General features: G+C 60.0%; 52 protein-coding genes and 4 tRNA genes (1 of these 56 only partly in view). 32 read left to right on the plus strand and 24 right to left on the minus strand.

Going from position 1 to position 56,211, the window contains the following annotated elements:
• Positions 1 to 279 precede the first annotated feature (279 nt).
• From rhtA to ACP7CZ_RS23295, 4 genes are all read left to right on the plus strand, one after another.
• Positions 280 to 1,167, plus strand: coding sequence for a threonine/homoserine exporter RhtA (gene rhtA, locus ACP7CZ_RS23280; protein ID WP_038449645.1), 888 nt, complete (start codon positions 280 to 282; stop codon positions 1,165 to 1,167).
• A gap of 163 nt (positions 1,168 to 1,330) precedes the next feature.
• Positions 1,331 to 1,612 (plus strand): hypothetical protein, encoded by a 282-nt coding sequence (locus ACP7CZ_RS23285; RefSeq protein WP_003190182.1) that lies wholly within the window; start codon positions 1,331 to 1,333, stop codon positions 1,610 to 1,612.
• A gap of 98 nt (positions 1,613 to 1,710) precedes the next feature.
• Entirely contained in the window at positions 1,711 to 2,442 is a 732-nt protein-coding gene (locus ACP7CZ_RS23290; protein WP_014717823.1) for an SDR family oxidoreductase, read from the plus strand.
• Between the two features lie 34 nt (positions 2,443 to 2,476).
• Positions 2,477 to 3,067, plus strand: coding sequence for a 2-hydroxychromene-2-carboxylate isomerase (locus ACP7CZ_RS23295; RefSeq protein WP_054897887.1), 591 nt, complete (start codon positions 2,477 to 2,479; stop codon positions 3,065 to 3,067).
• A 38-nt stretch (positions 3,068 to 3,105) separates the two neighbouring features.
• Here ACP7CZ_RS23295 and ACP7CZ_RS23300 read toward each other — a convergent pair whose 3' ends face one another.
• From ACP7CZ_RS23300 to ACP7CZ_RS23320, 5 genes are all read right to left on the minus strand, one after another.
• Positions 3,106 to 4,914: an aminopeptidase P family protein gene (locus ACP7CZ_RS23300; protein WP_294191518.1), complete on the minus strand. Its 1,809-nt coding sequence runs from the start codon at positions 4,912 to 4,914 to the stop codon at positions 3,106 to 3,108.
• 49 nt (positions 4,915 to 4,963) lie between these two features.
• Positions 4,964 to 6,124, minus strand: coding sequence for a cysteine desulfurase family protein (locus ACP7CZ_RS23305; protein ID WP_057978101.1), 1,161 nt, complete (start codon positions 6,122 to 6,124; stop codon positions 4,964 to 4,966).
• Positions 6,125 to 6,360: 236 nt separating this feature from the next.
• Entirely contained in the window at positions 6,361 to 7,731 is a 1,371-nt protein-coding gene (locus tag ACP7CZ_RS23310; protein ID WP_294191519.1) for a DUF1552 domain-containing protein, read from the minus strand.
• 2 nt (positions 7,732 to 7,733) lie between these two features.
• On the minus strand, positions 7,734 to 11,810 hold the full coding sequence (locus ACP7CZ_RS23315) for a DUF1592 domain-containing protein (RefSeq protein ID WP_294191521.1): 4,077 nt from the start codon (positions 11,808 to 11,810) through the stop codon (positions 7,734 to 7,736).
• Positions 11,811 to 12,195: 385 nt separating this feature from the next.
• Positions 12,196 to 12,465 (minus strand): hypothetical protein, encoded by a 270-nt coding sequence (locus ACP7CZ_RS23320; protein WP_054921668.1) that lies wholly within the window; start codon positions 12,463 to 12,465, stop codon positions 12,196 to 12,198.
• A gap of 263 nt (positions 12,466 to 12,728) precedes the next feature.
• On the opposite strand from ACP7CZ_RS23320, the gene ACP7CZ_RS23325 reads away from it, so the two are divergent.
• A complete protein-coding gene (locus ACP7CZ_RS23325) occupies positions 12,729 to 13,832 on the plus strand; it encodes a sigma-54 interaction domain-containing protein (protein WP_294191524.1) in 1,104 nt (367 codons plus the stop codon).
• On the opposite strand, the gene ACP7CZ_RS23330 is transcribed toward ACP7CZ_RS23325, so the two are convergent.
• Positions 13,821 to 14,186 (minus strand): antibiotic biosynthesis monooxygenase, encoded by a 366-nt coding sequence (locus ACP7CZ_RS23330; protein WP_034127271.1) that lies wholly within the window; start codon positions 14,184 to 14,186, stop codon positions 13,821 to 13,823. The two genes, ACP7CZ_RS23325 and ACP7CZ_RS23330, sit on opposite strands and share 12 nt — an antisense overlap.
• 100 nt (positions 14,187 to 14,286) lie before the next feature.
• Between ACP7CZ_RS23330 and soxR the strand changes: the two genes are divergently transcribed.
• The 10 genes from soxR (at position 14,287) to ACP7CZ_RS23380 (ending at position 21,708) form a co-directional block, all read left to right on the plus strand.
• Positions 14,287 to 14,736: a redox-sensitive transcriptional activator SoxR gene (gene soxR, locus ACP7CZ_RS23335; protein ID WP_294191528.1), complete on the plus strand. Its 450-nt coding sequence runs from the start codon at positions 14,287 to 14,289 to the stop codon at positions 14,734 to 14,736.
• 84 nt (positions 14,737 to 14,820) lie between these two features.
• Positions 14,821 to 15,279, plus strand: a complete 459-nt coding sequence (locus ACP7CZ_RS23340) for a VOC family protein (protein ID WP_054897881.1) — start codon at positions 14,821 to 14,823, stop codon at positions 15,277 to 15,279.
• Between the two features lie 284 nt (positions 15,280 to 15,563).
• Positions 15,564 to 16,766: a PepSY-associated TM helix domain-containing protein gene (locus ACP7CZ_RS23345; protein WP_294191532.1), complete on the plus strand. Its 1,203-nt coding sequence runs from the start codon at positions 15,564 to 15,566 to the stop codon at positions 16,764 to 16,766.
• Positions 16,763 to 17,299, plus strand: coding sequence for a thiamine pyrophosphate-binding protein (locus ACP7CZ_RS23350; RefSeq protein ID WP_186527853.1), 537 nt, complete (start codon positions 16,763 to 16,765; stop codon positions 17,297 to 17,299). The genes ACP7CZ_RS23345 and ACP7CZ_RS23350 overlap by 4 nt, the downstream gene beginning before the upstream one ends.
• Entirely contained in the window at positions 17,296 to 17,619 is a 324-nt protein-coding gene (locus ACP7CZ_RS23355; RefSeq protein ID WP_020301064.1) for a hypothetical protein, read from the plus strand. The genes ACP7CZ_RS23350 and ACP7CZ_RS23355 overlap by 4 nt, the downstream gene beginning before the upstream one ends.
• On the plus strand, positions 17,616 to 18,176 hold the full coding sequence (locus ACP7CZ_RS23360; protein ID WP_014717807.1) for a DUF6162 family protein: 561 nt from the start codon (positions 17,616 to 17,618) through the stop codon (positions 18,174 to 18,176). The genes ACP7CZ_RS23355 and ACP7CZ_RS23360 overlap by 4 nt, the downstream gene beginning before the upstream one ends.
• A 19-nt stretch (positions 18,177 to 18,195) precedes the next feature.
• Positions 18,196 to 19,116, plus strand: a complete 921-nt coding sequence (locus tag ACP7CZ_RS23365; protein WP_236282764.1) for a metal ABC transporter substrate-binding protein — start codon at positions 18,196 to 18,198, stop codon at positions 19,114 to 19,116.
• Positions 19,113 to 19,859 (plus strand): metal ABC transporter ATP-binding protein, encoded by a 747-nt coding sequence (locus ACP7CZ_RS23370; protein ID WP_186527851.1) that lies wholly within the window; start codon positions 19,113 to 19,115, stop codon positions 19,857 to 19,859. The genes ACP7CZ_RS23365 and ACP7CZ_RS23370 overlap by 4 nt, the downstream gene beginning before the upstream one ends.
• A complete protein-coding gene (locus ACP7CZ_RS23375) occupies positions 19,856 to 20,755 on the plus strand; it encodes a metal ABC transporter permease (RefSeq protein WP_003190154.1) in 900 nt (299 codons plus the stop codon). Before ACP7CZ_RS23370 ends, ACP7CZ_RS23375 begins: the two co-directional genes overlap by 4 nt.
• Positions 20,755 to 21,708: a metal ABC transporter substrate-binding protein gene (locus ACP7CZ_RS23380; RefSeq protein ID WP_294191538.1), complete on the plus strand. Its 954-nt coding sequence runs from the start codon at positions 20,755 to 20,757 to the stop codon at positions 21,706 to 21,708. Before ACP7CZ_RS23375 ends, ACP7CZ_RS23380 begins: the two co-directional genes overlap by 1 nt.
• A gap of 146 nt (positions 21,709 to 21,854) precedes the next feature.
• Here ACP7CZ_RS23380 and ACP7CZ_RS23385 read toward each other — a convergent pair whose 3' ends face one another.
• Positions 21,855 to 22,568 carry a UTRA domain-containing protein gene (locus tag ACP7CZ_RS23385; protein WP_054897875.1) on the minus strand — a complete coding sequence of 238 codons (714 nt, stop codon included), beginning with the start codon at positions 22,566 to 22,568 and terminating at the stop codon, positions 21,855 to 21,857.
• Between the two features lie 351 nt (positions 22,569 to 22,919).
• On the opposite strand from ACP7CZ_RS23385, the gene ACP7CZ_RS23390 reads away from it, so the two are divergent.
• The 8 genes from ACP7CZ_RS23390 (at position 22,920) to ACP7CZ_RS23425 (ending at position 32,651) form a co-directional block, all read left to right on the plus strand.
• Positions 22,920 to 23,996 (plus strand): ABC transporter substrate-binding protein, encoded by a 1,077-nt coding sequence (locus tag ACP7CZ_RS23390; RefSeq protein WP_003190150.1) that lies wholly within the window; start codon positions 22,920 to 22,922, stop codon positions 23,994 to 23,996.
• A 216-nt stretch (positions 23,997 to 24,212) separates the two neighbouring features.
• Entirely contained in the window at positions 24,213 to 25,019 is an 807-nt protein-coding gene (locus tag ACP7CZ_RS23395; RefSeq protein WP_252951117.1) for an alkaline phosphatase family protein, read from the plus strand.
• Positions 25,016 to 25,861, plus strand: coding sequence for an ABC transporter permease (locus tag ACP7CZ_RS23400; RefSeq protein ID WP_044267910.1), 846 nt, complete (start codon positions 25,016 to 25,018; stop codon positions 25,859 to 25,861). Before ACP7CZ_RS23395 ends, ACP7CZ_RS23400 begins: the two co-directional genes overlap by 4 nt.
• The gene (locus tag ACP7CZ_RS23405; RefSeq protein WP_054921680.1) at positions 25,848 to 26,648 is read left to right on the plus strand and encodes an ABC transporter permease; all 801 of its coding nucleotides are present in this window, start codon (positions 25,848 to 25,850) and stop codon (positions 26,646 to 26,648) included. Before ACP7CZ_RS23400 ends, ACP7CZ_RS23405 begins: the two co-directional genes overlap by 14 nt.
• Positions 26,645 to 27,634, plus strand: a complete 990-nt coding sequence (locus ACP7CZ_RS23410; RefSeq protein WP_034127242.1) for an ABC transporter ATP-binding protein — start codon at positions 26,645 to 26,647, stop codon at positions 27,632 to 27,634. The genes ACP7CZ_RS23405 and ACP7CZ_RS23410 overlap by 4 nt, the downstream gene beginning before the upstream one ends.
• A gap of 33 nt (positions 27,635 to 27,667) precedes the next feature.
• Positions 27,668 to 28,321 (plus strand): HAD family hydrolase, encoded by a 654-nt coding sequence (locus ACP7CZ_RS23415; protein WP_054897873.1) that lies wholly within the window; start codon positions 27,668 to 27,670, stop codon positions 28,319 to 28,321.
• Between the two features lie 361 nt (positions 28,322 to 28,682).
• A complete protein-coding gene (locus ACP7CZ_RS23420; protein WP_223816873.1) occupies positions 28,683 to 30,764 on the plus strand; it encodes a carboxy terminal-processing peptidase in 2,082 nt (693 codons plus the stop codon).
• 117 nt (positions 30,765 to 30,881) lie between these two features.
• Entirely contained in the window at positions 30,882 to 32,651 is a 1,770-nt protein-coding gene (locus ACP7CZ_RS23425) for a bifunctional diguanylate cyclase/phosphodiesterase (RefSeq protein WP_294191550.1), read from the plus strand.
• On the opposite strand, the gene ACP7CZ_RS23430 is transcribed toward ACP7CZ_RS23425, so the two are convergent.
• From ACP7CZ_RS23430 to ACP7CZ_RS23445, 4 genes are all read right to left on the minus strand, one after another.
• Complete coding sequence (locus ACP7CZ_RS23430) at positions 32,648 to 33,019, minus strand: hypothetical protein (protein WP_005786715.1); 372 nt, start codon at positions 33,017 to 33,019, stop codon at positions 32,648 to 32,650. The two genes, ACP7CZ_RS23425 and ACP7CZ_RS23430, sit on opposite strands and share 4 nt — an antisense overlap.
• Complete coding sequence (locus ACP7CZ_RS23435; protein WP_034127238.1) at positions 33,016 to 33,354, minus strand: helix-turn-helix domain-containing protein; 339 nt, start codon at positions 33,352 to 33,354, stop codon at positions 33,016 to 33,018. Before ACP7CZ_RS23435 ends, ACP7CZ_RS23430 begins: the two co-directional genes overlap by 4 nt.
• Before the next feature lie 96 nt (positions 33,355 to 33,450).
• Complete coding sequence (locus tag ACP7CZ_RS23440) at positions 33,451 to 33,906, minus strand: YkvA family protein (RefSeq protein ID WP_056788425.1); 456 nt, start codon at positions 33,904 to 33,906, stop codon at positions 33,451 to 33,453.
• A gap of 944 nt (positions 33,907 to 34,850) precedes the next feature.
• The gene (locus ACP7CZ_RS23445; protein ID WP_003190133.1) at positions 34,851 to 35,591 is read right to left on the minus strand and encodes an FKBP-type peptidyl-prolyl cis-trans isomerase; all 741 of its coding nucleotides are present in this window, start codon (positions 35,589 to 35,591) and stop codon (positions 34,851 to 34,853) included.
• A gap of 247 nt (positions 35,592 to 35,838) precedes the next feature.
• Between ACP7CZ_RS23445 and ACP7CZ_RS23450 the strand changes: the two genes are divergently transcribed.
• Together ACP7CZ_RS23450 and ACP7CZ_RS23455 are read left to right on the plus strand one after the other, a co-directional pair.
• On the plus strand, positions 35,839 to 37,647 hold the full coding sequence (locus ACP7CZ_RS23450; protein ID WP_294191595.1) for a di-heme-cytochrome C peroxidase: 1,809 nt from the start codon (positions 35,839 to 35,841) through the stop codon (positions 37,645 to 37,647).
• 29 nt (positions 37,648 to 37,676) lie between these two features.
• Entirely contained in the window at positions 37,677 to 38,810 is a 1,134-nt protein-coding gene (locus tag ACP7CZ_RS23455) for a catalase family protein (RefSeq protein WP_054897889.1), read from the plus strand.
• An 89-nt stretch (positions 38,811 to 38,899) separates the two neighbouring features.
• On the opposite strand, the gene ACP7CZ_RS23460 is transcribed toward ACP7CZ_RS23455, so the two are convergent.
• From ACP7CZ_RS23460 to ACP7CZ_RS23475, 4 genes are all read right to left on the minus strand, one after another.
• Positions 38,900 to 38,976, minus strand: a tRNA-Asp gene (locus ACP7CZ_RS23460).
• A 19-nt stretch (positions 38,977 to 38,995) separates the two neighbouring features.
• Positions 38,996 to 39,071 (minus strand) — tRNA-Val (locus ACP7CZ_RS23465).
• A 177-nt stretch (positions 39,072 to 39,248) separates the two neighbouring features.
• Positions 39,249 to 39,325: transfer RNA gene (locus ACP7CZ_RS23470), tRNA-Asp, on the minus strand.
• 19 nt (positions 39,326 to 39,344) lie between these two features.
• A tRNA-Val gene (locus ACP7CZ_RS23475) sits at positions 39,345 to 39,420 on the minus strand.
• 159 nt (positions 39,421 to 39,579) lie between these two features.
• Between ACP7CZ_RS23475 and rdgC the strand changes: the two genes are divergently transcribed.
• The 3 genes from rdgC (at position 39,580) to sugE (ending at position 42,053) form a co-directional block, all read left to right on the plus strand.
• Entirely contained in the window at positions 39,580 to 40,500 is a 921-nt protein-coding gene (gene rdgC, locus ACP7CZ_RS23480) for a recombination-associated protein RdgC (protein ID WP_005786703.1), read from the plus strand.
• 166 nt (positions 40,501 to 40,666) lie between these two features.
• Complete coding sequence (locus tag ACP7CZ_RS23485; protein WP_096142930.1) at positions 40,667 to 41,626, plus strand: bile acid:sodium symporter family protein; 960 nt, start codon at positions 40,667 to 40,669, stop codon at positions 41,624 to 41,626.
• A 112-nt stretch (positions 41,627 to 41,738) separates the two neighbouring features.
• A complete protein-coding gene (sugE, locus tag ACP7CZ_RS23490) occupies positions 41,739 to 42,053 on the plus strand; it encodes a quaternary ammonium compound efflux SMR transporter SugE (protein ID WP_054897869.1) in 315 nt (104 codons plus the stop codon).
• A gap of 108 nt (positions 42,054 to 42,161) precedes the next feature.
• On the opposite strand, the gene ACP7CZ_RS23495 is transcribed toward sugE, so the two are convergent.
• The 3 genes from ACP7CZ_RS23495 to ACP7CZ_RS23505 form a co-directional block, all read right to left on the minus strand.
• Positions 42,162 to 44,036 carry an MFS transporter gene (locus ACP7CZ_RS23495; protein ID WP_294191952.1) on the minus strand — a complete coding sequence of 625 codons (1,875 nt, stop codon included), beginning with the start codon at positions 44,034 to 44,036 and terminating at the stop codon, positions 42,162 to 42,164.
• Positions 44,037 to 44,095: 59 nt separating this feature from the next.
• Complete coding sequence (locus ACP7CZ_RS23500) at positions 44,096 to 45,244, minus strand: TDT family transporter (protein WP_294191955.1); 1,149 nt, start codon at positions 45,242 to 45,244, stop codon at positions 44,096 to 44,098.
• Between the two features lie 111 nt (positions 45,245 to 45,355).
• A complete protein-coding gene (locus ACP7CZ_RS23505; protein ID WP_294191957.1) occupies positions 45,356 to 46,543 on the minus strand; it encodes an MFS transporter in 1,188 nt (395 codons plus the stop codon).
• A 91-nt stretch (positions 46,544 to 46,634) separates the two neighbouring features.
• Between ACP7CZ_RS23505 and ACP7CZ_RS23510 the strand changes: the two genes are divergently transcribed.
• Complete coding sequence (locus ACP7CZ_RS23510) at positions 46,635 to 47,174, plus strand: TetR/AcrR family transcriptional regulator (RefSeq protein ID WP_054921690.1); 540 nt, start codon at positions 46,635 to 46,637, stop codon at positions 47,172 to 47,174.
• Positions 47,175 to 47,348: 174 nt separating this feature from the next.
• Here ACP7CZ_RS23510 and ACP7CZ_RS23515 read toward each other — a convergent pair whose 3' ends face one another.
• From ACP7CZ_RS23515 to ACP7CZ_RS23530, 4 genes are all read right to left on the minus strand, one after another.
• Positions 47,349 to 48,128, minus strand: coding sequence for an ABC transporter permease (locus ACP7CZ_RS23515; protein WP_017529785.1), 780 nt, complete (start codon positions 48,126 to 48,128; stop codon positions 47,349 to 47,351).
• Positions 48,125 to 49,057 (minus strand): ABC transporter ATP-binding protein, encoded by a 933-nt coding sequence (locus tag ACP7CZ_RS23520; RefSeq protein ID WP_057978126.1) that lies wholly within the window; start codon positions 49,055 to 49,057, stop codon positions 48,125 to 48,127. Before ACP7CZ_RS23520 ends, ACP7CZ_RS23515 begins: the two co-directional genes overlap by 4 nt.
• A gap of 135 nt (positions 49,058 to 49,192) precedes the next feature.
• Positions 49,193 to 49,810, minus strand: coding sequence for a glutathione S-transferase family protein (locus ACP7CZ_RS23525; protein WP_032892575.1), 618 nt, complete (start codon positions 49,808 to 49,810; stop codon positions 49,193 to 49,195).
• A 56-nt stretch (positions 49,811 to 49,866) separates the two neighbouring features.
• The gene (locus ACP7CZ_RS23530; protein ID WP_054897863.1) at positions 49,867 to 50,526 is read right to left on the minus strand and encodes a transglutaminase-like domain-containing protein; all 660 of its coding nucleotides are present in this window, start codon (positions 50,524 to 50,526) and stop codon (positions 49,867 to 49,869) included.
• Positions 50,527 to 50,716: 190 nt separating this feature from the next.
• Between ACP7CZ_RS23530 and ACP7CZ_RS23535 the strand changes: the two genes are divergently transcribed.
• Both ACP7CZ_RS23535 and ACP7CZ_RS23540 read left to right on the plus strand, forming a co-directional pair.
• Positions 50,717 to 53,164 (plus strand): acyl-CoA dehydrogenase, encoded by a 2,448-nt coding sequence (locus ACP7CZ_RS23535; RefSeq protein WP_057978128.1) that lies wholly within the window; start codon positions 50,717 to 50,719, stop codon positions 53,162 to 53,164.
• Between the two features lie 75 nt (positions 53,165 to 53,239).
• Positions 53,240 to 53,647: a PA2817 family protein gene (locus tag ACP7CZ_RS23540; RefSeq protein ID WP_003190109.1), complete on the plus strand. Its 408-nt coding sequence runs from the start codon at positions 53,240 to 53,242 to the stop codon at positions 53,645 to 53,647.
• A gap of 138 nt (positions 53,648 to 53,785) precedes the next feature.
• Here the strand turns inward: ACP7CZ_RS23540 and ACP7CZ_RS23545 are convergent, their stop codons facing one another.
• Positions 53,786 to 54,718, minus strand: coding sequence for a LysR family transcriptional regulator (locus tag ACP7CZ_RS23545; RefSeq protein WP_034127229.1), 933 nt, complete (start codon positions 54,716 to 54,718; stop codon positions 53,786 to 53,788).
• An 89-nt stretch (positions 54,719 to 54,807) separates the two neighbouring features.
• Here ACP7CZ_RS23545 and ACP7CZ_RS23550 point away from each other — a divergent pair, with 89 nt between their 5' ends.
• Positions 54,808 to 55,449, plus strand: coding sequence for an alanyl-tRNA editing protein (locus ACP7CZ_RS23550; protein WP_198790723.1), 642 nt, complete (start codon positions 54,808 to 54,810; stop codon positions 55,447 to 55,449).
• A gap of 89 nt (positions 55,450 to 55,538) precedes the next feature.
• Here the strand turns inward: ACP7CZ_RS23550 and ACP7CZ_RS23555 are convergent, their stop codons facing one another.
• Positions 55,539 to 56,211, minus strand: the 3' end of a protein-coding gene (locus ACP7CZ_RS23555; RefSeq protein ID WP_072448106.1) for an alkaline phosphatase D family protein. The gene runs 899 nt beyond the window's last position; only the last 673 of its 1,572 coding nucleotides appear in the window; its start codon lies beyond the right edge, outside the window; the stop codon is at positions 55,539 to 55,541.

Below are 56,211 nucleotides of genomic sequence, written 5' to 3' on the forward strand. Positions count from 1 at the left end.
CGATGAACTGAAGCAACTTGCTGCCGAAAACTGCATAACTCATTGTTTACCAAGGAGTTTTCCGTTTCGACTGCGCCGGAAGTGGGGCGAATTATAGGCTTCCAGAATCTGCCGTCAACACAATTATTCGGTTTTTCTATCAAATACCTCAAAAACCCGATGCTCCCACTATATAGATAGCTACAAGGCAGCATTTGAGCAATATATTGCTCATTCGTCGACAGTTAAGCATCATAGCGCCTCGTATTTATCGATCATGACTTCGGAAGAACTACCGCAATGACCACCCCACCTCGCAGCCTGGCATCCGCATTGTTTCCGATCGGCCTGCTATTGATCGCCATGGCGTCCATCCAATCCGGTGCGTCATTGGCCAAAAGCATGTTTCCTATTGTTGGCGCACAAGGCACCACTGCTCTGCGTTTGATTTTCGCCAGTGTGATCATGCTGGTGCTATTACGCCCATGGCGCGCCACGCTGACGGCCAAGTCCTTGCGCACGGTGATCATTTACGGGATGGCGCTGGGCGGCATGAACTTCCTCTTCTATATGTCCCTTCGTACCGTACCGCTGGGGATTGCCGTAGCACTCGAATTCACAGGCCCGCTTGCCGTCGCTATCTATGCCTCGCGCAGAGCTGTCGACTTCCTGTGGATTGCCCTGGCGATCATCGGCCTGCTGCTGTTGATTCCGATGGGCGAGGCCAGTAGCGGTATCGACTGGGTCGGCGCGGCTTACGCACTGGGCGCAGGCGGATGCTGGGCCCTCTATATTTTATTCGGCCAAAAGGCTGGGAACGACAATGGTGTTCAGACCGCTGCACTCGGCGTGATGATTGCGGCCCTGTTCGTCGCACCGATCGGCATCGTGCATGCGGGCGCCGCGCTGCTGACGCCCGCCCTGATCCCTATCGCCATTGGCGTCGCAATTCTGTCCACCGCCTTGCCCTACACCTTGGAGATGGTCGCACTGACTCGCCTTCCCGCTCGCACATTCGGCACGTTGATGAGTATAGAACCGGCGTTCGGCGCCCTCTCCGGCCTGTTCTTTCTGCATGAGCATTTATCCCTGGCCCAATGGCTGGCCATCACCTGCATTATCCTGGCTAGCGTAGGCGCGACGTTGACGATGCGCAACGAATCCAAACCACTGGTGCCTGCCGACTGATCATCTTTAAAGCCAGCTCTGGTATTTGCCGCTCATTTAGGCCATGTTTAGGCCGTAACCGAATGTCATTCATGGAGAATTTCGACACGGACAGCATGAACGCTTCGCTCGAGAGCGAGTAAAGCGGCTCTGTTCTTTTGCAGGGCGGCTATTAAGGATGGGAATGAAACGAATTTTGATACTGTTGCTGGTTGTGGGCATCGCTGGCTGTGCTGCAACCACAAAAACAGAAGTGAAACGGGGTAAAAAAGGGCTGCATATCAACTGTTCAGGCCTGTCCTCCTCCTGGGACCAGTGCTACACCAGTGCAGCCAACTCATGCGGTGCCAAGGGCTACCGGGTGATAGCCAAATCCGGCGATAACTCCGAAGAGCCTGGGGACTATCCCTTCGGCCTCAACCCAGCCGGCTATACCAGCCGCAGTATGATCGTCATCTGCAAATAGCTGCCCGAGCAGTCTTTCCTGACTGCTCATCTTAAATTCAGGCCAGTTGCGGCACGAAGGCTAAACTCCTGCTCGACCATCGAACCAATGGAGTTCCCATGCCGCACAACAAGAAAATCGTATTAGTAGTGGGTGCCGGTGACGCGACCGGCGGCGCCATAGCCAAACGCTTTGCCCGCGAAGGCTACATCGCCTGCGTCACCCGTCGCAGCGCCGACAAACTGCAGCCCCTGGTAGACAGCATTCAGTTGGCGGGCGGTGAAGCCCATGGTTTTGCCTGTGATGCACGTAAAGAAGAGGACGTGATCGCTCTGGTCGAGCAAATCGAAACCGAGCTGGGACCTATTGAAGCGTTCGTCTTCAACATCGGCGCCAATGTGCCTTGCAGCATTCTGGAAGAAACCGCACGCAAGTACTTCAAGATCTGGGAGATGGCGTGCTTCTCCGGCTTCCTGAACGCACGGGAAGTCGCCAAACGCATGGTCACGCGTAACCGCGGCACTATCCTGTTCACCGGAGCCACCGCCGGCTTGCGCGGAAGCGCGGGGTTTGCTGCCTTCGCTGGCGCCAAGCATGGGATACGCGCCCTGGCACAAAGCATGGCGCGGGAGTTAGGCCCGATGAACATCCATGTCGCCCATGTGGTAGTCGACGGTGCCATCGATACCGACTTCATTCGCGAGAACTTCCCGCAAAAATACGCCCTCAAGGATCAGGACGCCCTCCTCAACCCTGACCATATTGCCGACAACTACTGGTTCCTGCATCGCCAGCCACGGGACGCCTGGACGTTCGAACTGGACCTGCGCCCCTGGAATGAAACCTGGTGACTCCCTCTATAACAATAAGCAGTGAGTACAGACCATGAGTAAAACCCTGGAGTTCTTCTTTGATCTCGGCAGCCCCGCGACTTACCTGGCCTATACCCAGTTGCCGGCGCTGTGCGCTAAAACCGGCGCACAGGTGGTGTATCAACCGATGCTGTTGGGCGGTGTATTCAAGGCCACGGGCAATGCCTCGCCGATCATGGTGCCCGCCAAGGGGCGCTATATGCTCGATGACCTGGCGCGTTACGCCAAACGCTACAACGTGCCGCTCAGGTTCAACCCGCACTTTCCCATCAATACCTTGGTGCTGATGCGCGCCGTCACCGGCATTCAAATCCACCAGCCTGAGCGCTTCCTCGACTTCATCGACTGCCTGTTCCGCGCACTCTGGGTGGAAGGCCGTCACCTGGGCGACCCAGAGGTCGTGGCCAATGTGCTCACCGAACAGGGGTTCGATCCCGAGCAGGTACTGGCCCTGTCCAATGATGCAACCGTCAAGGACGCTCTCAAGGAAAAAACCGAACGAGCCATTAAGCGCGGCGTGTTCGGCGCTCCCAGTTTCTTTGTAGGAAACCAGCTGTTCTTCGGCCAGGACCGCCTGGACTTTGTGCGTGAAGCCCTCAGCTAGGTGTTGATTGCAGCCGGCAATGCCTTGGCTGCAACCGATCAAATCGCCGCAGTGCGCACCTGCAACCATTCAAGCGCTGCACCATTGAGCAGCGGGCTCAAACGCTCACGCACCTGGGCGTGATACGCGTTGAACCATTCACGCTCATCCGCCGTGAGCAACGACGGCACCAGGCAGCGGGTATCAATTGGGCACAGGGTCAGGGTTTCGAACTTGAGGAATTCGCCAAACTCGGTCTTGCCCGCTTCACGGTTCAACACCAGGTTCTCAATGCGCACGCCCCAACGGCCAGGGCGATAAGTACCCGGCTCAATTGAAGTGATCATCCCTGGCTGCATCGCCGTTTGTGGCGCCGCAGCAGCCTGATAGGCAATCACCTGCGGACCTTCATGCACGTTGAGGAAATAACCTACGCCATGGCCTGTGCCGTGACCGTAGTCGACGCCTTCTGCCCAGATCGGCGCACGGGCAATGGCATCCAGCAACGGTGAAAGAATGCCCTTGGGGAACTGCGCACGGGACAGAGCAATCACGCCCTTGAGCACTCGCGTGCAATCGCGTTTCTGCTCCTCACTCGGTGTACCGACAGGCACCATCCGCGTGATGTCCGTGGTTCCGCCCAGGTACTGACCGCCGGAGTCGATCAAAAGCAAGCCATCACCTTCGATCAGCGCATGCTCTTCTTCGGTGGCGTGGTAATGCGGCATCGCGCCGTTGGCATTGAAAGCGGCAATGGTGTTGAAACTCAGCGATACATAGCCGGAGCGGCGGGTACGCGCAGCGGTCAGGTGCTCGTCAATCGTCAGTTCGGTAATGCGTTCACGGCCCAGGGCGCTATCGAGCCAGGCAAAGAATTCACACAGCGCCGCCCCATCCTGCTCCATGGCTTGGCGGATATGTTCCGCGTCCGCCAGGCTCTTGCGGGATTTGGCTAGTGTGGTGGGGTTGAGGCTTTCAACCAGCTTGACGCCCGCGTCGAGGTTTTCCAGCAAGCCGGCGGTGACGCGGGCGGGGTCTACTTGCAAGCTTGCGCCCGCCGGTACCGCTCGCAGCGCTTGCGCCACCTCGCTGTAATCACGCAGGGTCACGCCATCCTGCTCAAGCACCACCCGCAGTTGCGCATCGACCTTGCCCAACGCCACAAACAAAGTGGCCTGTTGCTGATTGATCAAGGCAAAGGACACAAACACCGGATTGAACGAAACATCAGCGCCGCGCAGGTTGAATAGCCAGGCGATGTCATCCAGCGTCGCGATGAAATGCCAATCGGCGCCCTTGTCTTTCAAACTGGCGCGCAAGGCGGCCAGTTTCTCGCCACGACTGACGGTGGCTTGGGGCGGCAGATGCTGATAGATCGGCTGGTTCGGCAACGCCGGGCGGTCTTGCCAGACTTCATCGAGCACATCGATATCGGTACGCAGACGCGCGCCACGCTCGGCCAACTTGCCACCCAGGGTACGTGCCGAGGCCACGGCCATGACCGCACCGTCCACCGCCACCACGCCACCCTCAGGGGTTTGCTCGGCCAGCCACTCCAACGGTCCAGGCTGACCCGGTTGCAGCTTCACCAACTCGATACCGCTGCCCTTGAGCTCCTTGGTCGCCTGTTCCCAATACCGGCTATCCGCCCAGACCCCGGCAAACTCCGCCGTGACGATCAGGGTGCCCACCGAACCATGAAACCCGGACAACCACTGGCGCCCTTGCCAGTAACCCGGCAAATACTCGGACAAGTGCGGGTCCGCCGACGGCACCAGCAGGGCGTGAATGCCTTCGCGGCGCATCAGTTCACGGGTATGCGCCAAGCGCTGGGGAACCGTTCCATGGGTCAAAGGCTGCGTACTCATTGTATCTCCTGCTAACCACTAATAATTGTTATGTATTGCAAATGAAGTATCAGACAGCCCAGAACGCTGGTGCGCTGGCCTGTACCGTCTTGATCAATTGCACAGCTTCGTCGATATCCCGCTCGGTGGTGAACCGGCCCAGGCTCAAGCGAATAGTGCGACCAGCGCTGCGGGCATCATGCCCCAGGGCCACCAGGACGTGGGACGGTGCATTGCTAGCCGAATTGCACGCTGAAGTCGCCGAAAAGGCAATGCCCGCACTCAAGGCGGCAGCGTTGAATTCGCCTTCGCTGAACGTCAGGCTGAGGGTGTGGGGAATACGCTGGGTTGGGCTGCCATTGAGGCGTACTCCGGGAATCGACGCCAACTGCTCCAACAAACGTTCACGCAAGGCCACGATCTGCGCCTTTTCCTCAGCAAAGTACGCCGCCGCCAGAGCGAACGCCGTGCCCATGCCCGCAATCTGATGCGTCGCCAGGGTGCCCGAACGCAAGCCACCTTCGTGGCCGCCGCCATGAATCTGCGCCAACACTTTCTGTTGCGCACGAGGCCCAACGTACAGCGCGCCAATGCCTTTTGGGCCGTAGAGCTTGTGGGCGGAAAAAGACATCAAATCCACCGACCACTGCGCCAGGTCAATGGCAACCTTGCCCGCCCCCTGTGCCGCGTCCACGTGAAACAGCGCGCCCTGCTCACGCACCCGCGCGCCGATAGCCGGAATGTCGTTAAGGGTGCCCAGTTCATTATTGACCAGCATCAAAGACACCAGAAAGGTGTCCTCACGCAATGCCTCACTGACAGCCTGAACGCTGATCAAGCCATCGGCATCGGGCACCAGATAGGTCACAGCCACGCCGGCTTCCTGCAACTGCCGCGCGGTGTCGAGTGTGGCTTTGTGCTCGATCTGGCTGGTGATGATATGCCCACCAGCCAGCCCTCGCGCCTGGGCCACCCCTTTGATCGCAAGGTTGTTGGACTCGGTGGCACCGGAAGTCCAGACAATTTGCTCAGGCTGGGCGCCGACCAATTCGGCTACTTGCCGTCGCGCCTGCTCAACCGTTTGCCGGGCCGCCTGGCCGAATGCATGGGAACTGGACGCAGGGTTGCCAAAATTGGCATTGAAACCCAGGCACTCGACCATCGCCTGGATAACTCGCTCATCCACTGGCGTGGTGGCGGCATAGTCGAAATACAACGGACGTTTATTCATGGCGTAAAACTCGCAGAGCGTGTTCCCGAGAGCGGCGTCCCGGGGGCATCGAACAGAACAGAGGTCGTCAGGTTTAACTGATCGAGTGCCATTGAAGAAGAACCACGTGATGTAAATGTGCGTAGGAACGCTCCTGATTTTCAGCTTAACAGGCTCAAAGGCGATTGGGTGCAAATGCAAAAAGCCGAAAAATCCGCCATACGGAATTTTCGGCTTTTAGTGCAGCGCCAGGCGACTCAAACGTTAGTAAACAACCCGCTCACAGGATCGATGTTTCCGTTGTAGGGCACAACGGTTCCGGCTGCCCGGGCGATGGTGGCCCAGATTCGCTGCATATCGACCATTTTATTGCCAATGACCGGGTTGCCTTCTTGTTGACGATCACCCTGGGCCGTGATGTTGAAATAGCGTCCTGCGCCATCGCCGCTCTTCAACAACCCGCTGGCCCCGCCCATCAGTACCAGCGGCATATCCTTCGTATGCTCCGGGGCACCATCGGCCATCTCGCTGGTGAATACCACAAGCGTGTGTTCAAGCAGGCTGTCACCCGGCACGTCGGGATCGGCACGCTTCGCCAACTCGTCCATGAACAACTTGGCTCGCTGGGTATACCACTGCCGGGATCGTTTCCATACGTCCAGCCCAGCATAACGATGGGCGCAGTCATGGGGGTTGGTCACATTACTGACGTCCAGGATATTGAGCGACTCCGCCGAGCGCCCGACTTGAATCGTCGCTACACGCGTGATGCCACACCCCAGCGCTGTGGCAACCACCTGATGGTGGTGATGCTGTACCTGGTTACGAAATTCCGCAGATTTGAACGGCAACGTTTCCATCTGCAAAGGCGAACATTCGCCAATGGGTGGCAGAGTTTCTTCCATGTCTTTCATGACCTGCTCAACCGAATCAAGCTGCATATCGAGCTTCTGCTTTTGCGCCCCCGCAAGTCTGCCTCGCAGCTCGTTGATATCCGCCAGCACCGGATCAAATACATGCATGTTTCGCACCTGCTGCTCGCGCACCTCACGACCGACCGTGCCAAAGATCTTCTCGTACATCACCACCGGGTCCTGCTCAGGCCTGCGCATTGCGCCGCCATTCTCCGGCCCTTCCCAGGATACCTGCCAGGCAGTCCCGTCAATGCCCGAATGCGGCCCGGCAAAAAGACTCCGCTGGGTCGGATCGGTTCCCGGCATATGGCGGCCAAGCAACACATCAATCGACGCCATCTTCTTCTCACGGTCGCGCAACGCCCACGTCCAGCCGTTATGGCCTTCATTGCCAGGGCCCAGAATCGTGCCACGCAGGTACAAGGACTGGTTTTTATAGGCCGCCAGCTCCTGGCTGACCTCGTTGAGCTGGAAGTCGGAAGTGTCCAAAGCTTCGGCAGCGGGATGCCAGAGGCCTCGACCATCACTGGAATAGGCGGTTGCAGAGTCGACTGCCAGGCCATCAGGCACCACAAAGAAAACCACTTTTAACTTGGCCTGCTGGTTTTGCCCGGCCAAGGCCATACGCGCCAGGCCACACTGGGTGAGCGGGCCGAACACACCTACCGCAGCCAGGCCGGCCAGAAAGCGACGACGACTTTTCAAGATATCCATGATCAATCCCTCTGCGTCTTGAATTGGAACGCGTTGGAGGTACCCAGCGTGCGCAGCATCCCTGGTAATGAGCCATTGCCCTTCAGCCCGTCGACCAATGCCTTGACCGTTGCGGAAGTGGACTCGTCGGATTTGTTGCCCGAAGCGAAACGGAAATAGCTATCCGCCATGCAGAACAGAGACGCCGAGTTGTGCGCGATCAGCTTGGAAATACCTCGTACATCGTCGATAGGCACCGCGCCATCAACCCCAATGAACGGACCGGACGCTTTGATCGGCAACTGCACAGGGAACTGCGCGTAGTTGTAGGCAGGCTCCTGCTGGCGATAGCGCCCGGCAGCGTCGTAATGCTCCATCGATGCGCCGGTGTCGTTCATGTACTGATGGCACTGCCAGCAACGCCCTCCCGAAGCCTGCTCACCATTAATCAGGTCCCAGCGTTCACGGGTACTGATCGCACGCGCAGGGTAGGCCGGCTCTGTGGGCTCGGCTTCCACCGGCGCCCCAAACTCCCGGCAGAAAAGCTGCTCGCGAATGGCAATGCCGCGCTTGACCAGTGAGGTGACCTGATAGTCAGAGGTAGAGGCCTGAAAAAGTCCCAAGTGCAACAAGCCACCCCGTTTCTCATCCACGGCGACTTTGTGCAGCGTGTCACCGGTTACGCCGCCGATACCGTAGTGTTCGGCCAGAGCCTTGTTGAGGAACGTCACACCGGGGTTGAACAGCTCGTCCAACGTCCCCTTGCCGTCGAGCATCACGTGACGGGTCAACAGGGCCTGCTCCTGGGTCATCAACTGGATCATCTGTGCGCTCAGGCCGGGCTTCTCCTGCACCCCGCGCTGAGTCTTGATGTAGTAACTGATGAACCGATTGAACTGCTCAAGCCCGCGCTCACTGCGCATCATCCGGTCTATTTCTGCGCTGATTTGCTGCACTGTCCGCAACTCGTTGCGCTCTGCCTTGGCCAGCAGTTGCGCGTCCGGAGTGGTGCCTTGATAGGTGTAGGACAATGCAGTTGCGGTCTCATAAGGGGTGAGCTTGTAGACCTCGGCCTGCCGCGCGACAGCCTGGCCCAACTCCGAGCGATACAGGAAGTTGGGCGACAGCAGCAGCGCAGCGATCAGCGCCCGCTCTCCGTGCTCATCCAACACCGCCTGATAACGCGACAACTCAGACGGGCTCAAAGGACGGCGGAACACTTGATAACCCAGGGCACTGACCTCAAGGGTACCGGCAGTGGATTTGAAGCGTTTTACACGTTGAGGTGCCACTTGCTCGGCGATCGACACCGCCATGCCATACAGCTGCTTGATGTCTTCAGCCTGCAGCAGCCCTTTGCTGGCTTCACCTGGGAACTTGAAGTCTTTCTCGGATTTATCTGCCGGCAGCTTCTGGGTATTGACCTCCACGCCGAGTATGTCCTTGACACTGGCCGCGTATTCATCGCGCGTCAGCAAGCGCAACTGGCGCTGACCGTGAGCCTCGTTCGGGCTCAGGTAGGGCGCCCACACCACCTCAAACAAATGCTTGCTGATTTCGGTCGCACAGGTGGTGTCGCAATGCCCGGCCACCGGCATGCTCTGGATTTGCCGCACCAACGCATCCTGGCCAGCACTGCTCCATGCCACCGCCATGCGCAGGTTGTTGAAAAACTCCACCGCGTGGCATTTGGTGCAGGATTCGGCAAGCACTGTTTCGCCCAATTTCGGTTCATGACGGTAACTGATAGGTAACAGTTGCTCGTCCTGGCTGTCCTCGTTGATACGCAGCGCTACCTGTTCCGGCTGTGGCAGCTCCTGTGGGTAAAAGGGATAGATGACCTCGTAATCCCCATAGTCCAGAAGCTCGGTGACACTTTCGCCCCAAGGCACCTGCACCACTTTGGGCTCGGTGCTCGTAGAGCCCTTGAGCTTGAGGGTGAAATGCCAAGTGGAATCCGTTACTGACGCAGGCTTGGGCGGCGCCAACACCGTGATGTTGATATCCAGCTTGATCGGCCGCTCACGGTACTGCATGTTCAACACGTGCTTGTTGTCGTCGGCAGACAAGGTAAGTGAAGTATTGCGCGTCTGTGGAATCCAGTTTTTCACATCATTGAGCCGAACCTGGTAAGTCCCGTAGGGCAAACCCTTGAGCACCAATGCGGCATAACTGTCAGCAGGGTTGAAGGATGCATGGAACTGGCGGGTATTACCGCCCGGCGCAATCAGCGTGCCACTGATCATCTCATTCTCCAGCTCAGGTGCCGGTGCGAGCGCCGGCCGCAGGGTCAACTCTGTGTTCGGCAACCCTGCTGGGTCATAACTGACGCGATAAATCACCCCGGCGACGTCATCGGAGATCAGCAGGCTGTTGTCCGGTAGCGCCAGGAAGTCAGCCGGCCGACCAATGCAGGAGTCGTCCAGGCAATACACATCGAAACGCAGGGGGTCTTGGATAAACCCATTGATCAACGGGATCTGATTGACCACTCGCGTTCCGTCCTGGATCGAGACGAGTCGCACATCCATACCCGGCCGCTCGGCCGTGCCCGCTCCATGCACGGCAACCAGCATATTCTGCGAACGTGTGCGAGCCGGGTAACCACTCCAGAACTTCAGCCCCAGAGGTGCGGTGTTGGTACCCAGCTCGAAAGCGGCAGGCACGTAGTCTTTCGGGTCGATCTGCTGCCGGGACTTATCGGAAACAATCGCTCCCTGAACCAAGGGCGGCTGGATCACCGCCGGGTTGCCAAACTCCTCATCGGTGAAACCCGGCGTGCCTTTGCCAAACAGATAGGGCACACCGAAGTGCTGGTTTGGGCCGCTGATGCGGTTGATTTCGTCGGGGTTGGGGTAGCCCTGGCGGTTGTTGTCGGTGAACCAGATTTCACCGGTCTGCGGGTTCCAGTCGAACCCCACAGAGTTGCGCACCCCTTTTGCAAGAATCTGCGCTTTACCGGTCACGGTGTCATAACGCAGTAACGTGCCGTAACGCGGGTCAGGCGGGATCATGCACAAGTTGCAAGGAATGCCGACGGCGGTGTACAGGCCAGTGTCGGCGGGGTCCAGCGGGTTGAAATGCAAAGGGTGCTTCATATGCCAGAAGCGAGTGCTGGAGCCAGACGCCACGGAAGGCAGAGGAAATGGCGCATCGTCGGCGGGGAATTTGAACACCCGCTCAGGCGAAGGATCCTTGTAATGCGCATCGGCATCGCGCAAACGATAGAGGCCGCCAGTGGTCGAGTAGTACAAATCACCGTCGCGATACACCACACCGTGCGGCTCCTCCAACCCGCTGGCAATCACGTAGATGCCGGTGGGTTTGCCGGCATTGTCCAGGGGCAAGGCATAGATCATATCGGCGATTTTCCCGTCATAGACGTAGGATGGAATCGCACTGGAGCCCACATAGAGCACGTCCTTGCCCATCGCCATCTGCCGAGGCTGTATCAGCCCCTGGGCAAACAATTCAATCTTGACCCCTGGCAGGCCGCTGAGCCTGCCCACCTGCACCGGTGGCCGATACTTCAGGGTGACCGCCTGTTCCTCACCCTCCTCTCGCTGGAAGGAAACGATACGCGGTGTGTTCAAGGGCACAAACCCACCAGCGGGGTTCATCACCAGTTGGTAGTCGCAGGCCTTCAGGTTATCGAGGTGAATGGTTTCGCCGGACTTGGCACTGATCGGGATCTCCTCGGCTTTGCAGCGCAATACGCCAGTGACTACCTGATCGGCCCGCGCCACGCCCGGGGTTGGCTGGCTGATCGGCCCCCGGCCGCTTAACGTGCTGAAGTTCAGGGTCAGACGGTTACCCTGGAAGCCACCGCATTCCCCCAGATCCTTCCAGGCATCGCCCCAAATCTCGACACCATGAGAGGATGGCTGCCCGGGGTTGTAATCGGGCTGGTTGCACCATTGCCAACTGCCCGGCCCGTGCGGCGATTTGTCAGTGTCTTTCCAACATTCAAACTCGTGGGTTTTGTCCTGCTGGTTTTTGTTCTGCACCTGGTCGCCTTGTCCGTAGACGGTCCCAGCTTGGTAGGCAGGTGCCGTACAGGCCGCCGCCGAAACCTCCACACTCAGCAACGCGAAGAACACGCCAGGCAAACTCCAACCACAGCGCGAAACAAGCAAACCCCACCCGATCGACATCCTCATGATCACCAGCCTCAATGGCAGGCCAGGCGTATTTCTATCGAAGAAAGACTGCGCAGTTTCACGATCCCGTCAGAAAGCACCCGGCACGGAGTCACGCGCCGCGAACGGCTGACGCAACCCGAAGTACATTCAATTTGGAATGTCTTGCAATGCTATTCCACAGCGAAACTACGACATGGCACGAAGCCAAAGAGACAGGAAAAATCAGACACTCGACTCAACCATCCGCCTGCATCATGCAGCCGTGATGCGTTGCTAAGGCTAAGTTCTAGCCGACAGATATCAGCTCGTCAAACTGGAAGACGTACCTATCGTCACCCGGCTCTCAACTCGCACGGCCGCTGCGCTGTGCGGCGCGCTGTGCGTTCATTTCAGCCTGCTGATCAAAGCCAAAGGTTTTCTGTGGCTGGCCAGTCAGGGCAGCACGCTGCTGTTGGTATTCATCAAATGACAACCCGCGACGACTCAACGCTTCCAACGCCAACTGTTTGGTTTCTTCTGCCGTGTAAGGGCGCATCTCAGGCGATGGGTGAGTCGCGCACCCGGCGAGAACAGAGATGACAGACAGTAACGAAATTGCGAGTAGACGGTTCATGGCGGCGGTCCTGCTGGGGAGATTTCGAGTCAATGAACACAGGCTACTCCCGCCCCCCTGCCATGAAAAATCAACGCCCGTGATAGTCGCTATCAACCGTTACAGCAGGTTCGATAGCGCGACCCACATATTCATTTTCGTTCTATAAATATTTAAATACATTCATTTACGGAATAAAATCAACCCTTTATAAGTGGCGTCACGTAGCCCGACTGTTCGCCACGCAACGGTCGCCATGGCGACAGCCCTTCAACGAGGTGCCCATGCAGTTATTGACCCTACCGCCCTCCCCCGCACTCGCGACCTCGATCCGCGCCACCGCTCAGGTCTTTGAGGCCCCTGAATCCCAGGCCTTGCTCAACCACATCCAGCAAGTGGCGCCCAGCGACGCAAGCGTGTTGATCATCGGCGAAACCGGTACCGGCAAAGAGCTGGTGGCGCGCCATATCCACAACCTCAGCGCGCGGCGCAACCGGCCGTTCGTGGCGGTGAACTGCGGGGCATTCTCCGAATCCCTGGTGGAAGCCGAGCTGTTCGGCCATGACAAAGGTGCCTTTACCGGTGCCCTGAGCGCCAAGGCCGGCTGGTTCGAAGAGGCTGACGGCGGTACCTTGTTCCTCGATGAGATCGGCGATCTGCCAATGGCAATCCAGGTCAAACTGTTGCGGGTATTGCAGGAGCGTGAAGTCGTACGCCTGGGCTCGCGCAAAAGCATTGCGATTGATGTGCGCGTGCTCGCCGCGACCAACGTACAACTGGAAAAGGCCATCAACGCCGGGCATTTCCGCGAAGACCTCTACTACCGTCTCGGCGTGGTCAGCCTGGAACTCAGCCCACTGCGCGAGCGCCCTGGCGATATCCTGCCGCTGACCTGGCACTTTATCGAAGTCTACAGTCGGCGCCTGGGCTACGGCCCCATCACCATCAGCCGTGAGGCCGAGCACAAGCTCAAGAGCTACAGCTGGCCAGGCAACATCCGCGAATTGGAAAACGTCATCCATCACACCCTACTGATCTGCCGCAAAGGCGTGATAGGGCGCGACGATTTGCGCCTGTCGAACATGCGTATCGAGCGCCAGGACGACAACCCGCACCACATTGGTAACAGCGCCGAAGCCTTGCTGGCGCGGGCGTTTCAAACGCTGTTCGAGGAACAGACCGGCGCCCTGCATGAAAAGGTCGAAGACGCACTCTTACGTGCGGCCTACCGCTTCAGCCATTACAACCAGGTGCATACCGCCAACCTGCTGGGCCTGAGCCGCAACGTCACGCGCTCGCGCTTGATCAAGCTCGGCGAGCTGGCGGTGAACAAACGTCGACCTGGCGAAAACGTGCAGGGCGGGCGGATGCTGCATTTATCCATTTAGGCGACAGTGCAGCGCGTTGTCATGGCTGCGCTCAAAGCTTTGCAGCACCTGGAACGAACCGAAGGTCACCGCCGTTGCCTGGTGGGCGCGAATCAGCGTCCAGAAATCTTCGCCGCGCTGCTCGAAGAACTTGAACGCCGCCTCGCCATCTGCGCGCGATTGCCATTGCAAGTAATTGAGCACCCGCCGGCCGTCCTCGCTGACCTGCACGCTGGCACTCAGAAAACCATCGTGGCCCTCGGCCAGTCGTTCGCTTTGAGTGGACAAGGCCGCCACCAGGGCATCTTGCTGCTGGGGGTTGATCTGAAACTCGATCAACTGAGTGAAGCCGCGACACTTCTCCGATACCTGCATGAACACTCCCCTCTCTTTGTAGGCAGAATCTTGCGATTCGATGCCACGCAGGGTAAAACCTCTACTTAAGTCGAGGTCAAGCACTGTTTGGGAGATGTTCATGCTCAATAAGGAACTCAGCGTCGGGCAGCTCGCTGCTCGCAGCGGCGTAGCGGTTACTGCCCTGCACTTCTACGAGGCAAAAGGGCTGATCAAGAGCAATCGCAATGCAGGTAACCAGCGGCGTTATCCACGGGATGTATTGCGGCGCGTAGTGGTGATCAAGATCGCCCAGCTCCTGGGCATTCCGCTGGCTACCATTGGCGAGGCATTACGCACCTTGCCCGATGAGCGCGCACCCAATGTTCACGACTGGGAGCGCCTATCGGCGTTGTGGCGTGAAGACCTGGATGAGCGCATCAACAAACTGGTGCTGCTGCGCGACAAGCTCAATGGCTGCATCGGTTGCGGGTGCTTATCGATGGAGGCGTGCCCGTTGCGCAATCAGGACGATAAGCTCGCTGAGTATGGGCCGGGCGCCCAACTGCTGGAGCCCACCACACCGCCTTGATAAAAGCACCTCGTCGGTTGCCCGCAGGCCACGCATTACGTGGCCTATAGTGAAATGTTCATACCTCGACTCAGGGAGAATGTCATGAACGTTAAAGCTATTCCCGACGGTTATCACAGCCTCACACCTTATATGGGCATCGACAAAGCGGGCGAGGCCATCGAGTTCTACAAAAAAGCCTTTGGCGCCACGCAAGTCATGCGCCTGGACATGCCCGACGGCAGGGTGGGTCATGCCGAACTGCGGATTGGTGATTCATCGCTGATGCTCGGTACGCCCTGCGATCAAATGGCCCTGCGCAATCCGGATGAGCACACCAGCATTGGTCTGCATCTGTATGTGGAAGATGTGGATGCACAATTTCAACGAGCGGTTGATGCCGGCGCCACCGTGGTGTCCGAGCCGAAGGATCAGTTTTATGGCGACCGCTCTGCGAGCGTGAAAGATCCGTTCGGTCATCTCTGGTTCCTGGCCACGCACAAGGAAGACCTCACCGAGGAGCAGATACGCCAGCGCGCCATGGAGTTGTTCAAGCAAGGCTGATAGTTGCAACGCAATACACATCCCATGTGGGATTTGGCTTGCCTGCGGTGCAGACGACTCGGTGCATCCGTTGGATCGAGTCGATGTCATCGCAGGCAAGCCAGCTCCCACAGGGTTACGCCATACACCCTGAATGCAATCCTGAAACATTTTCTTTCATATCCGCCTTAGGGATTTCTCATTCTCATCCGTCTTAACTTAGATACAGCCTGTCGCGTCAGCAAAAGCTACGACTGGCCTTTTCCGGGCCTCTATCGCCCCCTCCGTTCAAGACCCTCATTCATATGTCGAAGAAGTCACGCTCCAAACTCTGGTTTCTCGTTCATAGCTGGCTGGCGTTGCCCATCTGGTTCTTTGTGCTGATCGTCTGCGTTACCGGCACGCTGGCCGTGGTGAGCCAGGAAATCGTGTGGCTGGCCAACCCGGATATCCGCGCCAGCAAGCCGTCGGATGAAGCCCAGCCGTTGAGCTTTGACCAGGTGATCGCGGCCATCAAGCGCGATGAACCCAAGGCTATCGTCCAGTCCATTATCCGCCCGGATGAGTCGCACTTCGCGCTAAGCGTCGGCCTCAGCTACCCGGATGGGCGCTCCGTGGAGGTGTATGCCAACCCCTACACCGGCGCGATCCAGGGCATCAGCCCCTCGTTCAATTTCCAGCAATTCACCCGCGCCCTGCATGGCTGGTGGCTGGTGCCGTTCACCAATGGGTACAGTTGGGGCTGGTACCTGGTGTCCGCGCTGGGCTTGCCGCTGCTCGCCTCGCTGATCACCGGGCTGGTGGTGTACAAGCGCTTCTGGAAAGGCTTCCTTCGTCCTACCCTGCGCATCCGCCATGGCGCGCGAATCTTCTGGGGCGACTTTCACCGCCTGAGCGGCATCTGGTCGATCTGGTTTATCGCGGTCATTTCAATCACTGGCACCTGGTTCCTGATCGAGGCTGTCCTGGGCGACAACCAGATATCCATTTCCAGTGAACCCATCGTGCCAGTTATCGCACGGGACAAGGTGCCGCTGTCGGCGCCGGGCGTGCCGGCACCGATGATCCCTATCGACAAGGCGATCGACATCGCCGCCGAGCGAATCCCCGGCCTGGACGCCAGCTTTGTGTTCATGCCAAGCAACGCCTACAGCCACCTGCAGATCGGCGGGCGTGGCTGGTACCCGTTGATGTTCCAGACCGCACAGCTGAACCCCTATGACGGTGAAATCGCGGTCTCCAACCTGTTGTCCGACCGTACCCCGCTGGAATTCGTCACCGAGTCGATGCGCCCACTGCACACCGGGGACTTTGGCGGTTTGTGGATCAAGCTGATCTGGGCATTCTTCGGCCTGGTGCTGAGCATGATGGTATTGAGCGGCTTGCTGATCTGGACCAAGCGCACCGCCCTGGCCACCCTCAACGCCCTCAAGCGCGAGGCCAAGACGCAACGTCAGCACGCGCCCATCCCGGCCATGCACGCCGACACCTCGGAGGCTCGGCGATGAGCAAGGTCGCAACCGTACTCCCGTCCCCGCTGCGCGCCTTTTGGCTGAAATGGCGTTTCCATATCAACATCCTGCTGTTGCTGGTGCCGCTGGGGTTCATGCCCAAATACTTTGCCGACGCCGCGTTGTTTCGCGGGGATACCGGCATCGGCGAGCGCGTGGCCGGGCAAGTGCAAGTCGGCCCCTGGAGCCTGACGCTGGCTGAGTTTCGCAACGAAGGCCCGAGCCCGAACCCGGCTGGCCCGATGAAGTTCTTCAACGCTGCCCTGTGCGATACCTGTGCCGAGCAGGTCAAGGCCACTTACCTGCGTATCGGCAAACCCCGCAGCCTGCGCGCCGCCGGAGTGATCTTCTTCGGCACGCCGTACCGTATGGGCGCCGCCCTGCCGATCCCCGAACGCACCCCGGCGGACGCCGAAATATGGGTGACCATGGAAGGGTGGGACGGCAGCATGCACCAGGGTTCCATCCCGCTGAGCCAGGCCTCGCCTGCCACCATTGCCTGGCTGAACAAGCAAGGAGTCAAACCATGACGTTCAAGCGCTTCACCCGCGCCGCGCTGTTGCTGTGCGCCGGCCTGAGCACCACCGCCTTCGCCCACAACCCGATGTGCGAATGCAAGGAAATCCCCGGTGAGCAGATCCAGTGCAAAGGCGGCTTCTCCGACGGCAGTGGCGCCCCCGGCGTTACCCTGGATGTGATCGGCTACGACGAAACCATCCTGGTGCCGGGCAAGCTCGGCGAGGATTCGACCCTGACCTTCAAGAAGCCCGCCGCCGAATTCTACGTGCTCTTCGATGCCGGCCCCGGCCACGTGGTGGAAATCGACCAAGCGGATATCCCGTCGCAATGAGTACCACACAGGTTGTACGCCCCGCCGGCGCGGGCCACGAAACCCTTTATGTGTTGCTGTTGTGTCTGATCATCCTCGCGGTGGCGGGCACGGTCGTGGCGCTGCATGGGGAAACCCAGGAAGTCGCGGCGGTGCCAAGCCATCAGCTGGACGCCCGCCGCGACCTGAGCGCCGCCGAGCAAGGCATCTACGCCGACCTGCGGGTGACCCTGGATGAAATCCACCTGTTGCAGCAGGAACACAGCGCCCTGCCGACGCCTGAGCAACTGGCCGAAGAAGGCTTCGCCCCCTTTGCCCAGGACGCTAGCTCAGTAAGCCGAGGCGGCCACCGCTGGCAGTTGCTGGCACCGGCTGCCTACCTGGGCTTGAGCCAGGCGCCGGCCACCAGCGGTTCGCTGCTGATGCGCGTGCAAGGCAGTGAGCCGGATATCTGGCTCAACCGCAGCGCCAACCTTGCCGCTCCATCCGACCTCACTGACCAGGCGCTGATCGCGGCCGGCTGGCAGCAGGTGGTCGCGCAATTCGATGCCGGCGTTACCCGCCAGCACCGTCACTGAACGAGAAGACCGATTGCCCATGTCTATGTCATCGCCCCTGTTGCGCCTGTTGCTGGTTGGCCTGTTCAGCCTGATGCTCGCCCCCCTTGCCAATGCCGAGGCGGCCAAGCGCCTGCGTATCGGCATTACCTTGCACCCCTATTACAGCTACGTGGCCAATATCGTGGGCGACAAGGCCGAAGTGGTGCCGCTGATTCCCGCCGGTTTCAACCCCCATGCCTACGAGCCGCGCGCCGAAGACATCAAGCGCATCGGCACCTTGGATGTGATCGTGCTCAACGGCGTCGGCCATGACGACTTCGCCGACCGTATGATCGCCACCAGCGAGCGCCCGGACATCCCGGTGATCGAAGCCAACGCCAACGTGCCGCTGCTCGCCGCTACAGGTAACGCGGCACGCGGTGCGGGCAAGGTGGTCAACCCGCACACCTTCCTGTCGATCAGCGCGTCGATTGCCCAGGTCAATAACATTGCCCGTGAGTTGGGCAAGCTCGACCCGGACAACGCCAAAACCTACACCCAGAACGCCCGCGCCTACGGCAAGCGCCTGCGCCAGATGCGCGCCGACGCCCTGGCCAAGCTGACCAGCGCGCCCAACCCCGACCTGCGTGTCGCCACCGTACACGCGGCCTACGACTACCTGTTGCGCGAGTTTGGCCTGGAGGTCACCGCCGTGGTCGAGCCGGCCCACGGTATCGAGCCAAGCCCCAGCCAACTGAAAAAGACCATCGATGAACTGCGTGCTCTGGATGTGAAAGTGATTTTCTCGGAGATGGATTTCCCGTCCACCTACGTCGATACCATCCAGCGTGAATCCGGGGTCAAGCTGTACCCGCTGTCGCATATTTCCTACGGCGAATACAGCGCCGAGAAGTACGAAGTGGAGATGGCCGGCAACCTCAACACCGTGGTACGGGCGATTCAGGAGTCGGGAGCATGACCGCCGCACAGCAACTGAACCCCGTCAGCGTCGGCCCCACCCTGAACTTCGACCAGGTCTCGCTGACCCTGGGGCGCACCGTGATCCTTGATGGCGTGAGTTTCCAGGTACAACCGGGCAGCATCCACGCGCTGGTCGGCCCCAACGGCGGCGGCAAAAGCTCGCTGATCAAGACCCTGTTGGGGCAGACGCCGCACCAGGGGCGTTTGAGCCTGGAATGGCCAACCACACCCGGCACCATCGGTTACGTGCCCCAGGCGCTGGAATTTGACCGGGGCTTGCCGATGACTGTGGACGATTTCATGGCTGCCATGTGCCAGCGTCGCCCGGCGTTTCTGGGCCTGTCCAGGCATTACGCAGCAGCGATTGGCGATGCCCTTGAACGCGTCGGCATGCAAGACAAGCGCAAGCGCCGCATGGGCGCGTTGTCCGGCGGTGAGCGCCAGCGCGTACTGCTGGCCCAGGGGCTGATTCCGGCGCCGCAGTTGCTGGTGCTGGATGAACCGATGTCGGCCCTCGACGAGGCGGGTATCCAGGTGTTCGAGCGGCTATTGAACGACTGGCGCCTGGCTGGGATTACGGTGCTGTGGATCGAGCACGACCTGGAGGCCGTTGGCCGCCTGGGCGACCGCGTCACCGGTCTGAACCGCCGCGTGCTGTTCGACGCCACACCGAAAGAGGCGCTGACCCCGGACCGCCTGCTCACTTTGTTCTCCACCCACCCTCGGAGCCCGGCGCCATGAGTTATGAAGCCTTTCGCTTGATGGTCCAGGGCTGGGCCTCTTCCGGTTACCTGCCCGAAGCCCTGGCCTACGGGTTTGTGGTCAACGCCCTGCTCGCCGGCTTGTTGATCGGCCCGGTGCTGGGCGGCCTGGGCACGCTGGTGGTGGTCAAGCGCTTTGCGTTTTTCTCCGAAGCGGTCGGCCATGCCGCGCTGACCGGCGTGGCCGTGGGCATCCTGCTGGGAGAACCCTATACCGGGCCTTATGGCAGCCTGTTTGGCTACTGCCTGCTGTTCGGCATCCTGCTCAATTACCTGCGTAACCGCACCGGCCTGGCGCCCGATACCTTGATCGGCGTATTCCTGTCCGTGTCCCTGGCACTGGGGGCAAGCCTGCTGCTGATCCTGGCCGGCAAGATCAACGTGCACATTCTCGAGAACGTGCTGTTTGGCTCGGTGCTGACGGTCAACGGCAACGATCTGCTGGTACTGGCCATTGTCGGCTCGCTGGTGATGGCCCTGGCATTGCCGTTGTACAACCGCATCATGCTGGCCAGTTTCAACCCGCAATTGGCGGCAGTGCGCGGGGTGGCGGTGAAAAGCCTGGACTACCTGTTCGTGATCCTGGTGACCCTGATCACCGTTGCCGCGGTCAAGGTCATAGGCGCAATCCTGGTCGGCGCCTTGCTGGTGATTCCTGCCGCTGCGGCGCGCCTGTTGAGCCAGTCACTCAAAGGGTTTTTCTGGATCTCGGTGTTGATCGCTACCGTCAGCACCCTGTGCGGCATCCTGCTGCCGATCATCTTCGACCTGCCCATCCCATCCGGCGCCGCCATCATTCTGGTTGCCGGTATCGCCTTCGCCTTCGCCGCCATCGCCCGTGGCGTTGTGCCCAGCCTCAAAGGGAATCTTGGATAATGCGCCCTGTCTTTCGCCCATTGGTCCTGGCCATCGCTTGCTTGATGAGTACGTCGGCGCTGGCCGTCGACGGTTTCGACGCCAAGGACTTCAAAGTCAACCAGGGCCTCGGTCACGCAGCCCTGACCAAGACCAAGCAGCCGGTCAAGGTGCTGGCCTCGCTGCCGATTACCTACGGCTTGGCCGAGGCGCTGCTCAAAGGCACCAACGTAGCGCTTGAACGCGCCGCGCCGGCCAATCTGCCGGGTTCGCGGCAGGTGTCCTACTTCACCGGCCGCGGTGCTGCGGCACTGAATAAGCTGGCGCTGGACGCCGACGCGGCTATCGGCCTGCGCTCGCTGTGGGCCGATGACCCGCTGTACCCCGTGGCGCGGCGCAGCAATATCCGCATCGTCGAAGTCGATGCCGCACGCCCGGTGGACGGCGGCTTGCCGGGTATCGCAGTACAACCGGGTGTCACCGATGGCTTGAACAGCCAACCCTGGCAATCGAGCAACAATATGGGGCGCATGGCCGACGTGATGGCCGCCGACCTGAGCCGCCTGGCGCCGGCTGCCAAACCCAGGATCGACGCTAACCTGGCCGCGCTCAAACAGCGTTTACTCAAGCTCACCGCCGACAGCGAGGCGCGCTTGGCCAAGGCCGACAACCTGAGTGTGCTCAGCTTGAGCGATCACTTCGCGTACCTGGTCAGCAGCCTGAACCTGGAAGTGCTCGGCACCGATGCACGGCCCGATGCCGAGTGGACGCCCGAGGCGCTGCAAAAACTCAGCAGCACGTTGAAGGACAACGATGTGGCCGTGGTGCTGCATCACCGTCAACCCAGCGATGCAGTCAAAACCGCCATCACTGCCGGCGGCTCCAGACTGTTGGTATTGAATGTGGACGGTGCCGACCCGGTGATGGAGTTGGAAACCAATGTGGACCAAGTGATCAAGGCACTCACACCCTAGGCAAGCCACCGATCCGTCAGAGATAAACTCGGTTCATTGTGGGAGCTGGCTTGCCTGCGATGCGGACGCCTCGGTTTATCAGGCGCACCGAGTCGATACCATCGCAGGCAAGCCAGCTCCCACATGGGTTCGCGGTGCACCAGCCGCTACACCACATCCACACCCACATGAATCGCATCATGCCGCCAGAACTCCAGGTCACAGTCGATCAGGCGTTGATGCTGGTCGTAATTGACCCGGGCGATGCGCAAGCCCGGGCTGCCTACCGAGACCCGCAGCGCAGCGGCCGCTTCCACCGGCAGTGAGGTCGGCACAATCTCGAAGCGCACCCGCCCGTAGCGCAAGTCATATTTGCTGGCATACAGCTCAGTCATCGACTGATTCAAATCACACGCCAGGATTCCCGGAAAATACTGCGGGTTCAGATAGTGCTCCACATACAACACCAGGCGCCCGTCAATCCTGCGCCCCCGGCAAATCTGGATCACGCTCGACAACGCCGGCAACTGCAACCACGCGCACACCGCCGCCGACGCCGGTTGCAAGCGTGCTGAGATGACCTGCGTGGAAGCCTCACGCCCCTGGTCGCTGACCATCGCGTGAAAATGGCTGCGCTGCATCAGGTTATAGGCCAGCCGTGGCGGCGAGACGAACCAGCCCCGACGCTCTTCGCGGTAAATCTGCCCTTGGGCCTCAAGCTGTAACAAGGCTTCCCGCACGGTAATCCGAGTGGTACCAAACAACTCGCTGAGCTTGCGTTCGGCGGGCAGTTTGCTGGCAGGCGGCAACAGGCCATGGTCGATCTGCTCTTGCAGCGCCAGGCCGATGGAGGTTACCGCCTTGATTGCCTCATCACGCATCAACGTTACCTATCTGGACTAGACCAGCACCGTTCAGGTGCACAAAACGCGCTCTATCTGGGCTTCTGCTGCTGTGTGCCAGCCTAGGCACTCCACATGACCGACAGATGACAAAGGCTGTCGACTGCCTCTACCACCCCCTGCAATACATCGGCCAAGTCCAGAGCCTGCGGGCACTTGGACATGGTCTACGCTAAGTCGGAGCTGAGCGACATCAGCGCTTCAAAAACGACATCGACATGAAACTGTCATCCAGGGGGCCTAGATTGGCTCAGGTATTGCTGACCTAGACCAAACCACCGCTAACGTTCAGATAAAACGCCGCGTTGAAAACGCCCAAAGGAGCTTCGGATGAAACAGCTTTTCCTGGCATCACTGTTAGGCTCGACCATTGCCATGTGCACCGCCGCCATGGCTGCTGATACCGATCTAAAAACCTTGGAAGCCGCCGCCAAAGCGGAAGGCGCCGTCAACAGCGTCGGCATGCCCGATGACTGGGCCAACTGGAAAGGCACCTGGGAAGACCTGGCCAAGACCTACGGCCTCAAGCACATCGACACCGACATGAGCTCGGCCCAGGAAATCGCCAAGTTCAAAGCCGAAAAAGACAACGCCAGCGCCGATATCGGTGACGTGGGCGCAGCCTTCGGCCCGATCGCGGTGAAACAGGAAGTCACCCAGCCGTACAAACCGTCCACCTGGGCGCAGGTGCCGGATTGGGCGAAAGACAAGGACGGTCACTGGGCCCTGGCCTACACCGGCACCATTGCCTTTATCGTCAACAAGAAGCTGCTGCACGGCTCCGAAGTGCCCACCACCTGGGCTGACCTGCAAACCGGTAAATACAAGGTCTCGGTGGGTGACGTGAGCACCGCCGCCCAAGCCTCCAACGCGGTCCTCGCCGCGGCCATCGCCAACAAGGGTGACGAGAAAAACATCGCGCCGGGCCTGCAATTTTTCACCAAGATCGCCCAGCAAGGTCGGCTCTCGCTGTCCAACCCGACCATCGCCACCATGGAAAAAGGCGAAGTCGAAGTGGGCCTCGTCTGGGACTTCAACGGCCTGAGCTACAAGGCCAAGATGGCCAACCCGGATGACTACGTGGTGCTGATCCCCTCGGATGGCTCGGTGAAATCCGGCTACACCACCATCATCAACAAATACGCCAAGCACCCGAACGCCGCCAAGCTCACCCGCGAATACATCTTCAGCGATGCCGGCCAGCTCAACCTGGCACGCGGCAATGCGCGTCCGATCCGGGCTGAAACCGACTTGAAACTGCCGGCAGATGTTGCCAAAAACCTGATCCCGGGCGAGCAGTACACCAAGGCCAACCCGCAGCCGATCAAGGATGCCGATGCGTGGGAAGCGACGTCCAAGAAGCTGCCACAGATGTGGAACGAGCAAGTCATCGTAGAAATGAAGTAATCGGTCTCTCTGATCCAAAGGCGGTCAGTGTGGGAGCTGGCTTGCTGTGGCGAGGGAGCTTGCTCCCGCTCGACAGCGTAGCTGGAGCCGGCTTTTTGGGGGTGCTCCGCACCCCAGCGCAAGCAAAGTTGCTCGCCACAACAAGCCAGCTCCCACATTTGATCCCATCCCAAGTTGATACTGAGCCATACCCTCTGTTGCGGAGCCCCAGCCCCCATGAAGCACACTGTCATCCTTGTGGTGCTCGACGGCCTCAACTTCGAGGTTGCCCGGCACGCCATGGGGCACTTGCAGGCCTACGTCGGCGCAGGACGCGCAGCCCTCTACACACTGGAATGTGAACTGCCTGCCCTGTCCCGCCCGTTGTATGAATGCATCCTCACCGGCGTGCCGCCGATCCAAAGCGGTGTCGTGCACAACAACGTCTCGCGCCTGTCCACCCAGCGCAGCATTTTCCATTACGCCACCGACGCCGGCTTGAGCACCGCGGCGGCGGCTTACCACTGGGTCAGCGAGTTGTATAACCGCACGCCCTTTCTCGCCGCCCGCGATCGTCACACCGACGACAAGGCGCTGGCGATCCAGCACGGGCATTTCTACTGGAATGACCACTACCCCGATTCCCACCTGTTCGCCGACGCCGAAAGCCTGCGGCTCAAGCACGCGCCAAACTTTTTGCTGGTGCACCCGATGAACATCGATGACGCCGGCCACAAGCATGGCCTCGACACCGCGCAATACCGCAATAGCGCACGCTCGGCCGACATTATCCTGGCCGACTACCTGCAAGGCTGGCTCAACGCCGGCTACCAGATACTGGTCACCGCCGACCATGGCATGAACAACGACCGCTCCCACAACGGCCTGTTGCGCGAAGAACGGGAAGTGCCACTGTTTGTCATCGGTGACGCCTTCAGCCTGGACACCGACGCCGTGCCTAAACAGACCGACCTGTGCGGCACCGTCTGCGAACTGCTCGGCGTGCCCCACGACAAACCTGTGTGCCGGGAGTTGCTCAAGTGAATGCATTGACCCGCGGCAAATGGCTGGCCCTGCTGTGCCTGCTGCCCTTCGCACTGTTCTTTATCGTGTTCGAGATCGCGCCACTGGTGTGGGTGCTGATCAGCAGCCTTCAAACCGAAGAGGCCGGCTGGGGCCTGGAAAACTTCACCCGCATCTTCACGTCGAAGTTCTACCGGCAGGCCATCCAGTTCAGCCTGGAGATCAGCTTTTACTCCAGCATCTTCGGCATCATCATCGCCACCTTGGGCAGCTACTCACTGCGCCGAGTGGATTCGCCGCTGCGCAACTTCGTCACCGCGTTCGCCAACATGACCAGCAATTTCGCCGGCGTGCCCCTGGCCTTCGCGTTCATCATCCTGCTGGGGTTCAACGGCAGTATCACCCTCATGCTCAAGCAGGCCGGGATCATCGAGGACTTCAACCTGTACTCGAAAACCGGCTTGATCATCCTTTATACCTATTTCCAGATCCCCCTCGGCGTACTGTTGCTCTACCCGGCCTTTGACGCATTGCGCGAAGACTGGCGCGAATCTGCCGCGCTGCTCGGTGCGAATGGCTGGCAGTTCTGGCGCCATATCGGCCTGCCGGTGCTCACCCCGGCCCTGCTCGGCACCTTTGTGATCCTGCTGGCCAATGCCCTGGGCGCCTACGCCACGGTCTATGCGCTTACTACCGGCAACTTCAACGTGCTGCCAATTCGCATTGCCGGCCTGGTCTCCGGCGATGTGTCGCTGGACCCGAACATGGCCAGCGCCCTGGCCGTGGTGCTGGTGGCGCTGATGACCGTGGTCACGGTGGTGCATCAACTGCTGCTCAAGAGGAGCTACCATGTCTCGCGCTGAAGCCAGTACGCCCTCCCTCTACCATCGAGTGGTGGTGTACCTGTTGTTCCTGATCCTGGTGCTGCCGCTGGTGGGCACTTTTGTCTACTCGATTTCCAGCAGTTGGTCGGCAACCATCCTGCCCGCCGGCTTCAGCGTGAAATGGTATGTACAGCTGTGGAGCGACCCGCGCTTTCTGATGGCCTTCGGGCAATCGTTGCTGGTGTGCGTGGGCGCACTTATCCTCTCGGTGGTGTTGATCTTGCCGCTGCTGTTCGTGGTGCATTACCACTTTCCCAAGCTCGACGCGCTGATGAACATCCTGATCCTGCTGCCCTTTGCGGTGCCGCCGGTGGTGTCCTCGGTGGGTCTGCTGCAACTGTACGGTTCCGGGCCGCTGGCGATGGTGGGCACGCCGTGGATTTTGATCGGCTGCTACTTCACCGTCGCGCTGCCGTTCATGTACCGAGCGATCACCAACAACCTGCAAGCCATCAACCTGCGCGACCTGATGGACGCTTCGCAACTGCTCGGCGCCAGCACCTGGCAGGCCGCGATCCTGGTGGTGCTGCCCAACCTGCGCAAGGGCCTGATGGTGGCGCTGCTGCTGTCGTTCTCGTTCCTGTTCGGCGAGTTCGTGTTCGCCAACATCCTCGTCGGCACCCGCTACGAAACCCTGCAGGTGTACCTCAACAACATGCGCAACAGCAGTGGCCATTTCACCAGCGCCGTGGTGATCTCTTATTTCTTCTTTGTACTGGTACTGACCTGGGCCGCCACTCTCTTGAACAAGGACAAAAGCCAATGAGCTTCGTCAGCGTCCAACACCTGCAAAAAGGCTACGCCGGCACCCCGGTGTTCAGCGATATCAATTGCGAGGTCGCCAAAGGCGAGTTCGTCACCCTGCTCGGCCCGTCCGGTTGCGGCAAATCCACTTTGCTGCGCTGCATCGCCGGGCTTACGCCGGTGGACAGTGGCCAAATCCTCCTGGATGGCCAGGACATCGTGCCCCTGAGCCCACAGAAGCGCCAGATCGGCATGGTGTTCCAGAGCTACGCGCTGTTCCCCAACATGACCGTGGAACAGAACGTTGCCTTCGGCCTGCGCATGCAAAAGGTCAACGCCGACGACAGTCACAAGCGCGTGCAAGAAGTGCTGCAACTGGTGGAACTCAAGGACCTGGCCGGCCGCTATCCGCACCAGATGTCCGGTGGCCAGTGCCAGCGCGTCGCCCTCGCCCGCTCCCTGGTAACCCGCCCGCGCCTGCTGTTGCTCGATGAACCGCTGTCGGCGCTGGATGCACGTATTCGCAAGCACTTGCGCGAGCAGATCCGCCAGATCCAGCGCGAGCTGGGGCTGACCACGATCTTCGTGACCCATGACCAGGAAGAAGCGCTGACCATGTCCGACCGCATCTTCTTGATGAACCAGGGCAAGATCGTGCAGAGCGGCGATGCCGAAACCCTCTATACCGCGCCGGTGGATGTGTTCGCTGCTGGGTTTATCGGCAACTACAACCTGCTCGATGCCGACAAGGCCAGCCAACTGCTGCAGCGACCGATCAGCGGGCGTATCGCGATTCGCCCCGAGGCCATCGAGTTGAGCCGCAGTGGCGAGCTCGATGCGTTGGTGCGTAGCCACAGCCTGCTGGGTAACGTAATTCGCTACCGCATCGAAGCCCGTGGTGTCGAGCTGGTGGTGGATGTGCTCAATCGTTCGGCCGACGACCTGCATCCGGACGGCCAACGCCTGGCACTTTCCATCGACCCCAGCGCACTGTGTGAAGTAGCCTGACAGGCAGCGACCTATTGAGAGAGAGCATCACCGATGGCATTGGTAATTTTTGATCTGGACGACACCTTGATCCACGGCGACTGCGCCACGCTGTGGAGCGAACAGATGGGCCGCCTCGGCTGGGTAGACCCTGAGTCATTCATGCGCAGGAACAACGAGCTGATGGATGCCTACAGCCAGGGCAAGCTGTTGATGGAAGATTTCATGGATTTCAGCCTGGAGCCGATGATCGGCCGAACCCCGGAAGAAATCGAGCACCTGGTGGAGCCGTGGGTCGAGGACGTGATCGAGCCGCTGATCTACAGCGACGCCACCAAGACCATCGCCCGCCACCGCGCGAACGGTGACCGGATCCTGGTGATTTCCGCTTCGGGCACTCACCTGGTCACGCCGATTGCTGCGCGTATCGGTATCGAGGAAGTGCTGGGGATTAACCTGAGCGTCAGCCATGGGGTATACGACGGCAAGACAGAGGGTGTACTGACTTACCGTGAAGGCAAGATCACGCGGTTGCTGGAATGGCTGGAGCAGGAAGGCGAAACCCTTGAAGGTGCCTATTTCTATTCGGACTCGCGCAATGATTTACCGCTGCTGCTCAAGGTGGATCACCCGCAGGTGGTGAACCCGGACCCGGTGTTGCGCGCCAATGCCGAACAGGCCGGCTGGCCGATCCACCACTGGACCTGAATCAATAGACATCAACCTGTGGGAGCTGGCTTGCCGGCGATAGCGGTGCAACAGTGAAGAATTCTTCATCTGGCGCACCGCTATCGCAGGCAAGCCAGCTCCCACACTGACTGCATTTCAATCTAGGATTCGGTCAGGCTATTGGCAATATGGACTACACCGGACGTAGGACGAGGTTGTTCTAGCCCCCCACATCACCGTCAACGCCTTGCAATGCTTTCACAGTGCCTCCATAGTGAGTCTGGACTGAGCCCGGTGCTGTAGCGCCGGGCTTTTTGCATTATGCGACCGGACCATATGGAACCGGCTCCCTCAAAGACGGCCTAATATGCGTTATCAATTGCCCCCGCGTCGAATCAGCATGAAGCATCTGTTCCCCAGCACCGCCCTCGCTTTTTTCATTGGTCTCGGCTTCGCGTCGATGTCGACCAATACGTTCGCAGCCAATAGCTGGGACAACCTTCAGCCTGATCGCGATGAGGTGATTGCCAGCCTTAACGTCGTCGAGTTGCTCAAGCGCCATCACTACAGCAAGCCGCCGCTGGACGACGCTCGCTCGGTGATCATCTACGACAGCTACCTCAAGCTGCTGGACCCCTCGCGCAGCTACTTCCTGGCCAGCGATATCGCTGAGTTCGACAAGTGGAAGACCCAATTCGACGACTTCCTCAAGAGCGGCGACCTGCAACCCGGCTTCACCATCTACAAGCGTTACCTGGACCGCGTCAAAGCGCGTCTGGACTTCGCGTTGGGTGAGCTGAACAAGGGCGTCGACAAACTCGATTTCACCCAGAAAGAAACCCTTCTGGTAGACCGCAAGGACGCCCCTTGGCTGACCAGCACCGCAGCCCTGGACGACCTGTGGCGCAAACGCGTCAAGGACGAAGTGCTGCGCTTGAAGATCGCCGGCAAAGAGCCCAAGGCCATTCAAGAACTGCTGACCAAGCGCTACAAAAACCAGCTGGCACGCCTGGACCAGACCCGTGCCGAGGATATCTTCCAGGCCTACATCAACACCTTTGCGATGTCCTACGACCCGCACACCAATTATCTGTCGCCAGATAACGCGGAAAATTTCGATATCAATATGAGTCTGTCCCTGGAAGGCATCGGTGCCGTCCTGCAAAGCGACAATGACCAGGTGAAGATCGTACGTCTGGTGCCGGCAGGCCCTGCTGACAAAACCAAGCAAGTGGCACCGGCCGACAAGATCATCGGCGTGGCCCAGGCCGACAAAGAGATGGTCGATGTGGTCGGCTGGCGCCTGGACGAAGTGGTCAAGCTGATCCGTGGGCCTAAAGGCAGCGTGGTGCGCCTGGAAGTGATTCCGCACACCAATGCACCGAACGACCAGACCAGCAAGATCGTGTCCATCACCCGTGAAGCGGTGAAGCTCGAAGACCAGGCCGTGCAGAAGAAAGTCCTCAACCTCAAGCAGGATGGCAAGGACTACAAGCTGGGCGTGATCGAAATCCCGGCCTTCTACCTGGACTTCAAGGCGTTCCGCGCCGGTGATCCGGACTACAAGTCCACCACCCGCGACGTGAAGAAAATCCTGACAGAACTGCAGAAAGAGAAAGTCGACGGCGTGGTCATCGACCTGCGCAACAACGGCGGCGGCTCCCTGCAGGAAGCCACCGAGCTGACCAGCCTGTTTATCGACAAGGGCCCGACCGTATTGGTACGCAACGCTGACGGCCGTGTCGACGTGCTCGAAGACGAGAACCCGGGTGCCTTCTACAAAGGGCCGATGGCGCTGCTGGTCAACCGTCTCTCGGCCTCGGCCTCGGAGATTTTCGCCGGCGCCATGCAGGACTACCACCGCGCACTGATCATCGGCGGCCAGACCTTCGGCAAAGGCACCGTGCAGACCATCCAACCGCTGAACCATGGCGAGCTCAAGCTGACACTGGCCAAGTTCTACCGGGTATCCGGGCAGAGCACCCAGCATCAAGGCGTACTGCCGGATATCGATTTCCCTTCGATCATCGACACCAAGGAAATCGGCGAAAGCGCCCTGCCTGAAGCCATGCCGTGGGACACCATCCGCCCTGCGATCAAGCCGGCGTCGGATCCGTTCAAGCCCTTCCTGGCTCAGTTGAAGGCTGACCATGACACCCGCTCTGCCAAGGACGCCGAGTTCGTGTTTATCCGCGACAAGCTGGCCCTGGCCAAGAAGCTGATGGAAGAGAAGACCGTCAGCCTCAACGAAGCGGATCGCCGTGCACAGCACTCCAGCATCGAGAATCAGCAACTGGTGCTGGAAAACACCCGCCGCAAGGCCAAGGGTGAAGACCCGCTCAAAGAGCTGAAGAAAGAAGATGAAGACGCGCTGCCGACCGAGGCGGATAAAACCAAGCCGGAAGACGACGCTTACTTGGCCGAGACTGGCCGGATCCTGCTGGATTATCTGAAAATCACCAAGCAGGTGGCCAAGCAGTAAATGATGGCGATTTAATGTGATCGCTCCTCGGAGTGTCATCATATAGACATCATTCTGTCGTGAAATAAAAGGACCGCAGGTTTACGCCTGCGGTCCTTTTTTTTGATCGAGACCGCCATGACCATGACCGAACAGCTGAATGCATTGGGCTCAATCCTGGCTCAAGGCAGTTTGCACAGCCTGTTCCAACCGATCATCTGCCTGTCGGAGCGGCGCATCCTCGGTTATGAAGCTCTCAGTCGTGGCCCGTCCAACAGCCCGCTGCACTCCCCCGTCGCACTGTTCTCGGTGGCCAGCCACGCCGGGCGCCTGAGCGAATTGGACATGGCGTGTCGAGAGAGTGCATGCCGGCGCTTCAGCGAGCAGAAACTGCCCGGCAAGCTGTTCCTCAATATCTCTCCCGAATCCTTGATGGAGAACGCACATCAGCCAGGGCGCACGCTGCAACTGTTGCGCGACTTCGGCATTTCTCCCAGCCAAGTGGTGATCGAGCTAACCGAGCAGGCACCCACCGACGATTTCGCGCTGCTGCAAACTGCCTTGCACCACTACCGCGACATGGGCTTTGCCATCGCACTGGATGACTTGGGCGCCGGTTATTCCAGCTTGCGGTTGTGGTCCGAGCTGCGCCCGGACTACGTGAAGATCGACCGGCACTTTATTGACGGCATTCACCAGGACGCCCTCAAGCGTGAGTTTGTCGGCTCGATCCTGCAGATCGCCAGGGCGTCCCGCGCCCAAGTGATTGCCGAGGGCATCGAGTTGCCGGAAGAACTGGCGGTGTTGACCGAGATGGGCGTCGACCTGGTCCAGGGCTACCTGCTCTGCCGCCCTCAGGAAAAGCCGCCGCAGGAAGCGCGCCTGATGCTGCCCAAGCCGGATAACGCCACGCTGGCCCTCAATGACGAAGGCAGTGACTTGAGCGCCCTGCTCAATGAGCAGCCCGCCGTGGATCAAGACACCGCCACCGCTCAAGTGCTGGAATCGTTCCGCCGCCAGGCCAACCTCAACTCGCTGGCGGTATTGGACGGCCGCGGTTGCCCGGTCGGCATTGTGCACCGGCACTCGTTGTCTGACGCGTTGCTCAAGCCGTTCGCGACCGATCTGTTTGCACGTAAACCCATCAGCCGCTTGATGAGCGATGACTTTTTGGCGGTGGAACTGAGCCAGTCCTTGCAGCAGGTCAGCCGCTTATTGACCAGCCGCGCGCGGCAACGCATCGAAGAGGATTTCATCATAACCCTGAACGGTGATTACCTGGGGCTGGGTCGGGTCATCGACGTGCTCAAGTTGATCACGGAGCTGAAAATCCAGCAGGCCCGCTACGCCAACCCGTTGACCTTGTTGCCTGGCAATGTGCCGATCCAGCAGTGCCTCACCCGGCTGCTGCAGCAACAGCGCGAGTCGGTGATCTGCTATGTGGATATCGACAGTTTCAAACCGTTCAACGATATCTACGGCTACGGGCGCGGGGATGAAGTGCTGCTGTGCCTGGCGCAGTGCCTCAACGACCGGGTAGACCCCAGCCGCGACTTTGTCGGGCATATTGGTGGGGATGATTTTTTGCTGGTGCTGGGCCCGCAGGATTGGCGCAAGCGGCTCAACCAGTTGCTGGATGACTTCCATACCCAATGCCGACGCTTCTACCGCGCTGAACATCTGGAGGCTGGGTGCTTCGTGGCCCTCAATCGCCAGGGCGTGCGCCAGGAGTTTGCGTTGCTGTCGCTGTCCATCGGTGTAGTGCACTTGTATCCTCAGGCCTGCGCACAACTCGATGCCAGCCAGTTGGCAGAACTGGCGTCACAAGCCAAGCACCAAGCCAAGGATGTGGCGGGCTACAGCATCCACGTGATCGACAGCATGGACACCCGCCCCCAGGCGCTTTAGGCCTCGGCGGACTCCGGGTACTCGTACTCGAACACCCGCACCACTTCGGAAGCATGCCAGGACGCGGCGGCCACGCCGTCAGAAGGCCCGCTGAACCGCCCCAGGCGCTCCACACATTCGAAAAAACCGGTGCGCGGCAGGCGGCTGGCGCCCTGGCTGATCACCAGGGAACTGCGCAGCGGCTGCTCGGCCTTGGCATCCAGTGCCGCCAGGTGCTCCAGGGCCGCCGCCAGGGTCTGCATGGCCGGCGTGGGGAATTGCAGGCGCTCAAGCAGTGCACGGTACGTGAGCAAATGGCGCTGGCGCCGCGCCTGATCCAGTTCGTTGAGCAACCCATCCCAGTGTTGACGGCTAATACGTAGGCTCAAGACTCATCCCTCCAACCTGCTACGCCCAATTCCCAAGCCAGGCTGCGGCGAATGGCGGCATCCGGCTGGCGTTCACCACTTTCAATCAATCCAAGGTATGAGGGGCTGATCCCCACTGTGCGTGCCAGGGTCTCGATAGCCAGCCCCTTGGCTTCACGCAGGCCGCGCAGGGCTGCGAGCGGGCGCAGGTCCTGATCAATGGCGGTAGAGGCGGCAGGGGAAGAAGCGGGTGTAGGTTGCTGCTGACCGGCAGCTTTTAGCAGCGCCTGGTACTGGTCCCATGGCAACACCGCGTATTCGGGTGCGCCATCGCGTGAAATGATCTGAATATCCATGACTGCCCCGTAGGATAAAAACACTTACTAAGTAAGCTCTTTCCTTAGAAGTGTAATCCTAACAGCCACAAAGGTCGCAGGGGATACCGGGCAACATTAGTTTTTTTGTGGGTTTTCCCGGGCCAGCAGCTCAGGCGTCGCTGGCAGGCGCTCAACCACCGCGAGTTTTTCCGGGCGTTGCGCATCGCGCCACGCACGAAAGGCGCTCAGTTCGCCGCTCAGGGTCTTCATGACCCATGCCAGCACGGCGATGTCATCCAGCATGCCGAACATCGGGAGGAAATCCGGAATCGCATCAATCGGGCTGAGAAAATACATCAGCCCCGCCACCACCGAGATCAGCGCCTTAGGGCTGATCGCACGGTATTCGCCGCGCCAGTAAGCCAGGCACAGGGCCTGCAGTAACTTGAGATCATCCTTGAGCTGGCCGAGCCGATTGCCTTGGCTTGAACCTTTGGCAGCGACGGCAAACAGCAAGGTTGGCAAACGCCCCCGACCGAGCAAGCGTGCGGCCATGGGCAGGAAACGGGTGAAATTGAACGGTGGTTTCATTGGGCACTCCAGTTCCAGGCGACATAAAAGGTTATCCACACAAATTGTGGATAACCTTGTGAACAGAGCCTGTTTTATCGGCTGAAAGCCACGGACTACAAGGCCTACAGTCAGATCGGGCGTTTTTTGCGCACATAAAAAAAACCCAAGAATTCATTGACTTGGCATGTATGTGCGGCTACCCGTGCTCGAGTCTTATATCAGACTGTGTCCGGTTGCGGACGTTCGTTTGGATTTGCAGAGGCTTCAACGTAGGGGCTGGCTGGCGTGCGATAGCCATAGACATCTACACGACCCGGTACGACGTGGCAGCCTGCCAGCCGATGCCTATCTCCCAGACACCCCCGGCTCCAAATGTGGGAGCTGGCTTGCCTGCGATTGCCTTAGGCATCAACACAACTTTACAGGCCGTAGCAGCCAACGCTAACCACGATGCGAAGCGAGCCGCTCTTGATCTTGATCTGCTTTTGATCTTAGGCGCCCCGTTAAACCACGCTGGCCGGAATTCGACAGGGATTTGGGGGGTAAACCGGCAGGGATGCCGGTTTAGCCGCCCCGCGCCATGGATGGCGCGTGGCGGCGGCCCCCCAAATCACTGGCGGATTACGGGCACACCGAGCCTGAGCGAGGTGCCGAGTGGTGGGGCAAGAGCGTTTTGCTTACTTTGCCGCTCTTGCAAAGTGAGCCGCCGTCAGGGCGGAACCCTATGTGGCCGTTACCGCAGCAATGGATATGTACACAATCCAACTGTGTTGATTGCCAGGCCGCCTTCGCGAGCAAGCCCGCTCCCACAGGTTGATCGTGGTGTGTCAGTTAGTAGGTGTAGGCTGGCAGGCCGTCATCGCAGGCAAGCCAGCTCCCACAGAAGATTTTTGCATCCTTTGATACAGCCCCGAAAACAACAACGCCCCGTCGAGACGGGGCGTTGTGTGTTCAGGCGCCGATTACTTCTTGGCGGCTGGTGCAGCAGGTGCGTCCGCTGCTTCTGCCTTGGCTGGGTCCTTGATGGCCAGCAGCTCCAGGTCGAATACCAGCACGGAGTTGGCCGGGATCGCCGGGCTCGGGCTCTGGGCGCCGTAGGCCAGGTCGGACGGGATGTACAACTCGACCTTCTCGCCAACATGCATCAGTTGCAAGCCTTCGACCCAACCCGGGATCACGCCGCTGACCGGCAGGTCGATCGGGCTACCACGATCTACAGAGCTGTCAAAGGTAGTGCCGTTGGTGAGCTTGCCGGTGTAGTGAACAGTCACCACGTCGGTTGGCTTAGGCTGGGCGCCGTCGGCCTTCTTCACGATCTTGTACTGCAGACCGGAAGCGGTGGTGACGACGCCGTCTTTCTTGGCGTTGTCTTCGAGGAATTTCTTGCCGGCAGCTGCCGACTCTTCGCTCATTTTGGTCATGCGCTCTTCGGCACGCTTTTGCAGCGCGGCGAAGGCTTCAACCAGTTCGTCATCTTTGAGCTTCTGCTCTTTCTTGCCGACAGCATCTTCAATGCCTTGGGCTACCGCTTTGGAGTCCAGGTCATCCATGCCTTCTTGGGCAAGGCTCTTGCCCATGTTCAGGCCGATGCCGTAGGAAGCTTTTTGCGCCGGGGTTTTCAGCTCTACGCTGGTTTGCGAATCACAACCCGCAAGTACCAGGCTAACCAGGGCCACCGCCGCCGCCAACCGATGCTGTTTCATGCTATTTCCTTGTTCATGCGCCAAAAGGGCATTCGAATAAAGTCGCGAGCTTATCAGGCGGCCCCGACCAATGGCTACCGGCATGTGAGCAGGAAACTTCTGATAAGTTCACGTGTTTAAAAGCATTTCCATTTATCATGGGCCACCGCGACGGATCGCGGGACCGCCTGCCAGCAGGCTAATCGCTACTTGCCGCACCTGTGGCGCAGTGGCATAACAACGCGACAATTCGACAAGGATAGTTATCTTGCGCATTTTTTCCCGAGTTTTACTCCTGATACTGATCGCACTGGGCCTGATCCTGGCCGTGGTGCTCTATTACACCCTCAACCCCAAGCTGCCGGATTACGTGCCCGTGAAACAGGTGCACTATCAGGAGCAATGGAGTGCCGCCGACCGCCAGACCTACTACTTCACGCCCCAGGGCACTCAAGTAAAAGGCCTGCACTACGACTGGTTCACCGCCCTGGAGCTGCCGTTCTCCGAGCAACGCTTTGCCGCGCCGCAGTACCTGGCGCGCTTTGGCTTCCTGGTCGATCCCAAACAGGTGCCCACCGCGCAAAACCCTGGCAACCTGCCGGTAGGGTTCGCCCGGCACCAGAACGCCGACAGCAAGGCTCAGTACCTGGATATCACCTGTGCGGCCTGCCACACCGGCGAATTGCACTTCAAGGGTCAGGCCCTGCGTATCGACGGCGGCTCGGCGCAACACGTACTGCCCTCCAGCGTTCCCACGTTGCGTGGCGGCAGTTTCGGCCAGGCCCTGGTCGCCAGCCTGGCCGCTACCTATTACAACCCATGGAAGTTCGAGCGCTTTGCCCACAAGGTCCTGGGGGATCAGTACGACGCCCAGCGCGATCAACTGCGCAAGGACTTCAAGCAATCGCTGAACCAGTTCCTCAAGGTTGCCTGGAATGACACCCACCGCGGCCTTTACCCCACCGAAGAAGGCCCGGGCCGCACTGACGCCTTTGGGCGCATCGCCAACGCCAGTTTTGGCGACGCTATTTCCCCAGACAATTATCGCGTCGCCAATGCGCCGGTGGACTACCCGCAGTTGTGGGATATCTGGACCTTCGACTGGGTGCAGTGGAATGGCTCGGCCCAACAGCCCATGGCGCGCAACATCGGCGAAGCCCTTGGCGTAGGCGCGACCCTGACGTTCTTCGACACTGCCGGGCAACCGCTCAAAGGCGATGCCCGCTACCCGTCCAGCGTACGGGTGCGCGACCTGCACCTGATCGAAGAAACCCTGCAACGGCTCAAACCGCCGACCTGGCCGCAATACTTGTTCGGTGCCATCGACAAGCCCCTCGCCGCCCAGGGTCGCGCACTCTTTGCCGAGAACTGCGCCGGCTGCCACCTACCCACCGTCACCCAGGAAAACGGCCGTCCGGTGCAGCAGTTGAAAATGCTGCCGGTGAACTACATCGGCACCGACCCCGGCACGGCCAACAACATTGCCGACCAACGCTATGACCTCAGCGCGTTGCAATGGGACCCGGCCGAACTGGCCCGGCTCAATGTCGAATTGCACCCCACCCCCACCGCGCCGCTGGACCTGAAAAAAATGTCGGTGGCCCAGGGTTTAGCCTATGTCACCGCCTTCGTCGAAGAGCATGCCTACCGTGCGGCCGGCGTTACCGCGGCCGAGCGCCCAGGCCTGGACGGGTTCGGCCTGCCCATCGGCGTGCGCGAATTGCGTGCCTACAAGGCGCGGCCACTGGCAGGCGTATGGGCCACCCCACCGTTCCTGCACAACGGTTCAGTGCCGACGATCTACCAACTGCTCTCGCCTCAGGACGAACGCAGCACTACCTTCTATAAGGGCACCTTCAACTACGACCCGCGTCACCTGGGGTTTGAGACCACCGCCTTCAAGAATGCCTTCCTGTTCGATACCAGAATCACCGGCAACCACAACAGCGGCCACGAATTCCGTGCCGGCGAACGTGGCAATGGCGTGATCGGCCGTGGCCTGCTGCCGCAGGAACGCTGGGCGCTGCTCGAATACCTCAAGGTGCTGGGCGGCCCGCTGGAGCAACAACTGCCATGATTATCCGCTCGCAAAACAAGGACCGCTCCATGCTTGCTCGTCTCTGGCTACGCCTTGGCGCCTTTGTTGGCAAAACCCTGCTGTGGCTGCTGGGCCTGGGCCTGCTGGGGTGGGTGTTGGCCACGGCCTGGTTCGCCTGGCAGCACAGGGGCCCGGTGTCGGTGAAGGAACAGATCCCGCCGGGTGAAGCGGCGATGACCCAAGGCATCATCCAGACCGCCGTGCGCATCGTTGATCAGCATCGCGAAGGCACTCGCTACCTGCGTGATGCCCATGCCAAGGCCCATGGGTGCGTGAAAGCCGAGGTCAGCGTTCTGGCAGATCTCGACCCGGCCTTGCGCCAGGGCGTGTTTGCCGAGCCGGGCAAGACCTGGCAGGCGACGATGCGCCTGTCCAACGGCAACGCTTATCCGCAATTCGACAGCATCCGCGATGCACGCGGCATGGCCATCAAGCTGTTGGATGTGCCGGGCAAGCAACTGATGGCAGATCAGCAAGCGCGCACCGAACAGGATTTCGTGATGTTCAGCCACCCGAACTTCTTTGTCAGCGATGTCGCGGAATACGCGCAAAACATCGGCGCGCAAGCGGATGGCAAGAAGGTCCTGGCTTTCTTTCCCAAGCTCGACCCGCGCAGTTGGCAAGTGCGTCACTTGTTTATCGCCCTGGCAACCCTGGCGCCCGCACCGGCCAGCCCGACGCAGACGACTTACTTTTCAGTTTCGCCCTACAAGTTTGGCGCGGCCAACGCCAAGTTCCGCGTCGCGCCCGACCCACAAAGCTGCCCGGGTTATGTGTTGCCCAAACAGAACCAGGCCCTGCCGAACTTCCTGCGCAGCGCGCTCAACCAGCAACTGTCCACCGACCGTGTAGATGCGTGTTTTGTGCTGCAAATCCAGCGGCAAAACCCGCAGGCGTTCATGCCGATCGAAGACACCAGCATCGAATGGAAGGAAAGCGACGCGCCGTATGAAACCGTGGCCAAGGTCAGGATTCCCGCCCAGGACTTCGACACGCCGGCGCAGAACCTGGCGTGCGATAACCAGTCGTTCAACCCCTGGTTCGGGCTGGAAGCGCACCGCCCCATCGGCGGCATCAACCGGCTGCGCAAAGCGGTGTACGAGGCCGTCAGCGATTACCGCCACAGCCGCAACGCACCGTAAGGCGCGTTAAATCGCAGGCGAAAAAAAACCCGCTCAATGAGCGGGTTTCTTTTGGCTACCTGGCGTTCAGTATTCCAGGTGACCGAATATGGCGCAGCGGACGGGACTCGAACCCGCGACCCCCGGCGTGACAGGCCGGTATTCTAACCGACTGAACTACCGCTGCGCGTAACACTTGAAGCGAATGGTGGGTGATGACGGGATCGAACCGCCGACCCTCTGCTTGTAAGGCAGATGCTCTCCCAGCTGAGCTAATCACCCTTCGTTTCGGTGTGGGCGCATCATACACCAAAAAATCGTAATGTCTTGATTTAAATGCAATTTATTTAAAAAAAGTTTAGCGCACGATTTTTTGCTATATTTCGGACAGAAAAAAACCCGCTCAATGAGCGGGCTTTCTTTGGTTACCTGGCGTTCAGCGTTCCAGGTGACCGAATATGGCGCAGCGGACGGGACTCGAACCCGCGACCCCCGGCGTGACAGGCCGGTATTCTAACCGACTGAACTACCGCTGCGCGTAACACATGAAGCGAATGGTGGGTGATGACGGGATCGAACCGCCGACCCTCTGCTTGTAAGGCAGATGCTCTCCCAGCTGAGCTAATCACCCTTCGTTTCGGTGTGGCGCGCATTCTACGGAGCGACCCTAAGTCTGGCAAGCACTTTCTTAAATCTTTTTTTTCAGCCCTTCCAATGGCTTAGGCAGGGTTGGCCTGCGGCGTGATCAAGAGAATAATGCCCCCCTTTGTATAGAGGAGAGACTCACCCCATGTGGTTCAAGAACCTGCTTATCTATCGCCTGACCCAAGATCTGCCTGTTGATGCCGAGGCGTTGGAAGCGGCCATGGCCACCAAGCTGGCGCGCCCTTGTGCAAGCCAGGAGTTGACCACTTACGGTTTCGTCGCGCCTTTTGGTAAAGGTGAAGACGCCCCCCTGGTTCACGTCAGCGGCGATTTCCTGCTGATCGCCGCTCGCAAGGAAGAACGCATCCTGCCGGGTAGCGTGGTGCGTGATGCACTTAAAGAGAAAGTCGAAGAGATCGAAGCCGAGCAAATGCGCAAGGTCTACAAGAAGGAGCGCGACCAGATCAAGGATGAAATCATCCAGGCCTTCCTGCCGCGTGCCTTTATCCGTCGCTCGTCGACCTTCGCTGCAATCGCGCCGAAACAGGGCCTGATCCTGGTCAACTCGGCCAGCCCCAAGCGTGCCGAAGACCTGCTGTCGACCCTGCGTGAGGTGATCGGCACCCTGCCCGTCCGCCCTCTGACGGTAAAAACCGCACCAACTGCAATCATGACTGACTGGGTCACCACCCAGAAACCGGCTGATGACTTCTTCGTCCTCGACGAATGCGAACTGCGCGACACCCACGAAGACGGCGGCATCGTGCGCTGCAAACGCCAGGACCTGACCGGCGAAGAGATCCAGCTGCACCTGACCACCGGCAAGGTCGTAACCCAACTGTCCCTGGCGTGGCAGGACAAGCTGTCCTTCATGCTCGATGACAAGATGACCGTCAAGCGCCTGAAGTTCGAAGACCTGCTGCAAGACCAGGCGGAACAGGACGGCGGCGACGAAGCCCTGGGCCAACTGGATGCCAGCTTTACCTTGATGATGCTGACCTTCGGCGATTTCCTGCCGGCGCTGGTCGAGGCACTGGGCGGCGAAGAGACACCACAGGGCATCTAAGCAACACCGATCCAATGTGGGCACGGTCAGTGTGGGAGCTGGCTTGCCTGCGATAACGGAGTGTCAGCCAGAGTAGTACGGACTGATACACCGCTATCGCAGGCAAGCCAGCTCCCACATTTGATTGCATCGACAACTCGGAAATCGAATAAAAAAGGACATCCCCATGCGCGCACTCGCCGCCTTGAGCCGCTTCGTCGGCAATACCTTCGCTTACTGGGTGCTGATATTTGCCGTGCTCGCCTTCCTCGAACCCAGCTGGTTCATCGGCCTGAAAAGCGCCATCGTCCCGCTGCTGGGCCTGGTGATGTTCGGCATGGGGCTGACCTTGAAACTCGAAGACTTCGCCGAAGTCGCTCGCCACCCGTGGCGCGTGGCCTTGGGCGTGGTCGCGCATTTCGTGATCATGCCGGGCGTGGCATGGTTGCTGTGCCAGGCGTTCCATTTGCCTGCGGAAATTGCCGTTGGCGTGATCCTGGTCGGCTGTTGCCCAAGTGGCACGTCGTCCAACGTCATGACCTGGCTGGCCCGGGGTGACCTGGCGTTATCGGTGGCGATTGCCGCGGTCACCACCCTCCTCGCCCCGCTGCTCACACCGGCGTTGATCTGGCTGCTGGCCTCGGCCTGGCTGCCAGTGTCGTTCATGGAACTGTTCTGGTCGATCCTGCAAGTGGTGCTGCTACCCATCGTACTGGGCGTGGTCGCGCAGCGTTTGCTCGGTGATCGGGTAAGGCATGCGGTGGATGTGCTGCCACTGGTGTCGGTGGTCAGCATTGTGATCATCGTCGCGGCCGTGGTTGCCGCAAGCCAAGGCAAGATTGCCGAGTCGGGCCTGCTGATCATGGCCGTGGTGATGCTGCACAACAGCTTCGGTTACCTGCTGGGCTACTTCACCGGGCGCCTGTTCAAGTTGCCCTTGGCGCAACGCAAGTCGCTGGCCCTGGAAGTGGGCATGCAGAACTCCGGGCTGGGTGCCGCGCTGGCCAGTGCGCACTTTTCGCCACTGGCGGCGGTGCCCAGTGCGTTGTTCAGCGTCTGGCACAATATTTCCGGCGCATTGCTGTCGACCTATTTCCGCCGCATGAGCGAAAAGGAAGACCGCCGCGCCCTGGAAACCACGCCGTAACTTGATCGCCCGGTCCAATTTCGGCACTCTACCGAACTTCGCGGGGACGACCTCGCGACGCTATCAAGCGCTCACCCGGGGACGACCCCACTTTGATAGAAGCGAGGTCATCATGTCCTGGATCATTCTGTTTTTTGCCGGGTTGTTTGAAGTGGGCTGGGCCGTCGGCCTGAAGTACACCGACGGGTTCAGCAAGCCGCTGCCCACCGTCCTGACGATTGCCGCGATGGCCGTCAGCCTTGGGTTGTTGGGGCTGGCCATGAAGGAATTGCCGCTGGGCACCGCCTATGCCATCTGGACCGGCGTGGGGGCCGTGGGCACCGTGATTGCCGGGATTATCCTGTTTGGAGAATCCATGGCGTTGTTTCGGTTGGCGAGTGTGGCGTTGATTATTTGTGGGCTGATTGGGCTAAAGATTTCCACTTAAGCCACTACCGCTATCGCAGGCAAGCCAGCTCCCACCTTTTGAATTGTGAATACAGTCAAATGTGGGAGCTGGCTTGCCTGCGATGATGCCCTGACAAACAACGACAAACTACCTGGCACTCCCCCGCAAACCGCCCACCACAGAGTGCAACTGCTCAGGCGTTGCCGCTTCCACAGCCACCGGCTCGCCCGCCACCAACACCACCCGCGACCAGATCCGATGAAACAAACCCTTGTTCGGATCACGGCTGAAGAAACTCCCCCACAACCCCTGCAATGCCATCGGGATCACCGGCACCGGCGTCTCCTCCAGGATGCGCGTCACCCCACCGCGAAACTCATTCATCTCGCCATCGGCTGTCAGCTTGCCTTCCGGGAAGATGCACACCAACTCGCCATCCTTGAGGTACTGGGCAATGCGCGCGAACGCCTGTTCGTAGATCTGAATGTCTTCATGGCGCCCGGCAATCGGAATAGCCCCTGCGGTGCGGAAGATAAAATTGAGCACCGGCAAGCGGTAGATCTTGTAGTACATGACAAAGCGAATCGGCCGACGTACTGCGCCACCAATCAACAGCGCATCGACAAACGACACATGGTTGCACACCAGCAACGCCGCGCCTTCATCCGGGATGGCTTGCAGGTTGCGATGCTCCACGCGGTACATGGAATGGCTGAGCAGCCAGATCATGAAGCGCATGGTGAACTCGGGGACGATTTTAAAGATGTAAGTGTTAACCGCGATGTTGAGCAGCGACACCACCAGGAACAACTCGGGGATCGACAGCTTGGCCACGCTCAACAGCAGAATGGACACGATGGCCGAGACCACCATGAACAGTGCATTGAGAATGTTGTTCGCCGCGATCACCCGTGCCCGTTCGTTCTCGGCGGTACGCGACTGGATCAGCGCATACAGCGGCACGATGTAAAAGCCGCCGAACACCCCCAGGCCGAGGATATCGAACAGCACCCACCACGCCTGGCCGTAGCTGAGCACCGCGAGCCAATCGTTGGCTTGCACGTTCTGCGGGAAGCCGCCGGAGTGCCACCACAGCAGCAGGCCGAACACGGTCAGGCCAAATGAGCCAAACGGCACCAGGCCGATTTCCACCTTACGCCCGGAAAGCTTTTCGCACAGCATCGAGCCCAGGGCGATGCCCACCGAGAACACCGTGAGGATCAAGGTCACCACGGTTTCGTCGCCGTACAACCATTCCTTGGCATAGGCAGGTATTTGCGTGAGGTAAATAGCGCCGACAAACCAGAACCATGAGTTGCCGACAATCGAGCGCGACACCGCCGGCGTCTGCCCCAGGCCCATGCGTAAAGTCGCCCAGGACTGAGTGAAGATATTCCAGTCCAGGCGCAGCTGCGGTGTCGAAGCCGCTGCGCGCGGGATGCTGCGGCTGGCCAGGTAGCCCAGCACCGCCACGGCCACAATCGCCACCGCCACCACCGGCGCGTAATGGGTGGAAGACATCATGACCCCGGCACCGATGGTGCCGGCCAAAATTGCCAGGAACGTGCCCATCTCCACCAGGCCGTTACCGCCGACCAACTCATCGTCGTGCAATGCCTGGGGCATGATCGAGTACTTCACCGGGCCGAACAGCGCCGAGTGAGTGCCCATGGCAAACAGCGCCAGCAGCATCAGTTCAAGATGATTGGTCAGAAAACCCGTCGCGCCCACCGCCATGATCACGATCTCGCCGATCTTGATCGCGCGGATCAACGCGTCCTTGTTGAATTTCTCGCCAAACTGCCCGGCCAACGCCGAGAACAGGAAGAACGGCAGGATAAACAACAAAGCACACAGGTTGACCCAGATGGAGCGGTCACCCTCGATGGTGAGCTTGTAAAGGATGGCCAGGATCAGCGACTGCTTGAAGATGTTGTCGTTGAACGCGCCCAGCAACTGGGTGATGAAAAACGGCAAGAAGCGCCGCGTGCGCAGCAAGGTGAATTGGGAAGGATGGCTCATCGTCGTCCGTGTTCCTGCGTGGCCTTTATTTATCAGGCCACGACTTTACCTAATCCTGCTTACTTATTCGCTAGCCCGGCAATACAAGGCGAAACAAAAAGCTCGCCTTTATAAGCGCCCTGCACGGTGCGCTTGGCCACGATCAGCCACATCAGCGCCAGCGCAACCACCAGCACACTGCCAAACACACTGAAAAACGCCAGATGTAACAGGCTCGCCAATTTAAGCGTGGCCAAGGCGTAAACCCCCAATGGGAAGGTGAAGCCCCACCAGCCCAGGTTGAACGGGATACCGGCGCGCAGGTAACGCAGGGTGATCAACACCGCAATCAACATCCACCACAAGCCGAAGCCCCACAGGGTGATGCCCGCAATCAGGCCCAGGCCGTGGGCCATTTCACCGACACTGGCCAGGCCATTGGCGGCAAAGATCGCGGGGGCATCCGTACCGAGCAGCAACATGCCCAGGGCACCGGTACCGATCGGGCCCAGGGCCAACCAGCTCGACGCGGCCATATTGGCGTGAGGCAACTTATGCAAGGCCATGCGCAGCATCAGGATGGTCAGGATGCTGAACGCTACCGGCAGGGAAAACGCCCACAGCACGTAGCTGGTCACCAACATCACCAGCTGCGAATGGGCATCGGCCAAGTGCGGCGCAAGCAAGCCGCCGCTGGCCGCCGCCACTTCGGCCGCCACCACGGGCAACAGCCAGACGGCGGTCATCTGGTCGATACTGTGCTCCTGGCGGGTGAACATCATGAATGGGATCAGCACGCCGCAGGCCAGGGACATGGCGACGTCCAACCACCACAGAACTTCGGCCAGCGGGATGACATCACTGCCCCAGCGCGGCAAACCGAACAGCAGCAAGCCATTAAGAATGGTCGCCAGCCCCATGGGGATAGTGCCGAAAAACATCGAGACGGTGGAGTGCCCGAAGATGCGTCGCGCCTCGTGGAAAAACATCACCCAGCGGGCAGCGTAGAGCACGCTGAACAGCACAAACAAGCCGATGGTGAACAGCCACAGGCCCTCGGCGACGGCATGCAAGCCGGGCAGGTTGACTGGCAGCTGGGCCAAGGTCAGGGCCAGCACACCGGTGCCCATGGTCGCGGCAAACCAGTTCGGGGTGAACTGGCGAATCACTTCCCGGGGACGGGCCAGGTGACTGAAGGGTTTGTAGCGGTGAGTGGTCGAGCAGGTCATGGGTTAATCCTCTTCCTCATATGAGGTTGAGGCCATGATAGAACCTGATCGAATATCTATATAACGGGTAATATCTCTAACTGTTATCTATTTTATCTATATTAACCACGATCATGCCCTCGCCCTTGCTGGCGCCGAGTCCCGCCACCACAACCCACCAAGGGCCCCGAGAGACAGCAAGATAAGCACCGCACCGTAGCCGTCCGTGGTCGCGACCAAGCCAAACACGCGGCTCAGGTTGCCCGCCAACAACGCCGGCACGCAAAACGCCAGGTAGCTCAATACATAGAACGCCGACATCAGGCCCGCCCGCTCATGGGGCAACGCCAGGCCCACGATGCTGCGCACACTGCCCATGAAGCCGCCGCCGAACCCCAGGCCTGCGATCACACTGGCGACAAAGAACAGCCACAGGCTGGCGATGTTTACGGCAACCAGCAGCAACCCCACGCCCACGGCCAGCAGTGCAGCCGACACGCGCATGACCCTGTCAGCCGCGTGGTTGCGCAGGCTGTAGATCATCACCGCGCCGCTCAAGGTCACCACCGCCACCAGCCCGCCGCCGATCAAGTGCGAGGTCGACCCGGTGGCGACACGCACCAACGACGGTGCCAACGAGGAAAAGAACCCACCCAGCGCCCACACGGCCACATTCAATGGCATCGCCAGCCCCAACGCGCGGCGCGCCTGCGGCGGCACATGCAGGGTTGGCGCCAGTGACTTCAAGGCGCCGGGTATGCGGCTGACCGTTTCAGGCAGGCGCCAGATATACAGAGCCTGTAACACCATCAAGGCCAGCAGGGTGTAGTAGATCAATTGGGTTGGCCACGGCGCGAACTCCACCAGCAACCCGCTGCCCAGGCCACCACTGGCCATGCCGAGCATCGGTGCAAGGCTGTTGAGCATCGGGCCGCGGACGCGGTCGGTATCGAGCAGCGTCGCACTCAATACCGCTGTGGCAGTGCCAGTCGCGAAGCCCTGCAGCGCGCGGGCGGCCAGCAGGCAGGCGGTGCTGTCCGCGTTGATAAACAGCAGCATCGCCACACTATTGAGCAGCAGCGCGACGAAGATCACCGGCTTGCGCCCCAGGTAATCCGAGAGCGACCCCACCGTCAGCAGGGCCGCCAGCAGGCTCACGGCATAGACACCAAAGATGGCCGTGAGCATGGCCGCCGAAAAATGCAGGTGGTCTTGATACACCTGGTACAACGGCGTCGGCGCGCTGGAGGCGGCGAGAAAGGTCAGCACCATGATCACTAGAAACGCCAGGCTGGACCGCTGAGAGATGACACTGGGCATGGGCACGCTCCGCTAAAGCTAATATTTTGCTTTTGTGCAGTGTGCTATTCGCTGGCGTTTAAAGCAAATTCTTTGTGTTAAGGTCTTGCCCATGGCGATCAAAGAAGGCCTCCGCCCGGGGGGCCGCAGTGCCCGGGTACAAGAATCCGTCCACAGGGCGGTGCGCGAATTGCTGGAGGCCCATGAGCGTTCCAGCGTCACCGTGCCGATGATTGCGGCATGTGCAGGCGTCACGCCGTCGACCATTTACCGGCGCTGGGGCGATCTGTCAGTACTGCTCGCCGACGTCGCCCTGGCCCGTATGCGCCCCGATACCGAACCGGCCAACACCGGCAGCCTGCGTGGCGACCTGCAAGCCTGGGCCGAGCAATACCTGGATGAGATGAGTTCGGACGTAGGCCGCAACATGATGCGCGACGTGCAAAGCAGCCCGACGCCAGGGTATTGCGTGAGCATCCTGAGTGGGCAGTTGCAGGTGATTGTTGACCGCTACCCGCAGGAACAGCCACCGAGCGTTGACCATCTGATCAACCTGCTCGCCGCACCGACGGTGTTTCGTATTCTATTTTCGGCCCAGCCTTTGGCGGTAGAAGAACTGCATACCCTGATCGAACTGGCACTGAAAATCTAAGGCACGTGCGCCGACCAGAATGTGGGAGCTGGCTTGCCTGCGATGCAGACACCTCCGTACACCCGTCAAGCGAAGTCGATACCATCGCAGGCAAGCCAGCTCCCACATTTGTTCTGTGTGCATCCAATAAAAAACGGCCTCTGATGAGGCCGTTTTGTTATTTCCAATCCCACATCATGTACGCATCCCACGCCCACTCACCAGCAACCGCGCACAACCGATATACAGCACCACGGTCGCAACGATCATAAAGGTGATCGCCACACTGATCTTGATATCCGACACGCCCAGAATGCCGTAGCGGAAGGCGTTGACCATGTGCAGCACCGGGTTGGCCAGGGACACCGTCTGCCAGAACGGCGGCAGCAAGGTGATGGAGTAAAACACCCCGCCCAGGTAGGTCAGCGGCGTGAGCACGAAGGTCGGGATGATGGAAATATCATCGAAGTTGCGTGCGAACACGGCGTTGATAAAGCCCAGCAGCGAGAAGATCGTCGCCGTCAGCACCACCACCAGAATAGTGACACCCAGGTGATGCACCTGCAGCTGGGTAAAGAACAGGGACAGCAGCGTCACGATCACTCCCACCATCAGGCCACGCAACACGCCGCCCAGGGTGTAGCCGATGAGGATGGTGTGCGGTGACACCGGCGAGACCATCAGCTCTTCAATGGAGCGCTGGAACTTGCTGCCAAAGAAACTCGACACCACGTTGCCATAGGAGTTGGTGATCACCGACATCATGATCAGGCCCGGCACGATGTATTCCATGTAGGTGAAGCCACCCATGTCGCCGATCTGCCGGCCGATCAGGTTACCGAAGATCACAAAGTACAGGACCATGGTGATCGCCGGTGGCAGCAGGGTCTGCGGCCAGATCCGGGTAAAGCGCTTCACTTCGCGATAAACAATGGTTTGCAGCGCTACGAGGTTGGGTTGCAGTTCGGAACTCATACCGCCACCTTCGCCAGATTTTTCTCCACCAGGGACACGAACAACTCCTCAAGGCGATTGGTTTTGTTACGCAGGCTCAACACTTCGATGTTCTGAGTGGCCAACTGGGTGAACAGCGCGGTGATGCCCATGGCTTTGTCCACCTGCACCTCCAGAGTGTGGCTGTCTACCAGGCGGCTGGGGTAACCCAGCAGATGCGGCGCCACCGACAGATTGTTCTTCAGGTCGAGCAGGAAGGTTTCCACATGCAACTGGCCCAGCAGGTTGCGCATGCTGGTGTTCTCGACAATGGTGCCGTGGTCGATGATGCCGATGTTGCGGCACAACTGCTCAGCCTCTTCCAGGTAGTGGGTGGTGAGGATGATGGTGATGCCCTTCTCGTTCAGTTCGGTGAGGAAGGTCCACATCGAGCGGCGCAGCTCGATATCCACGCCGGCGGTAGGTTCGTCGAGGATCAACAGACGCGGCTCATGCACCAGGGCGCGGGCGATCATCAGGCGTCGCTTCATGCCACCGGACAACGAGCGCGAGGGTACGTCACGCTTGTCCCACAGGCCCAGTTGGGTCAGGTACTGCTCGGCGCGTTCCTTGGCGACTTTCGCCGGAATGCCGTAGTAGCCGGCCTGGGTCACGACAATGTCGAAGGTCTTTTCGAACTGGTTGAAATTGAATTCCTGGGGCACCACGCCAATGGAGCGCTTGAGCGCTGCCGGGGATTTGTCCAGGTCATGACCGAAGATATTCACCGTGCCGCTGGTCTTGTTGACCAGGGTGGAGAGAATGCCGATGGTGGTGGATTTGCCGGCACCGTTGGGGCCGAGCAAGGCGAAGAAGTCACCTTCGGCAACGTCCAGATCGATACCACTCAGGGCCTGGAAACCGTTGCCGTAGGTTTTGGTTAGCTGCCGGATGGACAGAGCGGAACTCATATGGAAGTACGCACCAAAGAAGGGAATAGAAAGAATAGATGAAGGCACACCGCAGGTAGTTCAACCGGCGATGCAGTGCGAGCATGGTGCGTGCCCATGCCGCACAAGTACAGTCACCCGTATTAATAGTGTGTATTAAGTCAACGCGGTCATCACCGCCTTGCGGTAGGCCGGGCGCTGCTGCAGGCGCTGGTACCAGGCCTCCAGATGGGGCATGGCAGGGCGTTCGATGGGCATCTCGAACCAGGCGTAGATGAAGCAGCCCAAGGGAATATCGCCCATGCCGAACGCCTGGCCGGACAGGTAGGGTTGCTCGGCGAGGGCTTGTTCGACGGTTTTGAGCGCGTCGATACAGGCTTGGCGCCCGGCATTGATGCTGTCCCAGTTTTGCTGGTCAGCCGGGGTGCGCACGATGCCCCAGAACACCGCTTTGAACGGATCGGCGAGCGTGGAAGTGGTCCAGTCCATCCACTTTTCGGCGTTGGCCCGGGCTTGCAGGTCGCTGGGGTAAAAGTCCGATGCCTGCTTGGCGCACAGGTAACGCACGATGGTGTTGGATTCCCATAGCACAAAGTCGCCATCTTCGATCACCGGCACCCGGCCATTGGGGTTCATGGCCCGGTATTGCGGGGTATCGACCACACCAAAAGCCCCGCCCGCATCAATTGCTTCATAGTCCAGGCCGAGTTCCTCGGCGCACCACAGTGCTTTCCTGACGTTTGATGAATTTTTACGACCCCAGATCTTCAGCATGACCGCGCCTTATCGTTGATGAACATGGCTTGATGAACGCAGCAGCATACGCCGGTTCAGCCGCGGCTTAAATCGCCCTGCATATCGCCGAGCAAGGTGGGCGCATCGTCGCCAAACAGGTGCGGGTAGCACTGGCGGATATGCCCGAAGAAAAATGCTTCGGGCACGTCAGCAAATTGCCCGTGGTCCACCACGTACTCCATAGAACGCTGGCCCTGGCGATTGAACGCGTGGAACACGCTGTCGTGCAGCCCATCGAATTCCAACGGCGGCACGTCGAACACTTCGCACAGTTGCTGGTTGAACGCCGGAGTGGCCTTGACCCAGCGGCCGTTCAGGTAAAGCTCGGTATAACCGTGCATGGCGAACACGTCACTTTTGAGCAGAGCGAGCAGTCGCGGTGTGGACAGGTGGTTGCGCACGTCCGCCAGGCCAATGCGTGCGGGAATGCCGCAGTGGCGCGCGCAAGCGGCGAGCAACGTGGCCTTGGGCACACAGTAGCTTTCGCCGGCCGCCAGGGCGAAGCTGGCGCTCAAGGTGTTGGGGTCACGGCTGAAGGTATAGGGGTTGTAGCGAATGGCCTCGCGCACGGCGTAGTAAAGACTGACTGCCTGGTCACTTAAATCCGGGCGGGTTCCGCGGTGTTTCTCGGCGAACTCCACCACCACAGGGTGGTCACTATCGATGAAGCGGCTGGGACTCAAGTACGTATTCATGAGCTTGATCTCCGAGGGGAGCCTGGAGTTTAACCACCAGGCCTGCCAGAGAGATAACGACGATTCGGCCAAATGCCGGCGCCGGCTGATGGGTTGCCCAGTACACCTTGTTACACCCTGATCACTCGGCTTGTTCGGATGCCGACTAAGCTCCCTGGTGGTTTCGCCCCTGGTTCACGGAGGATTGAATATGCTGTTGTTGTGGATACTGGTGCTGGTGGTCGGCATTGCCTACCTGGCACACCGCCGTACTGCCCCCCTGCCCGCCCTGGGTGTGGTCGCCGTCTACCTGCTGGCGATGGGCGCCTGGAGCCACGCACCGGGTTGGCTGCTGCTGATCTTCTGGGTACTCCTGGCCGTGGTGGCCGCGCCTTTGCTGCTGCCTGACCTGCGCCGCCAATACTTCACCAAGCCGCTGTTCAGCTGGTTCCAGAAAGTGCTGCCGCCGATGTCCGAGACCGAGCGCGATGCGATTGATGCCGGTACCGTGTGGTGGGACGGCGAGCTGTTCAGTGGCCGCCCGGACTGGGACAAATTGCTGGCCTACCCCAAGGCGCAGTTGACCGAGGAAGAGCAGGCGTTCATCGACGGCCCCACCGAAGAACTCTGCGCCATGGTCAGCGACTGGGAAATCGGCCAGGCCATGGACCTGCCGCCGCAAGCCTGGGAACACATCAAGACCCATGGCTTCTTCGCCCTGATCATTCCCAAGGAGTACGGTGGCAAGGGCTTCTCCGCCTATGCCCACTCCCAGGTCGCCATGAAACTCGCGACCCGCAGCGGTGACCTGGCCTCCACCGTGATGGTCCCCAACTCCCTCGGCCCCGCCGAACTGCTGCTGCACTACGGCACCGAGGAACAGCGCAATCATTACCTGCCGCGCCTGGCCCGTGGCGACGACATCCCGTGCTTCGCCCTCACCGGCCCGCTGGCCGGCTCCGATGCGGGCGCCATGCCCGACACCGGCGTGATCTGCAAAGGCGAATGGGAAGGCAAGGAAACCCTCGGCCTGCGCCTGAACTGGGAAAAGCGCTACATCACCCTCGGCCCGGTCGCGACCTTGCTCGGCCTGGCCTTCAAGGCTCATGACCCGGACCACCTGTTGGGTGAAGAAGAAGACCTGGGCATCAGCCTCGCGTTGATTCCTACCGACACCCCTGGCGTGGAAATCGGCCGTCGTCACCTGCCGCTTGGCGCCGCTTTCATGAACGGCCCCAACTCCGGCAAGGATGTGTTCATCCCCCTGGAATACCTGATTGGTGGCCAGGAAATGCTCGGCAAGGGCTGGATGATGCTGATGAACTGCCTGTCGGTCGGCCGTTCGATCTCGCTGCCCGCCGTCGGCACCGGCGCCGCCAAGTTCACCAGCCTGGTGACCGGCCAATACGCCCAGGTGCGCGAACAGTTCAACGTACCGCTGTCGGCCTTCGAAGGCATCCAGGAAGCCCTGGCACGCATCGGTGGCAACGCCTGGCTGATGGACAGCGCGCGCATGCTCACCGCCAACGCCGTGGACCTGGGCGAGAAGCCGTCGGTGTTGTCGGCGATCCTCAAGTATCACCTGACCGAACGCGGCCGTGAGTGCATCAGCCACGCCATGGACGTGCACGGCGGCAAGGGCATCATCATGGGTCCCAACAACTACCTGGGCCGCAACTGGCAGGGCGCACCGATCTTCATCACCGTGGAAGGCGCAAATATCCTTTCGCGTAACCTGATGATCTTCGGCCAGGGCGCGATTCGCTGCCACCCCTTCGTGCTCAAGGAAATGGCCCTGGCCGGCCGCGAAGACCATGACCAGGCGTTGAAGGAATTCGACGGCCTGCTGATGCAACACATCGGCTTCGCCGTCAGCAACGCCGCCAGCACCCTGGTGCTGAACCTGGGCTTCGGGCACTTCGAAAAAGCCCCGGGCAACCGTTTGAGCCAGGGCTACTTCCGTGCCCTGAACCGCCAGGCGGCTGCGTTTGCCCTGCTGGCCGACCTGAGCATGATGTTGCTGGGTGGCGAGCTCAAGCGCCGCGAACGCCTGTCCGCCCGCCTGGGTGATGTGCTCAGCCACATGTACTTGGCGTCGGCGGCGCTCAAGCGTTATCACGACCTGGACTCGCCGGACCATCTGGAGCCGCTGTTTGCCTGGGCCATGGAAGAAAGCCTGGGCGAATCGGAACGCGCATTGGATGAGCTGCTGAGCAACTTCCCGAACAAGGTGCTGGGCTGCCTGTTGCGGGTGATCGTGTTCCCGTTCGGGCGTCGTCATACCGGGCCGTCCGACGCGCTGGATGCCGAAGTGGCAGCCGTGATCGGCCGCGCCAAAGGCGACCCGACCCTGGAAGAATTGCTGGCCGGCTGTTATCGCCCGCAATCAGCAGAAGATCCCGTGGGCGCCCTGCAACATGCCTACGACCTGCTCGGTGCCAGCCACCCCTTGCAGAAAAAACTCCACAGCGCGCTCAAAAGCGGCCAGGTCAAGCCGGCTGCCGGCGAGCATGCCATCGACGCGGCCCTGCAGGCCGGCGTGCTGCAACCGGCCGAGGCACAAACCTTGCGCGATGCCGAGGCTGCGCGACGCAAGGTGATCGACGTGGATGATTTCAGCAAGGAAGAGCTGATGCAGGCAGAAGGTAAAGTCCGCTGAGTCGAGCGGTCATATAAAAACGGGCGCGAGAGGCTTATACTCTCGCGCCCGTTTTTGCTTTAGAGGCCTTATCTCGTGTCCAACGTCGTTGCCGATCATCTTGTCTTGCTCGACCACTTGCGCAGCATCCTGGTTGCCGTCGGCGAAGCCGAACAGGTACCCGAGGAAAGCCACTCGCTGTTCCTGGAGCGTTTCGACGAACTGCGCGCCCTGTTGCCAATCGACCCGATCGAAAGCCAGTACCTGGGCCAGGACCTGATGAGCCAGGTCATCCTGCGCTACCCGCAAATCGCCCACCTGGTGCCCCGTGACCTGCTGTGGTTCTTTGGCGGCGACTGCCTGCACTTCATGCCCGACGAAGAACTGGACCTGTACCAGGCCCTGGAAGAACGTCGCTATGAAGCCGAACAGAACGACGAACCGTTCGACTGGAACCAGGAAAAACAGCTGCTGGCGATGCCTCAGGACCAGAGCAAGCACTGACAACTATGCTCGTTCCTACGCTCTGCGTGGGAACCTATCCTGTGACGCTCTGCGTCACCCGTGCACAGGCATAAAGGCAGGACGCGGAGCGCCCAGGTGGCATTCCCACGCAGAGCGTGGGAAAGAGCAACCGCGCTCCTACCGTCGGCGCAGCGTGGGCTCCCTGGCCATGCACTCCACCAGATAATCGATAAACACCCGCAACTTCGGCGGCAGGTAACGTGTGGGCGAATGCAGCAACCACGCCTCGCCATGGTACGACGCAATAAAATCCCACCCCGGCAACACCTGCACCAAATCTCCTGCTTCCAATGCGTGCCGCGCGGTGAAATACGGCAAGCTGGCAATCCCGACATGCTGCAACGCAGCCTCCAGTCGCACCCCGGTGTGGTTCGCCGCATACCGGCCGCGTACGCCGACCGTTACCGCCTTGCCAGCCTGGCGAAACTTCCAGCGTGAATCTCCCGGTGTCTCACCCAGATAGATGCAACTGTGCCCGAGCAGATCATGGGGATGGCTCGGTGTACCGTGCTCGGCCAGGTACTGCGGCGTAGCGCACAGCAAATGTTCGATGGGCAACAGTTGGCGCCCGACCAAACCTGGCGGTGGGCTGTCGGTGATGCGGATGCTCAAGTCGACGTTGTCGTCGATCAAATCCACATGCCTGTCTTCCAGGATCAATTGCACATCCACCTTGGGATAGCGCCGCAAAAATTCCGGCATATGCGGGTGCACCACAAATCGCCCCACCGCCTTGGGCACACTGACCCGCACCAGCCCCTCGGCTTCATGGGTAAATTGCCCACTGATTTCCATCACCGAGCGCGCCGCATTGACCATCTCCTGGCAACGCTTGAACACCTCCTCGCCGCCCTCGCTCAGGCGCAGCTTGCGCGTGGTACGTTGCAGCAGGCGCGTGGCCAGGGCTTGTTCCAGGCGCGAGATGCTGCGGCTCACCGCCGAAGGTGAAACGCTGAGTTGCCGCGCCGCTTCGGAGAAGCTGCCGGTTTCCACGACCTTGACGAAAATCGCCATTTCACCCAATAGCGGCAAAGGAAGATTGATGCTCATGACGCACAGGTCCATTGATAATTGAGCAGATTATCACCCATCTGCGCACTATTTATACTGCCCACAGAACCCTGATGCGGATGTAGATGATGACCGAGCGCCTGTTTTTTACCCACGACCACCTGACGGCCGAGCTGGAAGTGCTCAGTTGCACCCCGAACGAAGAGCAATTCGCCGTGATTGTGCAGTCGACCATTTTCCATCCCCAAGGCGGAGGCCAGCCGTCCGACACCGGCTGGCTCGGCGACAGCCAGGTGCTGCGAGTCATGCAGGAAGGCGAACAGGTGGTGCACTACGTCCACCGACCTCTGGAACCTGGCCTCGTCGTTGCACGAGTCGACGCACAGCGGCGCGCCTTGCATACGCGTCTGCATTCGGCGGGGCACTTGATTGGCAATGCCGGCGAACGCCTGGGCTGGATGCCGATCAAGGCCCACCATTGGCCCGGCGAAGGCAAGATCACTTTTATCCGTGGCGAGACCGCGCAAGACATGGATGCGCAGGCGCTCCAGCAGTGGGTCAACACATGGATCGCCGCCGACTATTCCCGCCATATGACGCTGGAAGACGGCACCCGCGAAGTCGGCTTCGGCGAATTACCGGCGTACGCCTGTGGCGGTACGCATGTTCAAGCGTTGAGCGAACTGGGCCAGGTAACGATCCTGGCGTTGTCGGAGAAAAAAGGCGCGCTCTCGGTGCGCTACAGCCTCGCTGATACCCTGACACTGTAGGAGCGAGCTTGCTCGCGAAGACCGTTAACGATAACGCGGGATACCTGATTCCCATCGGCGCCCTTTCGTTTTCGCGAGCAAGCGCGCTCCTACAGGGCCACGCTCGGCTGGCCCGATTCATTGATGAACGACTTCAACGTCGACACCGTCGCCGCCGGGTCACGCGGATCACTGATCGCCCGAAAATTCGTCAACATGGTGTTGGCCGCCAACTCCACCGACACATACCCACGCTGGCGACTGTCGAAAAACTTCACATGGGGGTTGAGCGGCATGATCTTCATGAACGCGTCGTAGGGAGGGCCATCTGAGGTGACCGACGAGCCGACGAACTCGGTGGCGACCACCGCCGAGTCTGGCCTGTCGGCGTCGAGATGCAGGTCGGTGGCCCAGAACGAATGAATATCCCCTCCCCAGAACACCGGGTTCTTCACGCGATTGCGCACGATCGACGCCAGCATCCGTGAGCGGTTCGCCATGTAGCCATCCCAACCATCGGTCCAGCGGCCAAGCTTATGGTTGGTCAAGTCACGCTGCATCAGCGGCGCCACCAGCAAATCCTGGGCGATGACATTCCACTGCGCACTGGACTGGGCAAACCCCTGGTCCAGCCAAGACTCTTGCTGCCAGCCGAGCAACGTGCGGCCAGGGTCACGCAGGTCGCTGCAAGGGGTGGTGACAATATGCCCTTGGTGGCTGCCATTGGCCGCGATGCAGGGTTGCTCGGAACGGTACTGGCGACCGTCGAGCACATGAAAACGC

Origin of the sequence: Pseudomonas sp. DWP2-2 (genome assembly GCF_049897065.1) — a bacterium.
In the GTDB taxonomy this organism is placed as follows: Bacteria; Pseudomonadota; Gammaproteobacteria; order Pseudomonadales; family Pseudomonadaceae; genus Aquipseudomonas; species Aquipseudomonas paracarnis.

Bases quoted from the DNA above. Each gene is read 5' to 3' on its own strand.
- rhtA (WP_038449645.1), top strand. From the start codon at position 280: ATGACCACCCCACCTCGCAGCCTGGCATCCGCATTGTTTCCGATCGGC.
- ACP7CZ_RS23285 (WP_003190182.1), top strand. From the start codon at position 1,331: ATGAAACGAATTTTGATACTGTTGCTGGTTGTGGGCATCGCTGGCTGT.
- ACP7CZ_RS23290 (WP_014717823.1), top strand. From the start codon at position 1,711: ATGCCGCACAACAAGAAAATCGTATTAGTAGTGGGTGCCGGTGACGCG.
- ACP7CZ_RS23295 (WP_054897887.1), top strand. From the start codon at position 2,477: ATGAGTAAAACCCTGGAGTTCTTCTTTGATCTCGGCAGCCCCGCGACT.
- ACP7CZ_RS23300 (WP_294191518.1), bottom strand. From the start codon at position 4,914: ATGAGTACGCAGCCTTTGACCCATGGAACGGTTCCCCAGCGCTTGGCG.
- ACP7CZ_RS23305 (WP_057978101.1), bottom strand. From the start codon at position 6,124: ATGAATAAACGTCCGTTGTATTTCGACTATGCCGCCACCACGCCAGTG.
- ACP7CZ_RS23310 (WP_294191519.1), bottom strand. From the start codon at position 7,731: ATGGATATCTTGAAAAGTCGTCGTCGCTTTCTGGCCGGCCTGGCTGCG.
- ACP7CZ_RS23320 (WP_054921668.1), bottom strand. From the start codon at position 12,465: ATGAACCGTCTACTCGCAATTTCGTTACTGTCTGTCATCTCTGTTCTC.
- ACP7CZ_RS23325 (WP_294191524.1), top strand. From the start codon at position 12,729: ATGCAGTTATTGACCCTACCGCCCTCCCCCGCACTCGCGACCTCGATC.
- ACP7CZ_RS23330 (WP_034127271.1), bottom strand. From the start codon at position 14,186: ATGCAGGTATCGGAGAAGTGTCGCGGCTTCACTCAGTTGATCGAGTTT.
- soxR (WP_294191528.1), top strand. From the start codon at position 14,287: ATGCTCAATAAGGAACTCAGCGTCGGGCAGCTCGCTGCTCGCAGCGGC.
- ACP7CZ_RS23340 (WP_054897881.1), top strand. From the start codon at position 14,821: ATGAACGTTAAAGCTATTCCCGACGGTTATCACAGCCTCACACCTTAT.
- ACP7CZ_RS23345 (WP_294191532.1), top strand. From the start codon at position 15,564: ATGTCGAAGAAGTCACGCTCCAAACTCTGGTTTCTCGTTCATAGCTGG.
- ACP7CZ_RS23350 (WP_186527853.1), top strand. From the start codon at position 16,763: ATGAGCAAGGTCGCAACCGTACTCCCGTCCCCGCTGCGCGCCTTTTGG.
- ACP7CZ_RS23355 (WP_020301064.1), top strand. From the start codon at position 17,296: ATGACGTTCAAGCGCTTCACCCGCGCCGCGCTGTTGCTGTGCGCCGGC.
- ACP7CZ_RS23360 (WP_014717807.1), top strand. From the start codon at position 17,616: ATGAGTACCACACAGGTTGTACGCCCCGCCGGCGCGGGCCACGAAACC.
- ACP7CZ_RS23365 (WP_236282764.1), top strand. From the start codon at position 18,196: ATGTCTATGTCATCGCCCCTGTTGCGCCTGTTGCTGGTTGGCCTGTTC.
- ACP7CZ_RS23370 (WP_186527851.1), top strand. From the start codon at position 19,113: ATGACCGCCGCACAGCAACTGAACCCCGTCAGCGTCGGCCCCACCCTG.
- ACP7CZ_RS23375 (WP_003190154.1), top strand. From the start codon at position 19,856: ATGAGTTATGAAGCCTTTCGCTTGATGGTCCAGGGCTGGGCCTCTTCC.
- ACP7CZ_RS23380 (WP_294191538.1), top strand. From the start codon at position 20,755: ATGCGCCCTGTCTTTCGCCCATTGGTCCTGGCCATCGCTTGCTTGATG.
- ACP7CZ_RS23385 (WP_054897875.1), bottom strand. From the start codon at position 22,568: ATGCGTGATGAGGCAATCAAGGCGGTAACCTCCATCGGCCTGGCGCTG.
- ACP7CZ_RS23390 (WP_003190150.1), top strand. From the start codon at position 22,920: ATGAAACAGCTTTTCCTGGCATCACTGTTAGGCTCGACCATTGCCATG.
- ACP7CZ_RS23395 (WP_252951117.1), top strand. From the start codon at position 24,213: ATGAAGCACACTGTCATCCTTGTGGTGCTCGACGGCCTCAACTTCGAG.
- ACP7CZ_RS23405 (WP_054921680.1), top strand. From the start codon at position 25,848: ATGTCTCGCGCTGAAGCCAGTACGCCCTCCCTCTACCATCGAGTGGTG.
- ACP7CZ_RS23410 (WP_034127242.1), top strand. From the start codon at position 26,645: ATGAGCTTCGTCAGCGTCCAACACCTGCAAAAAGGCTACGCCGGCACC.
- ACP7CZ_RS23415 (WP_054897873.1), top strand. From the start codon at position 27,668: ATGGCATTGGTAATTTTTGATCTGGACGACACCTTGATCCACGGCGAC.
- ACP7CZ_RS23420 (WP_223816873.1), top strand. From the start codon at position 28,683: ATGAAGCATCTGTTCCCCAGCACCGCCCTCGCTTTTTTCATTGGTCTC.
- ACP7CZ_RS23425 (WP_294191550.1), top strand. From the start codon at position 30,882: ATGACCATGACCGAACAGCTGAATGCATTGGGCTCAATCCTGGCTCAA.
- ACP7CZ_RS23435 (WP_034127238.1), bottom strand. From the start codon at position 33,354: ATGGATATTCAGATCATTTCACGCGATGGCGCACCCGAATACGCGGTG.
- ACP7CZ_RS23440 (WP_056788425.1), bottom strand. From the start codon at position 33,906: ATGAAACCACCGTTCAATTTCACCCGTTTCCTGCCCATGGCCGCACGC.
- ACP7CZ_RS23445 (WP_003190133.1), bottom strand. From the start codon at position 35,591: ATGAAACAGCATCGGTTGGCGGCGGCGGTGGCCCTGGTTAGCCTGGTA.
- ACP7CZ_RS23455 (WP_054897889.1), top strand. From the start codon at position 37,677: ATGCTTGCTCGTCTCTGGCTACGCCTTGGCGCCTTTGTTGGCAAAACC.
- rdgC (WP_005786703.1), top strand. From the start codon at position 39,580: ATGTGGTTCAAGAACCTGCTTATCTATCGCCTGACCCAAGATCTGCCT.
- ACP7CZ_RS23485 (WP_096142930.1), top strand. From the start codon at position 40,667: ATGCGCGCACTCGCCGCCTTGAGCCGCTTCGTCGGCAATACCTTCGCT.
- sugE (WP_054897869.1), top strand. From the start codon at position 41,739: ATGTCCTGGATCATTCTGTTTTTTGCCGGGTTGTTTGAAGTGGGCTGG.
- ACP7CZ_RS23495 (WP_294191952.1), bottom strand. From the start codon at position 44,036: ATGAGCCATCCTTCCCAATTCACCTTGCTGCGCACGCGGCGCTTCTTG.
- ACP7CZ_RS23500 (WP_294191955.1), bottom strand. From the start codon at position 45,244: ATGACCTGCTCGACCACTCACCGCTACAAACCCTTCAGTCACCTGGCC.
- ACP7CZ_RS23505 (WP_294191957.1), bottom strand. From the start codon at position 46,543: ATGCCCAGTGTCATCTCTCAGCGGTCCAGCCTGGCGTTTCTAGTGATC.
- ACP7CZ_RS23510 (WP_054921690.1), top strand. From the start codon at position 46,635: ATGGCGATCAAAGAAGGCCTCCGCCCGGGGGGCCGCAGTGCCCGGGTA.
- ACP7CZ_RS23515 (WP_017529785.1), bottom strand. From the start codon at position 48,128: ATGAGTTCCGAACTGCAACCCAACCTCGTAGCGCTGCAAACCATTGTT.
- ACP7CZ_RS23520 (WP_057978126.1), bottom strand. From the start codon at position 49,057: ATGAGTTCCGCTCTGTCCATCCGGCAGCTAACCAAAACCTACGGCAAC.
- ACP7CZ_RS23525 (WP_032892575.1), bottom strand. From the start codon at position 49,810: ATGCTGAAGATCTGGGGTCGTAAAAATTCATCAAACGTCAGGAAAGCA.
- ACP7CZ_RS23530 (WP_054897863.1), bottom strand. From the start codon at position 50,526: ATGAATACGTACTTGAGTCCCAGCCGCTTCATCGATAGTGACCACCCT.
- ACP7CZ_RS23535 (WP_057978128.1), top strand. From the start codon at position 50,717: ATGCTGTTGTTGTGGATACTGGTGCTGGTGGTCGGCATTGCCTACCTG.
- ACP7CZ_RS23545 (WP_034127229.1), bottom strand. From the start codon at position 54,718: ATGAGCATCAATCTTCCTTTGCCGCTATTGGGTGAAATGGCGATTTTC.
- ACP7CZ_RS23550 (WP_198790723.1), top strand. From the start codon at position 54,808: ATGACCGAGCGCCTGTTTTTTACCCACGACCACCTGACGGCCGAGCTG.